This window comes from Pseudomonas sp. PA-7-1E (assembly GCF_021605325.1).
In the GTDB taxonomy this organism is placed as follows: Bacteria; Pseudomonadota; Gammaproteobacteria; order Pseudomonadales; family Pseudomonadaceae; genus Aquipseudomonas; species Aquipseudomonas fluorescens_BV.
The window spans coordinates 1-57671 of the sequence record NZ_WKFA01000017.1 but is presented as its reverse complement, the minus strand read 5'-3'; the positions used below and the strand labels follow the sequence as shown (position 1 = coordinate 57671).

Here is a 57671-nt window from a genome sequence, read left to right as displayed (position 1 = left end):
CCGCCCTCCAGGTCGCCGCCGAACAATCCTCCAGCGGCCCACGCATCAATGGCCGCACCTACAAGGCACGCGAACGCGCCGAACAGGAGCAGGCTGCCTTTTTCCAAGTCGAAGTCCGCGACTTTGCCAAACCCGGAGAAGCTGCCCACCTGCCGGAGGCCGATATCACCTTGGATCCGCGCCCTTCGCCCTTTCTCAAGGAAGCTTGCACCCACTCCAACACCCAGCCCGGCATCGCCTTGATGGTCAACAAGCACAATGTGCTGGAAGTCAAAGCCCTGCGCGCATTAAGTCCGCTGTTTTCCCGTGACAAAGCCTTCTGTGCCCTGAACGCCTATCACCTGTCGATGATGGCCGTGCTCAGCTACGCCCCGTTTCACCGGGAACGCAAGCCTGACGAAGCGCCAACACCACCTCCCTACACCGTGCCGGGCTGCATTGGCAGCGTCCTGCAAAGCCAGCTCGGCCACCTGATCCCGCCGACCCAGTTCAAGCAAAGCGGTCCGTTCCATCTACTGAGTGAAGAGGTGCCTTACTCCAAGCGTCTGGAGATCATGCCTTACGACCCGGAACGCTACGCCAAGGAAGCCAAGGCCAATTGGAAGTACCCCGAGGAGGTTCATTTTCTCCATCACAAGAAGACTGAAACCCAGGCCTTTATTACCCACAACGATAAGGTGGTGTTGATTTCGGTACGTGGCAGTCAGGAGTTTGCTGATTTCCTGCGCGATGCGGATGCCCGACAAGTGCCCCATGCAGATGGTCAGGGAAAGATCCATCGCGGCTTTCATGATGCCTTTTTGGTCACCCGGAAGTTTGTAGATCAATACATTAAAGCGTTCTATCGCAATGGACAAACCATCATCGTCAGCGGCCACAGCCTCGGCGGCGCCATTGCCCTGCTGCTGGCCGAATGGCTACAACGCGAATACTCCGACGATATCCAGCTCTACACCTACGGTTCCCCACGCACCGGCAACCGGACCTTCGTCCAGGCCGCTCAGTCCCTGCCCCATCACCGCCTGGTCAACCACAACGACCCAATCCCGTCGGTACCGGCCACCTGGATGGACGCCGAATGGAAAATGGCGCTACCCGGCAGTGCCATGCTCATCGCCAGTATCGGCAACCCAATGATCGGTACCGTCCTGCTACTAGGGGGCCTGCTCAATCTACGTGGCGATCCCTACCAGCACCATGGCGAACAGCGGCACTTCATGCCACGCAAAGCCGGCCAAAGCGCCGCCTCGTCGGTGCTCTGGCAACCCGGCTGCGCGGCCATCGAAGAGCTGACCTGCGCGAAGTTCGCCGGCGCCATCGAGCTCAAAGGCGACATGCCCGCGCGCCAGTCCTTCGCCACGCAAGTGCTGTCGATGGGCGAACACTTCAATGACCCCGGCTATGCCAATGCCGCATTGGCCACCTTGCTGCGCTGGTACGCCAGCGTCTCCCGGGAGAAAGAAACGGGCGCGCTGTTCACCGACAGGGAGCGTAAGCAACTGGGATTGCAGATTGAGTCCATTCAAGCCGAGGTCGAGCAGGTCCCGGCACTAACCTACACCCAGTTCCGCCACAACCTGCGAGGGCGGACCGACTTACGCTTCGAACGCCTGACCGAGCTGCAACTGCGCACGCTGTTCCAGGACAGCCAGCAGCAACTGAACGCCTTGCGCACCCAGCAGCGTCAGGAGCTCAGCCGGGCGCAAAAACGCCTGAAAGCACAAGGCGAGCGAACACTCGGTTGGCAGGATGTGTTTGGCGATGTCGCCGACAGCCCAGCCCTGCAGCAGTTGCTCAAGGCTTGGCTTGCCCTGGACGCCAACCAGGCGGCAGCGGGCCTGGCCAAGGTCACCCCAAAAAATACCGAACGGGCCTACGCCTGATTTCTACCTCAGAGAGCCTCTTCGATGAAAACGCTATTCACCTCACTGACCCGCCTCTTGGCCCAGACGTGGCTATGGAGCCTGCTCGTGGTTATCACTCTGGCCTTGCTGATCTGGTTCGCTGGCCCCTTGTTGGCGGTGGCTGATCACCGTTTCTGGGAAAGCGCCACGTCGCGGTTGCTGACCATCTGCGGGCTGTTGCTCGCCTGGGGCCTGTTTCTTGTCGCCAGTGATCGGCGCAACGCCGCCGGTTCGGTAAACAACGGCCAGGATCCCCTGCCGCCCTCACGGCGTGCTGTCGACAAGGAACAGGCCACGCTGCGTCGCCTGTTCAAAAGCGCCGTGCAGACGCTGCAACGATCCGGGTTGTACAGCGGCCATAGTGCACGGTGGCGCAAAGAGTTGCCCTGGTACCTGATGATAGGCCCCGAAGGCGCAGGCAAGACCAGCCTGCTCGACCACTCCGGCGTCAAGTTTCCGCTCAACCAACTGGACGGCCAGCAGAGCAGCCCGCCGCCGGCAACCCAACAGTGTGACTGGTATTTCGCCGAACAAGGCGTGCTGCTGGATACCAGCGGCCGTTACCTGGCCGCACAGGAACCTGCGGACACCGAAGGGTGGCGTACCTTGCTGAAATTGTTGCGCCGTCGTCGGCTCAGCCGCCCTATCAATGGAGTGCTGGTCAATATTCCGATCACCCTGTTGCTGGACAGCAATCCCGAGCCGCTGAGGCACTTGGCCGGACAGGTCCGAAGCCGGCTGCTGGACATCCATCAGCGCCTGCATAGCCGGCTGCCGGTGTACCTGGTACTCACCAAGGCCGATAGCGTTCAAGGTTTCGATGCTTTTTTCAGCCAGCTCTCCCGAGAAGAAAGCCAACAGGTGTTGGGGATCAGCTTCAAGGAGCACCAGCAAGGCACCGACCCAACGGTGCTGCATGAAACCTTCGAAGACCTGCTCCGGCGCTTGAACAGCCAGGTTGTGATGCGCCTGCAGCAGGAACGCAGCATCGAATCCAGGGGCCGCATTCTGGACTTCCCACACCGGCTGGGCCTGATCGGCACCCACCTGGCGCTGCTGGTTGAAACCGCCTTTGCCGGCAACCGCTATGAGCCTGCCAGCCAGTTACGCGGCGTCTACCTGGCCAGCGTTCCGCACTGGGACAGTGCCACCCCCAGCAGTACCGCTGACCCGGACGAGGTGGAAGCGCCGGTAGTAGCGCCACGTACGCTGCGCACAATGCGTGGCGCCCCGCGCTTTGTGCATCATCTGCTTACCCGCGTGGTATTTCCTGAAGCCGGATTGGCGGGGTTGGACGCACGGGAATCACGCCGCCTGCACTGGGGGCAACGGGCGTTGTACGCCGGCGCACTGGGTTGCCTGGCGTTGTTCGGGCTGCTGTGGATTGGTGGTTTCACGCAGAATCACCAACGCTTCGAACAGTTGCGCACCCTGGGCCAACAGTTCGGGCAGCAACTGGCGGCAATCACCCCCCAGGATGATGCACTGGGGGTCTTGCCCGAGCTGGAAACCAGTTACCGCGCCACACAAGTATTCCCGCCTCAGTCGGCACTGGCACTGCACGAACGTACTGGCCTGTACCAAGGTGAGCCTGCCACCGCCGTTCTGCAGCAACGCTACCAGCATGAGCTGGACAGGCAATTGCTGCCGCGCGTTGCACGTCAGTTGGAAGGGCAAATCCGCGCAAACCTGAGCAACCGGCAAGCACTGCTCGACAACCTGCGTACCTACCTGATGCTGGGCCGCCCGGAACACCGTGACAACGACACCCTCAAAGACTGGGTAGCCACGGACTGGGATCGACGCTACGCCGGCAATGTGGCCGCGCAGGCAAGTTTGAACGAACACTTCTCCCGCCTGCTGCAACAGCCCTTCGAGTATCCACTCAACGACAGCCTGGTCACCCAGGCCCGCCAGGCGCTGCGCAAGGAGCCGCTGGCCCAGTTGGTCTACCGCAGCCTGCGCGAGCAGTCGCGCAACCTGCCGCCGTATCGTCTGGACGAGCATCTGGGGCCGCAGGGGCTGGCGTTGACCGGAACCCATACGGTAATCCCAGGCCTGTACACACAGCAGGGCTATCAGCAGTACTTCCTGGTGCGCGGTGCAACGCTTGTTCACGAGTTCCTGCGCGACAACTGGGTGATGGGCGAAAGCAGCAGCCTCAACCCCATCCAGCTGCGCGACCTGCTGGCCGAACTGGAGCAACTGTACTTTCGCGACTACGGCGAGCACTGGGATCAGGCCTTGGCCAAAGTTGCATTGCAACCGCTCAACAGCCTCGCCCAGGGGGCCGACCAGGCCGCCGCACTGATTGCCTCCAATTCGCCCCTGGTGCAGTTGTTGACGCAACTACGCGACAACACACGCTTCCCGACCGTCGGCGAAGCCGTAGCAGACGTAGCCGACGCCGCGGGCCAGATCGCGGATGTGGCTGGCCCTGTAGGCGGCCTCACGAAAGCGGTCGCCCAGAAAGCCACCACCACCCTGGCGGATAAACGTCCAGTAACGGCCAAGGCCGCCCTGCAGCGGCGCTTCGAACCGCTCCATCGGCTGTTGGACGACAATGGCGGTACTGGCCCAGAGTTGGCTCCAGCCATGGCCGCCCTCACCGACCTGCATCAACAATTGCTGGCGGTCAGCCAAGGCAACCAGCCCGATTACGCGGCCTTCGAACTGGCTAAATCCCGCCTGAGCGGCCAGCGCAGTGCCTTGGATAGCGTACGCGCATCGGCGGCCCGCTTACCCGCACCGATCACCCATTGGCTGCGCGGGATGAGCGACGACAACTGGCAACTGGTGTTGGGCGATGCCTACCACTACCTCAACAAGCGTTATCAAGGCGAGCTCTACAGCGTCTATACAACCGCCTTGCATGAGCGATATCCGTTCCATGCCCATAGCGCCAGCGATGTTGCGATCGCCGACTTCCGGGAGTTCTTCAAAGCCCAAGGCACCGTCGACAGTTTCTTCGATACCTACCTGAAACCCTTCGTCACCTTTGACGGTAACCAGTACCGCCTGCGCAGTGTCGAGGGCCGGAGCCTGCCAGTGTCCCGCGGCATCCTGCAGCAGATGAGCAACGTGCAACAGATCCGTCGTGGTTTCTTTGCCGAAAATGCCTCGGAACCCTTGATCAAATTCAGCCTGGAACCCTACTCGCTCGACGCCAACCTGAGTCGCGCCGACTTCCGCTTTGGTGACAAGCAGCTGGAATATCGGCATGGCCCCATCACGTCAGCCAACTTTCAGTGGCCCAACGAAGCGAGCGATGGCCTCACCAGCCTGCTGGTTGAAGACCTCAGCGGGCACCGCACGGGTATTCAGAAGAACACCGGGCAATGGTCACTGTTTCGGCTGTTCGACCTGATGGAAACCGAGGCGCATCGCGGACGTGATGTGCTGATGCTGAAAGCCGATGTCGGCGGGTTGCGTGCCAACTACCTGCTGCTGAGCCAGCGTTCGCCCAACCCTTTCGACCTGACGGCAGTGCGCAACTTCCGTCTGCCGGCGGCGTTGTAATGATCGGGTCCTGGAGCAGTGCCGCCCACACTGACCCGGGCAAGGTGCGGGCGCGCAATGAGGACGCCTTTCTCAACTGCCCCGAGCGCGGGCTCTGGGCCGTTGCCGATGGCATGGGCGGCCACCAAGCCGGCGACCTTGCCAGCCGCCTGGTAGTCGACAGCCTGCTCGCCCTACCGGCAGCGGGTGATTACGCGGAGCGCCTGGCGCAGTTGCGCCAATGCCTGCACTGGCTCAACCGTCGGCTCAATCAGGAGCTGACGGTGACGCCACAACGGCGGGACACCACCATGGGCAGCACGGTAGTGGCCCTGCTGATGCATGACAACCGGCTGGCCTGTGTGTGGGCCGGTGACAGCCGCTGCTACCTCTGGCGCGACAATCGCCTCTACCAGCTTTCACGCGATCACTCCTTGCTCGAACACCTGGTGGCGCAGCAGCACATGAGCCTCGAACAGGCCTGCCTGCACCCCTCTGCCCAGGCGTTGACCCAGGCCATCGGCGCCAAAGCGCAGCTGGAACTGGACGTGCTGGAGCTCTCCCCCCGGCCGGGCGATGTCTTCCTGTTGTGCAGCGATGGGTTGTATCAGGAACTCAGCAGCGAGGCGGTTGGCCAGGCACTCAGCCTTGCCACGCCGCAGGCCGCCGTGAAGCAACTGGTCGAATCGGCGCTGCGCGGCCCGGCGCACGACAACCTGACGGCCGTGGTGGTGCGGCTATGACCGACCTGCACAGCGACATCATCACCGGCCTGCCGCCAGGGAAAAACGCCTCGCAGCCAACCTACTTCGCCTTCGCCGCACAACCTGATGTGGCCACTACAGCGATACCACTTGAACCCTTACCGGAGCGGTTGAACGATCGCTATCGGCTGGAACGCCTGCTCGGCGTGGGGGGCATGAGCGCCGTCTACTGCGCCCACGATGCACTACGTGCCCAGTTTGGCGACCCTCAGCCCTATGTGGCGATCAAGGTCATGAACGACAGCCATGCGGCGTGCCCGGATGCCAATGCGTTGTTGTTCAGTGAATTTGCGCTGACCCAGCACCTGCACCATCCCCATGTGATCCGGCTTTACGACTACGCCGTCGATGGGCCATCGCAACGGGGTTTCATCAGCATGGAATGGCTGCAGGGTGCGCCCCTCGACCGGGTGATCGCCGAGTGCCCGCAGGGAGTGTGCTGGGACCTGCTGCAGCCACTGGCGCTGGCCATGCTCGATGCGGTGGTGCATGCCCATCTCCACGGTGTGGTGCATGGCGATTTGAAGCCCAGCAACCTGATGCTGGGGGACAACGGGTTACGCCTGTTCGACTTCGGTTTGGCCGCCTCGAATGACGCCCGCTTGCTCGGCCTGCCACGATTGCAACGTGAGCGCATTGCCGCCTGGACACCCGGATACGCCGCACTGGAACTGCTGGAGGGTGGCGAGATCAGCCAGGCCTCCGACCTCTTCGCCCTCGCCTGTGTGTTGTACGAACTGGCGGGCGGCCAACATCCCTATCACCACTGCAGCGCCAAGCAGGCCAAGACGCAGCGGCTGGACCGTACGTTGGTGTGCCCGCCACATCTGCCCCGTGCCTGCTGGCCGGCGCTGCAGCTTGCGTTGAAGATCAACTCGGTCGCCCGGCGCATTTCAGCGCAGGAGTTACGCGCCGCCTTCAGTGAAGCGAATCGCCCACGCTGGTCAAGGTGGTTGCGCCCTTGGCATGCGCCGCCGAACCCGATCTAACCGAGGAGATACACCCGAAGCTTGCCACTGCCGATAGTTGATACGGCAGTGGCGATTCAAGGACAGAACAACCATTTGAAGGAGCTCATTGCCGATGAGCAGCGACAACTCAAGGAAATTGACGCCATCAGGGGTCTGCAGCACGACACAGCCGAATAGCTTCCCCCCACACGTGCCGCTTGTGCAAAGGCAGTTTGATTGCGAGGATCAAGCGCCTCGAAAACCTGACAAAAACAAGCACATTGGCCACATCTACGAGTGGAGTAACGGGGAACGATTGGACCCGAACATAGATTGTCATCTCACGATCGGGGGCGAGACGACAATCCACAAACTTGCGAATGGTAAAGATCTGTTTTGCGAAGCTCCACCCGGCGAATATAAAGCTGAGTTGCTTCAGAATTTTGATGAGCAAAAGCTCACCACAGCCCGACAGGAACTCAAAGACGCGCTTGACGCAATTATTAAACACGAGGAAGCCGAGGCTGCTGCGCTACAGAAAATTCAAGACCAGCAGAGTGCGTTCAGCAATGCTCTTGATCTAACCGGCAGCGCCGTGAGTGGATTCTTTTTAAGTGGCGTTGGACTGATCAAAGACACCAAAGCGTGGTCAGACCTTATCAACCCATTCAATCATTTTGCAAACGCTGCAATTTCTGCTTGGAATGCAAAAAGTAGCAATGGAAAATCTTGGGTCGAATCGTTCGCCAATAATTACTCAGAGGCACAGAAAAACGATCTCGTGAAGGCCCTCGGCTTTGATCCTTCAAAAATAAAACCTGAAGATCTTGCGCAAGCCTTTGAGATCGCTTGCTTCGTTTATGAAGACGCACCAAGCCAAGAGCTACTTAAAAATTTTTCGATTACCTACGTAAAAGCTCAGCACCGAAGGGAATGGGCGAAGGTTGCCGGAGCTGCAGTATTCGAGATCGTATTGGCTGCATTGCTGATTGTATTCACCGCCGGTGTTGGTCTTGCCGCTAGAGCGGCGGGATCTATTTCTACCAAGCTCCTGGGGCTTCTGAAAAAGCTTGGTGAAGTACTGAAAAAGCTGGGCGCTTGGCTAAGGTCCTACAGGATCAAATCAAATGGTACTGTGCGAGGCATATCGGGCAACGAGGCGGCTCCGGTTATCATTCCGCGACCTGCCCCATTGGTTATGGATGACATCACCCCGTCCAAGCCTGCACTACGCTCGAGTGATGCCACAAGTGTTAATGCCGCAGCTGCTTTAAAAGCTAAAACTTCAGGATTACAAAGCGCACAGCAAACGGCAGCTACCACGAAGACGTTGCCTGATGGCAGAATTCGTTACTACGATGAGGAAACGCTAGCTCGAAAAGAAGGACCTACACGTGGTGCCTCTTTTGTCACAGAGTACAACCCTAAGACAGGCTTCACGAGGCAATGGATGGAAAGCTATGATCATTCAGGCAACGTTAATCGAGTTCACCCCAAAAGCATCAATGGGCAAACATTGAAGGCGCAGCACTACCCACCAACAGGTGCAGAACTGGAGAGTTGGAAATAATGTACTCAAATAATGAACTTGCCATCGATCTTGAAAAAACACTTGCGAGAGGTTTTGATATAACCAAAATAGCTGAAGCAGCATTCAAAATACATCAAGACCATTGCTTAGAGCTCACTACCCCTATGCGTCGCGCGCTGCTTGTGTTGATGGCAATGGAAGAAGGGCCCGAGTTCGAGTTAACAGAAGCTGAATTCACGGATCTGATCACTGAAATTAAAGCAATGTAAAATGAAGAATATATACTGCTCATGACCTCACCAGCAGGGCAGTGGCCGAGTAAAGCCACTCCCCTTTACTTACAAGAACGAGCGTTATGCAGTGACCGGATTCCGCCAGTCATCAGACCCCGTCGTCCCACTGATTTCATGGGTCCAAATGATTTTCCGATAGGTGAAATACACATCTTCAAGATGGGTAAAATGCGCCATCGCCGGGTCCTGGCAGTTGGGCATGCGCGACTTCACATCTACAATAATCGCGTCTTCTAGTTCGATTGAGTAATAGTGCTCTTGCTGCCCTTTTGCAGACGTTCGATACCAAGCAAGGTGACATTTTTCAAGACGCTCGCCCGAGGTCAAGGCGTTGAAAATCAGCGGTGAAGACTTGTCGAAGACCTTGGTGATCATCAACGGCTTGTGTACCCGCTGCCCGGTTGGTTGTCCCGACTGGGGGTCACGCGGAATGATCACCTGGTGATCAAACGCCTGAACCAGAATCTTATCTTCATGGCCTTGCTGGTAGATGTTGCCGACCGAATCCGCAGTGAAGGTACCGGATGTAATCGCTCCTTGCTTGCTACCCTCGATAATCATATAGGCAGGTGTTGGCATTGCGCTTCTCCTTATTGGGTTGAAAGCACCGGGAGATGAACCAGTGCCCAATCTGAAGTGCAAAACCAATGCCAATTATAAATATCGTTTTAATTCAATAAGTTGAAATAACACCCATCTTTTCATCTATCACCACATAGCTCTGGCCACTCAAAATTGTGCAGAGTTTTTCTCAACTTTCCAAGCCCACCTGTGTAACGTCCTGCATGCCTGACTCCCCTGATGAATCCGGGCGGGCCCTCGGCCAGAGGTGAGGCAAGAGTGCTAATGCTCAAAGCGAGCGCAATACGACAATTCCCTCGAGCAGCTGCACGATCATCATCCATTCAAGGTGCTGGCCAGCGTCTATACCCCTACAAAGACGGGCGAATCAACTTGAGTTGCAGCGATGGTTGAACATGGTCAATCGCATGCGTATGCACCAACACCGAGCGCGTTTTTTGACAGCAAATCCCGCCTGTAAAAAATATTTAACACGGCCGAGAACAGCTTTCTACACTTACCATAAATACCCTTGATTGCTTGCCCAGACGGGCCTCAACACACCACACGATCAGTTGTTTTCCCCGCAAGTAAGGACGAGGCTCATGCCAGCTACCAAAAGTGTTTCACAACTGATTTTTGTGTTCTGGCCGAGGCGCCGACTGTGCGTTCACGAGTGAAGAAGCACGCTTGATTGAACATTTCCGTACGCTGTCGGAAACCGACCGGGTGGCGACGCGCTATTTGACCAGCGCCTTCAAGGAGGTGTCCCGTTTTTGACAGACTCGTACCTCCCCACCGCCAATCTGATGATGGGTGCCAGATTGGTGGGCTTTCCGCTCAATCGCACCTCTATTCAATAGGGCTTGAAAGATCGCTCCTACACCTTCGCCAAACACTTCCGACGGCCCCATCTGAAATACCCAACAGTCACGAAAAATGACGAGCCCTTTTCTACAATAAACGTTATGTATTCAGTTGTTCTGGGCAAGAAGCCCACATCTCCTTTTATCTCATGAAGAACTTCGATCATGCTAAATACTTCGCTTTTCCCCTCATTACGTACCGCCATCGGTACAGCCCTGCGGCCCCGACAGCTCAATCGAGAGGAAGAGCGCCTGGTCCATTACTACCGTTGCTTGTCGGAACAGGATCGTGAAGCGGTGCGCTGCCTGATGTTTGCGGTCAAGGAAACCAGCGAGGCGAACACCTTCACCCATAAATAGTGACACCGTCATGGGTCAGCGAACGATGAAGTACCTGCGGGGTTGGACACGTTGCCAAGAGCCTGTCTCATGGAATTTTCCTACCCAGCCGAAGCATACCTGCCGCCCCCACAAGCCATGCCATTACGCACGTGTTTGTGACCGCGACCTCGCCGCCGAAACGTTCTACCTTGCTAGAGTACGAAGCCCCATCCCCGTGGAGGATTTGCATCTCCCCATGCCCGCCTTCGTCACCCTCCAGCCCCGGTTCCCCTTCGGTGGCCTGACCTTCTCCCGCTGCGTGGACGCCCTGATCCGACAGGATCTACTCGACCCGCTGCCCTATGTGCGCCGGCACATCTGCGGCGATTGGTGCGATGTGCGCGCAGAGCATCGACGCTACAACGACGCGACTCTGGAACTCGGCGGTTACCTACTGTCGTCCTACGCCATCAGTGACGGGTTGGACCTGTGTATCTTCACCGAAGCTGACCGGAACCTTACGGCAGTGTTCCTGCTGGATGAGTACTGACCACCGGCCATAAACCGGCATGTGCCTGATTCGGTTTGACAGACACCCGCCGCCAAGCATTCGATCACACTGCCCCCATGTTCGCTGGCGTCGCCGGCAACGTCCCAGGCGGTCAACGCCTTCAAGACCGCGGTGCGTCAATGGCACATTGGCCGCGTTATCCCTTCATCACTTCCGTCATCCCAAGGGACGCCCACGCTTGCGGTTGGGGAGTCCCGCGGTAGCAAGGAGGCCACCATGTCATTGCTCTTCAAAGGCAGCGATCTGAAGCCGGTGCTGGCAGAGGCTATCGCCAATCAATGTTCCATCATTCTGGTCAAGGACCAGGGCGTCTACTGGCTCGCCGAGCGCGGTGACGCCAAGCCAATGGCTGCCAGCAGCTGATTGCCTATGCGGTGGGCTGTAACCCCGATGTCGACGTATTCGACGACTGGTGGGCGTTGGCCCGCAAGGAGCTGGGCGGCGACGATTTCGCGGAACATTTCGACCCTCATTCGGAGGCGTTCACGCCCATCCTCAACGGTGAGGAGGATCTGGAACTGGCCGCTACGGCGACCCACCTGATATTGCGAAGCGTCACGCCGTAACCCAATCAACCATCAGACCTTGAGCCCCCCGCCTGCCGGGGGCTCTCTACTATGTGCCCGCGCAGGGCTTCGCTACTCGCTTTTCGCCGGGAATTTCTCGCCATCCCCTGTTTCCAGCCACTGTGCATTAACGCTCAGCAGCCTGGCTATCTTATCGAGCTGCGAGTACGGGATACCACGAGAAAACCAATTGGTCAGCCGCTGAGGGCTGATCTTCAGAAATAGCGCGAAATCCATTGGCGCGATCTTGCACTCCGTCAGCACTACCCGCAGCCGCACGCCGGAACATTCCGCGCTGGCAGGGCGAAGCATCGTTGATCGTCGCCCTGTGTGCGTTTCTTTCCGTTGGCCGTAGACCATTCCTTGCTCCTTGTGTAGCTCCATGTGTTTTTTGCCCCTTTCACACTGCGGGTTCACTGAGTATAAACACCGCGTTCATGGGGTCCAATTCTCATGTCTCATAGCTTCTTCGGGTGAGCATTGGGGGGCGCATCACGCAGCGAGGCCTTTTCAAGCAGTTGCCAGGATAGGAAGGTTGTCGGGGTTGAGCTGATGAAGGCGAGCTGCTGCTGTCGCATGATGGGGCAAGTCCACCGCCTGGAAACCACCGTGACTCAGGATTATCGGTACCAGAAGTGACGCGTGACCAAAGGTCGATGCGCGCCGGGAAGATGAATAAACAGTAGCAGGCTTGGTGACAGGTGAACTGAGCGAATCCAGTAGCAATACGAATTTGAGTCTTACCGGATCACCCTAAGCACCCACGGTTTTGCACACAAAAAAAGACGCCGAAGCGTCTATTCCGTAAATCACAGGCAAAAAAAAGCCACTCGCTAGAGTGGCTTTTTCATTAATGCTTGGAGCGGGAAACGAGACTCGAACTCGCGACCCCGACCTTGGCAAGGTCGTGCTCTACCAACTGAGCTATTCCCGCTTGGTGATGCGCATTCTATAGAATCCTCAGCACCCGTCAACCCCTTGATTCAAAAAAGTTTTATTTCTTTTCAACGGTGGTTCGCAGATGGGGCCAGGCCGCGCGCAGATATTGCAGCATGGACCACAGGGTCAGGCCTGCGGCGACCAGCAGCAAGGCGTAGCCTGTGAGGACCCAGAACGAGAAGTCCGACGGGTTGGCCAGCAGGATCACCAGCGCGAGCATCTGCGCAGCGGTTTTCCATTTGCCCATGTTGGAGACGGCCACGTGGGCGCGGGCGCCGATTTCGGCCATCCATTCGCGCAGGGCCGAGACGACGATCTCGCGGCCGATGATCACGGCGGCCGGCAGGGTCAGCCACAGGTTGCCGTGTTCCTGCACCAGCAGGACCAGGGCGACGGCCACCATGAGTTTGTCGGCCACGGGGTCGAGGAACGCGCCGAAGGGCGTGCTCTGTTCCAGGCGACGCGCCAGGTAGCCGTCGAGCCAGTCGGTGGCGGCTGCGAAGGCGAATACCGAACTGGAGGCGACGTAGCTCCATTCATACGGCAAATAGAACAACAATATGAAAATCGGGATAAGCAGGACGCGTAGAACGGTGATCAGATTAGGGATATTCATCGGCACAACTGGCTACGAGGTGAGAAGGCATTCTATTCGCTGTGCAGGTTTGCATAAATCAATTCAGCGAGCTTTTTACTGATACCGGGTGCTTTGGCTATCTCGTCAATGCTGGCACGGGACAGCTCCTGCAAGCCACCAAAATGTTTAAGCAAGTCGCGACGCCGCGTCGGGCCAACCCCCGCAACCCCTTCCAGGGTTGAGGTTCGCCGGGTTTTGCCACGGCGGGCGCGGTGGCCGGTAATGGCGAAACGGTGCGCTTCGTCGCGGATTTGTTGAATCAGGTGCAGTGCGGGTGAGTCGCCCTTCAACGTGAACTCATGGGCGGCATCATTCAAATACAACGTCTCGAAACCGGCCTTGCGCGTGGTGCCCTTGGCCACACCGAGCAGGATCAGGTCCGGCACCGCCAGTTCGTTGAGCACGTCACGGGCCATGGATAACTGGCCCTTGCCGCCGTCTACCAGCAGGATATCGGGCAATTTGCCCTCCCCGTCCTTCAATTTGCTGAAACGCCGCGTGAGCGCCTGGTGCATGGCGGCGTAGTCATCGCCGGCGGTAACGCCTTCGATGTTGTAGCGCCGGTAGTCGGCCTTGATCGGCCCTTCCGGCCCGAATACCACGCAAGAGGCCACCGTGGCCTCACCGCTGGAGTGGCTGATGTCGTAGCACTCCAGGCGCTGGGGCGGCTCGTCCAGGTTGAGGACCTCGGCCAGGGCGTCGAAGCGTGCAGCGACGTGCTGTCGATTGGCCAGGCGTGCACCCAGGGCCTGTTCGGCGTTGGTGACGGCCAGTTGCTGCCAGCGGGCACGGGTGCCGCGTACGCGGTGGCTGATGTCCAGCTCGCGGCCGCGCAGCTCGTGGATGGCCTCGATCAAGGTGGGGAAGTCTTCGTGCACCACGTTGACGATCAGTTCAGACGGCAGGTCGCGCTCAGGGCTGCTGACGTAGTACTGGCCAAGGAACGCGGCCATGACCTCTGCCACGTCTTCGTCGATACCGGTCTGCGGGAAGAAGTTCTTGCTGCCTAATACCCGCCCGCCTCGTACGCTGATCAGGTGCACACAGGCGCCGCCCGGGTTGACGAACGCGGCGATCACGTCGACGTCACCGGTGCCGCCTTCCATGCTTTGCTGGTCCTGGACACGGCGCAGCAGGGAGATCTGGTCGCGCAGTTCGGCAGCCTTTTCGAAATCCAGGGTGCTGGCGGCCTGCTCCATGGCCCCGGACAGCTCATCGGTGAGTGCGTTGCTGCGCCCTTCGAGGAACATCACCGAATGGCGCACATCCTCGGCGTACTCCGAAGGTTCCACCAGGCCCACGCAGGGCGCCTTGCAGCGCTTGATCTGATATTGCAGGCACGGCCGGGTGCGGTTCTTGTAGAAGCTGTCTTCGCATTGACGCACAAAAAAGGTTTTTTGCAGCAGGCTCAGGCTTTCACGAATCGCCCCGGCGCTGGGGTAAGGCCCGAAGTACTTGCCCTTTTGCTTTTTTGCCCCGCGGTGAATGCTCAGGCGCGGAAAGTTGCCATCCGATAAAAACACGTAAGGGTAGGATTTATCATCACGCAGCAGGATGTTGTAAGGCGGCCGCCATTCCTTGATCAGCGTCTGCTCAAGCAGCAGCGCCTCGGTTTCATTGGCGGTGATGGTGGTTTCGACCTGGGCGATACGCGCCACCAAAGCGGCGGTTTTCGGCGCAAGGCCGGTCTTGCGAAAGTAGCTCGCCAGACGGTTCTTCAGGTTCTTGGCTTTGCCCACGTAAAGCAGGCGCGCCTCGCTGTCGAACATGCGGTACACGCCGGGGCGGCCACTGCAGGTGGAGAGAAAGGCACTCGGATCAAACGGTGTGGTCATGTCAGGCGCTGGCGTCCACCATGCCGTGGCGCACTGCGAGCAGGGTCAATTCAACATCACTGCTGATGGCAAGCTTCTCGAAGATACGATAACGGTAGGTATTGACGGTCTTGGGCGACAGGCACAGCTTGTCAGAGATGGTCTGCACCTTCTGGCAACCGACGATCATCAGGGCGATCTGGATTTCCCGCTCCGACAGCGCATCAAATGGCGAATCGCTGGTGGGCTGGAACGACTTGATCGCCAATTGCTGGGCAATCTGCGGGCTGATATACCGCTGGCCGGCAAATACCAGGCGAATGGCTTGCACCATCTCGGCCAGGCCTGCGCCCTTGGTGAGGTAGCCGGCGGCACCGGCTTGCAGCAAACGGGTGGGGAACGGGTCTTCCTCGCACACCGTGACCACCACGACCTTGATGTCCGGGTGGCTGCGCAATAGCTTGGTCGTGGCACCAAGACCGCCAATCCCAGGCATCTTGACGTCCATCAGTACCACATCGGGCTTCAACTCCCGGGCCTTGATCAGGGATTCCTCCCCCGACTCCGCCTGGCCGACTACTTGCAGGCCGTCGATGTCAGCCAGCATTCGTGTAATGCCTGTACGAACGAGATCATGGTCATCGACTACTAGCACCCTAATCAAGCAGACACCTCGCGATATGGTCTTATAGGTTGCTGAACACCTTAGCAAAAAACCAAGGCGCAGACCTAGTTGCAAGTGTCATATATATAGAGATTAAACGTGCTGCGGCTGTTCGCCGGCTGGCGAACAGCCCTGTTTCCTGGGCTAAAGGTCAGGATTCCTGGGGGGGCGACTTGGCTTTTCCGTTCACCACGGATGAATGCTCAGCCAAGGTACTGGTCAAGCGACGGATTGCGTCCTGGTCTTCCTTGAACATCGCTCGGTAATTGCCCAGCACTTTTTCTTCGATCTTGCTCAGGTTATCCAGCTGGATCGGCGTTGGGCTGCCGGTCAACACGTACAGGATATCCACACCTTTTTCGGCGACGCGAGACAAATAGTCGGCCTTGGGTGCACGACCACCGCTTTCATATTTGCCTTGGGCGTTCGCTTCAACGCCTCCAATTTCTCCAAAAACTTTCTGCGACAGGCCAAGTCGCTCTCTTTCTTGCCTTAAGCGCGAACCGATTCCACTCATTTGGATGTATGATCCTAAATTGGCACACCCCAAGAGGTGTCACACCATCACTTCGTTAAACAAACTTGAACGGTTTTGAACTATGCCCGGAATCCGTACTGCTGCACAAGCCAAGGCCTGGCTGGAACATCAAGGAAAGTCAGTTCAAGCGTTCGCCCGGGAGCATGGCGTAGACCCGGCAACCACGTATCAAGTGCTCTCCGGACGCAAAAAGGGACGGCGTGGAGAAGCCCATAAAGTGGCGGTACTTCTGGGCATGAAAGAGGGCGTTATCGTGGATGAGCCAAGAGCTCAACCCCACGACGAACAAAGCACTAGCTGACAGCAGTATGCGCTTATTTGTAGGACGTGCATGTTTTAGTCCGATGTGAGTGCGCGACACTCACGCTCCATCCGCCAGAAGCCATCCTCTTCACCGACAATGCTCAACCCCAGGCGCTGATACAGCCTTCTTGCCGGGTTGGTCTTGAACACCGTCAAACGTAGAAAGCCCAGGCCCTCGACGCGTGCCTTGAGCGCCATTTGCTCCAGCACCCATGTGCCCGCGCCCTGCTTGCGGCAGCATTCCAGCAGGTGCAACTCGCGGATATACAAGGCCTTGCCGTCGCGGCTCAGGCTGATAAAGCCCATGACGACGTCATCGTTGCAGATCAGCCAGTTCTCGCGGCCCGCCCAGGCCACGTCGAAGCCGTCGTTGGACCACAACAAGCCGTTCTGACGGTAGTAATGGCTCATGGCCTGCTGGGTCAGGGTGCGGGCAAACGGCAGGTCCTGCTCGATGGCCCGGCGCAAATGAAACCTCATTCAGAGGGCGACCACTTGGCCGGTCCACTGCCCGCCGTCGCGACGGGCGATCACCAACGCGTCGCCGACACCGGGGGCGGCAACAAGCAAGTTGCCATCGGCGGTCCAGATCGCACTGCGGCCCGCACAAGCCCAGCCTCCGGACGGGCCACCGTGGTTAGCCATCAGTACCAACAGGCCATGCTCGGCCGCATAGCCTTCAAGCAAAGCACTGTCCGCCGCGTAGCCTCCCTCGCTGATCAGTACGCCGGCGGCATACACCGTGGCGCTCGCTGCCGCCGCTTGACGTGGATGGCTGGCCTGGGAAAAGTCCGCACACACCGCCAATGCGATACGCTCCTCGGCCAATTCCAGGGCTTCACCGCCCTGCCCCGCGGCAAATGCCAGCTCTTCGCCGGGGTGCAGATGCTGCTTGGTGTAGACGCCTACTGAACCGTCCGCCCCAAGCACCAGCGCGCCGATCAGCACACCTGTTTGTGGCGCCAGACGCACCGGCATGCCCACCACAGCCGTCAACCGCAGCTCCCGCGCCAACTCACGCAAAGGCGTCAACACGGCGTCTTGCGGGTCGATGGCCAAGTCGGCCGCCAGGAACGGCTCGTAGCCCGTCAGTGACAGTTCTGGAAACACCAGGCATTGCACGCCCTGTTCAGCCGCGGCCCGCATCAACGCCAGGTGCCGCTGGATATTGGCAGCGATATCGCCCGGGATGGAAACGGTTTGCGCCGCAGCAAGGGTCAAGGCAGTCATGGTCGCGTCCTGGCAATCATTGTTTGAGAGCCGTCAGCATATCCACACTTACCCCATAGCGGCATAGGTATCGCCGTTACCGCAGGAATGGATATGTACACGGTCCAACTGTGTTGACTGTCAGGCCGTCTTCGCAGGCAAGCCAGCTCCCACATTTGGATCGCGGTGCCTCAGCCAGGTCAGCGCCGGCTGTCAGGCCGTCACGGGAGCAAGCTCCCTCGCCACAGGTCCAGCGTCGCAGCAAAGTTGTGTAGATACCTATGCCCATAGCGGTAAGTACTGCCACGCAATAGAAATTACTGATTGAACCCACCCGCACGCCTCTAGTAAGCTCCCCCCATCATTTGGAGAGCCCCATGTTGCCACTCACCCACACTCAGGTTTGCCCTGCTGCCAGCGCCTTGCGCTCAGTGTCGGCTATCCGTGTGAACGGTTCGAGCGCACTGGCCGGCTTTTATTTTGGGTATTGGTTTAGCCACTGGCGCGCCTGATACCTGAAATCGGCGCCCACTACTCAAGGGGTCGCCTACCAGAGAAATCTAAACCCCCGGTCGGCTCCCCGATCGGGGGTTTTGTTTTTTCAGCGCCTGATAACTTGTTTTTCACGCTCACTTAAAGGAATCACACCATGAACTACGCCACCTATTACCGCTACGACACTTGCACTGCATGGCGATTTAGCCAGCTCCGTTCGGGACAGCCTGCCGCCTCCGACCGGTCACCCCGTGGTGGCAAGCCAACACACGTAGCCGATACGGCCAATTGTCGAACACCCCAGTAGGCCAAGCGTGCGGGAATCGCCCGCCGCTTGCCCAGGAAGCCTTGAATATGAACTCCTCCGTCGCCGCTTTGCCCGTCTCTACCCTCAACAGCGCCAATGAAGCCTTGACCCAGCGTTTGCCCAGCGCTCTTGAACTCAAGCACCAACTCCCGCTCAGCCCGTTCCTCAACGAACAAGTCCACGCCCATCGCCAAGCCGTGCGCGCCATCCTCAATGGCGAAGACTCACGCTTGCTGGTGATTGTCGGCCCGTGCTCTATCCACGACCCGGAATCGGCCATGGAATACGCGCGCAATCTGAAGAAGCTCGCGCTTGAAGTCAGCGACCAGATGCTGCTGGTGATCCGTGCCTACGTCGAGAAACCGCGCACCACTGTGGGCTGGAAAGGCTTGGCCTACGATCCACACTTGGACGGCAGCGATGACATGGCCGCCGGCCTGACCCTGTCCCGCGAACTGATGCGTGAAATGCTGCGCCTGGGCCTGCCGGTGGCCACCGAGTTGCTGCAACCCATGGCCGCCGGCTACTTCGATGACCTGCTCACTTGGGTCGCCATTGGCGCACGCACTACCGAATCTCAGATTCACCGCGAAATGGCCAGCGGCCTGGGCATGCCCGTGGGCTTCAAGAACGGCACCGACGGTGGCGTCGCCATTGCTTGTGATGCGATGCGCTCAGCCTCTCACCCGCATCGCCATTTCGGCGTGGACAGCCAGGGCCACCCGGCGATCATCCAGACTCCCGGCAACCCCGACACCCACCTGGTGCTGCGCGGCGGCCACCGTGGGCCCAACTACGATGCGCAAAGCGTGGCCGGCGTAAAGCACGACCTGGCCAAGTCCAAGGTGGCGGCACGGATCATGGTCGATTGCAGCCATGCCAACAGCGGCAAGAACCCGCTGCGCCAACCGGCGGTATTCAATGACGTGCTGGAGCAGCGCCTGCAAGGTGATACCTCGCTGGTCGGCATGATGCTTGAAAGTCACCTGTTCGAAGGCTGCCAGCCGCTGAGCGCGTCGATGAAATACGGCGTTTCGGTGACCGATGGTTGCCTGGGTTGGAACGGGACCGAGCAGTTGTTACGCAGTGCCGCCGAGCGGTTGCGGGAACACCGCAAAGCCGACTGATCGGTGAAAACTAAAATCCGGGAAGGAGCTTGCTCTCGCTGGACGGGGTGCAGGCCCCGTCATTTTAGACAAAAAGCGGGTCCGCTTCGCGCCCCAGCGGGGGCAAGCTCCCTAAGGGACGCGGCTAGGCCCTGGCCACCGGCATGCGGGATAACTCCCGCAGCCACGGCAACACTCGCAGGCCGTGGAAGACCTCCGAGGGGTCGACGATGCCCATGAAATGTTCAAGATTGACGTTGTCCGGCACGCCCGGCAGGCGCACCCGTATTACCGGCGTTACACCGCAAGGCGCACCCAGATCCAGGTGATCGTAGACCAGCACATGACGCACCTGAGGCTGAGCTTCGTAAGCCTGGGCCATCAGCGCCGCATTGATAATCAGCACATCGAAGGGGTCGGCAGGAATAGCGGTGAGAATCCGTAACTCCTCGAACGTTTGCACCGGCACGATCCGGTAATAGCCCAACTGGTTCAGCATTTTCTCGATGTACAGGCGTTGCAGATGCTGTTCATCGGCAATCAGGATGGTCAATGCTTTGTTCGGCATGGCAAACCCCTGGGCAGGCAGTGCTCGACAGTGAGCGTCGCCCATTTTCCAGACATATGCCGACGAAAAAATCAGGCTTATTCCCCGTTCATGTAAGAACTTTCCCAAATCCTCCGAAAGGCGATCAACCACAGTCAGGGCTGATTGCAATAAGCGCTTAAGCCATGATGCAAAACATCGATCGCCTCACCCACGCTTTCAACCGCTGGTCCCAATGCCTGACGGTCCCGCTGTTCACACGCCGCCTCCAATGCCTCACATACACTGATCAATGGGTTGGCCTTGACCATCCGCGCTCCTCCCTTGGCACGATGAGCCAGGTCGTGCAACTTGGCAAAGTCTGCCTGGCTTGCCAGCCGTGGCAGCAAGGCACGATCCGCCTCCAGGCTTTCGAGTAACGGCGCCAGCAATTCGACCAGCGCGGCATGATCATCCCCGGTCAGCGCAACCAGGGTGCTCAAGTTGAAGGTAACCAAGGGTCGCGGGCTCGTGCCAACTGAACGCGACGCCAATGCCGCCCGCAAGTCGTCAAGCCCGGTTGGCTTGAACAGGCAGCCATCCATGCCAGCCTGCCGACAGCGCTCGGCCTCCTCCGGCTGGGCGTTGGCGGTGAACCCGAGTAACAGGCAGGGCCCCAGACCCCGCTCACGCTCCTGTGCGCGAATCTCCTGGGCCAACTGATAGCCGTTCTTGAATGGCATGTTGCAATCGGTAATGACGCCGTCGAACTGCCCCGTTCGCCACTGTTCAAGCCCTTGGACACCGTCTTCGGCCGTGATGATACGGTGGCCCAGAAAGCTCAACTGTCGGGCCAGCAGCAAGCGGTTGGCCGGGTAGTCGTCCACCACCAGAATGCTCAGCGCGCGCCCTTCAGGCGCAGCCTCTTGCACAGGCTCAATCGGGGCTGGCAGCGTGGCGGTCATGACCAGGGTCAACGTCACGTCCACCCGAGTGCCGTGCCCCAACACACTACTCAAGTGCAATTGGCCGCCCATCATTTCGCACAGGCTGCGGCTGATCACCAACCCCAGCCCAGACCCGCTGCGTGCCGATTGCTGGTTATTGCTGCCCTGGATGAACACACTGAACAACCGCTGCTGGTCGGTGACGCTGATTCCGATGCCGGTATCTTGCACCCATAACTGCACGGCCAAGCGATCGCCCTCGACCACCGCCTGCGCGACCAAACTGACCTGCCCATGGGGAGTGAACTTGATGGCATTGCTCAGCAGATTCGAGACCACCTGCTTGAATCGCAGCGGGTCGACCAGCACCGCCTGGTCAATCAACGGGTCCAGCTCAACCTGCAGTGCCAACACCTTGGCTCGGGCCAGCCCCTCGAATACGCGTGCGACCGACGCCAACAACTCATGCAGGTTGGCGGGCTCCAGGGTCAGTGACAAATGCCCGGACTCGATCCGCGCTATATCGAGAATATCGCCGATCAGCTCCAACATACCCCGCGAAGCCACCGAGGCCACCTCCAGAGCATCGCGGTCGACCCGTCCCTGCTCGGCATTTTTCAAGGCCAGTTCGATCATGCCGATCACGGCGTTCATCGGCGTGCGGATCTCGTGGCTCATGGTCGCCAGGAAGGTCGTCTTGGCGCGATTGGCGGCGTCGGCATCGTCCTTGGCTTCCTGTAGCTGGCCGAGCAGCCGGTGCCGTTCGCTTACGTCTACCCAACCGGCAATCATGCCCACCACCTTCTCGTCGCCGTCGCGATACGGCAGCATCCACTGGTAAATGGTCAGCACATCGCCATTGGGCACCTTGAGGATTCGATCATGAATCTGCGGCTCGCCGCCGGCCATCAAGCGCAGGTAATCGTCATGAAACGACCGGGCCTGTGGCGGGTTTTCGATGTCGGTTTCCACTACGGTCCTGCCGATCACGTCTTCAAGTTTGTAGCCAAACACGTCGAGGTAGGCGTTATTGCAGGCCATCAATCGCCCTTGGCGATCACGCACGTAAATCGGGTGCGGCGTGCCGTCGATCAATACGCTCATGAACCGCATCTGATCGCTCAGCGCTCGCTCGGCCTGCAGGCGCTTGCGAATCAGGCTGCGCAGGTAAATGGCCCAGCCCAGCGTGATGGCCAACAACAACGCCGCCAACCCAAAGCCCTGAAGAATCACATTACGATAACGCAACCAATAGCTGTCCTCGATGATGACCTCGCTACGCCACTGGCCAATCAGTTCGTCCATTTCCTGAGGGGTGATGCTCAGCAGCGCCTTGTCGAGGATCGAATACAGCTCCAACTGACTGCGATTTACCCCAAAGGTCACGCGTGCAGGCTCAATGCCAACCGTGCTGCTGACACGCAAGCGGTCGCGGTAATACCGGGTGATCAGATAACGTGCGCTGATCAACGAGTTGACCGCGCCGTCGGCGTCACCATTGGCCACCAGCGCCATGGCTTGCTGGGGGTTCTCCACGTCGACAAACATCACACCTGGAAAATTTTTCGCTATGTCCTCATGCAGGCCATTACCGACCACCATGGCCAGGCGTTTGCCGACCATGTCCTCCAGCGTGAGCGGGCTGTGGGGACCGTTACGGGTTACCAGCACAAAGGGATTGGTCAGGTAGGGCCGGGTAAAACGCACTTTTTCAGCACGCTCCGCGCTAGGCGTGACGACCGCCAGCATGTCCGCCGTACCCGCACTGACGATATTGATCTGGCGCGGCAATGAGCCGCCCGGGACCACATCGAACTTCAAGCCGGTACGCAAGCTGATACGCGATAGTACCTCGGCACGAACCCTTCGAACTGGCCTTGATCACCAATAAAAGATAACGGTAGAAAGTCATTGAGTACCGCGACTCTGACCCTTGGATTCTTTTGCACCCAGCGTTGTTCGCTGGCACTCAAATGCAACCGGTCAACGCCGATTATCCCCAGGTTACCTCCGCTCCAGCGGCGCAGGATTTCCATCTGCTCGCTGGCGGGAATCGCCTCCAGCGCAGCATTGAGAATGGGCAGTAAACGTGTATTTTCGCGGGCGACGGCAAACGCAAACGGGTTGACTTCCAAGCCGGAAAAATCCGCCATACGTACATTGTTGAGGTGATTGCGATTGATCAGGTAGTTGCTGCTGATAGCATCCCCCAGATAAACGTCGGCGCGACCAAACGCTACGGCACCAATGGCTTCGAAAGTCGAGGCAAACAACTCCAATTGGGCCTGGGGGTAAAACGCCCGAACGGCGTCGGGCTGCATATAGTGATACAGCATCGCTACGCGCTTGCCCGCCAGGTCGTCGTTCAACACCTGGCTATCGCCGCTGCGAGTCACCAGGGTCGGTTGATCGTTGGCGTAGGAGCGAGACAAAAGCAGTTGCGGGTCGGCCGCTTCGTAGCCATTGGCGGAACCGAGAAAATCCACGCCCCCCTGCTTCAAGGCTTCGATCACTTCATCGCGGGTATCGTAACGCCGTACCTCTATGGAGATATGCAGGGCCTGACCCACCAGTGCGGCAAAATCGGCGGTGATACCTTCGAGCTCGTCGTTGTTATTGGTCAAGTCAAAAGGCGCGTAATCGGGAGCAGAAACCCCCATCCGTAATGTGCGCCGCTCGCGCAGCCAGCGCCAATCAGACTCGTCCAGTGCTACTTGCGGGGTGTCAATACGTGAATGCCCCAACAGCCGCAAAGCATGGGGCTCATCCAGGGCCACCGCGATCTGAGGTAACAGGCTCATCCAGAAGATCGTGGTGAACCTTATAAACGCGGTGGTGATCATCTCAATTCAGATCAGATGGTTGCGCTGGGCAAACTTGGATAAGTGCACTACCGAAGACATGCGTAACTTCTCCTTGAGTCGAGTCTTGTAAGTGCTGATGGTCTTGTGGCTGAGCAGCATCTGTTCGGCAATTTCCTTGTTGCCCAGCCCCAGGGCCAACATTTGCAACACGGTTAACTCACGGTCCGATAAGCACTCGATCATCTGCCGTTCCGTTTCTTGCAGATCATCGCGGCGCACCGAACTGGTCGGCAAACTGGGGAAGCAACTGTAGCCCGACATGATCGCTTTGATAGCCTTTTGCAGCTCATCCAGCTCACCGGTCTTGGCGACGAACCCCATCGCACCGGAACGCATGCAACGAGTAGAAAAAAATACCGCCAGGTAGGAGGTCAGCACCAGAATCTTGCACGGCAAGCCCAACGCCTTGATGCGGCTGATAACCTCCAACCCGCCTAATTTAGGCATCGCCAGGTCGAGGATAATCAGCTCGGGACGTTGCTCCCTCGCCAACTGCATGGCGTCAGCGCCATCCCCCGCCTGAAAAATTTCATCAAACCCCTCCAATTGCAGGAGGTGTTTGACCGTTGCCCGGATAAACGGATGGTCATCCACAATTAATGCTTTGCTCATAAAACTTCCTTATGTGGACAAAATACCCTTACACATCACGCCGGACCTGGGTACCTGTGAGAAATGACAGTTCCGACAAGCGGCACTGCTTCCTTGGAGCGGTAACCAAGCAGTGTCTGGCCTCTTCAATTAACTCAACAGAGCGACGGACGCCGGGCCTCAACGGCGCAACAGCCGCAAGTACCCAACTTTAGCAATGCAATGATGTTTCAACCGAAGGGATAATCCGGACAACATGTAGGATTTTTCCACATGCAAGCTTAGCCAATCCTGGCCAGCCCATCAGGATCAGTCGGTGGTGCTAGGACTCCAGAAGGCCTGCACCACCAGGGTTGACGTTGAGAGGCGCGCCACCAGCGCGTCCAGTTCGTCGCCATCCACCGACGTGGCGGCGAGGATGGCCTCGATTTCCACTTCGTCACTGCCGAACGGTCGCACGTCGACGTCGCTGGCAGGGTAGTTGCAGCGTGCCAACTCGGCTTCCAGTAACACCATCACGGCCTGTTGCTGACTGCGGCGCGCAATGACATAGAGGATATTGGTGACCTCTGCCGACACCACGTCCAAGGGCTGACGATTGATGTTGTTGACGATCGGCCGCAGCAAGGTGTTGGCCGCCAGCACAAACAGCGTGCCCAGCAACGCCTCGAGGATCAGGTCGGCGCCGGCGCAGGCACCCACCGCGGCCGAAGCCCAGAGGGTGGCGGCCGTATTGAGCCCGCGCACATTGCCCTCCTCCCGCATGATCACACCCGCCCCCAGGAAGCCGATGCCCGACACCACGTAAGCGACCACGCGCACCGCGCCTTCCGCACCGCCCAGTCGGTTGGCCATGTCCACAAAGATCGCCGCGCCCACCGCCACCAGCACATTGGTACGTAAGCCGGCGGTGCGCTGGCGGTATTGGCGCTCGAACCCGATGAGGCCACCGAGAATAAACGCAGCGCTGAGGCTGACCACGGTGTCGACCAGGGAGTTGAGGTTGATGTTGTTGATTGCCTGCATAAGAAATCTCCATGAATGCAGCGGCACATTGGTAACTCGCAGGTCCCTGTAGGAGCTGGCTTGCCTGCGATAGCGGTACACCACCAATGAATCTGGCGACTGATACACCGTCATCGCGGGCAAGCCCGGCTCCCACAGGATTTGCGATGTTGCATGGAACCTGTTACTGCCAGCCAAACCTGCGAATGTAGTAGCCCTTCACTGCCTGAGTCAGCGCCATGTAAGCCAGCAAAATCACCGGCAGGAACACGAAGTACAGCGACGGCAGCGCCTGCAATTTGAAGTAGTGCGCCAAAGGCCCCATCGGCAGGAATATCCCCACGGCCATGATCACGCCGGTCATCAACATCAACGGCAGCGCTGCGCGGCTTTGCAGGAATGGGATTTTTGGCGTGCGAATCATGTGCACGATCAGGGTCTGGGTCAGCAGCCCCACCACAAACCAGCCGGATTGAAATAGCGTTTGGTGGTCTGGAGTGTTGGCATCAAACACATACCACATGAGTGCGAACGTGGTGATGTCGAAGATCGAACTGATCGGCCCGAAAAACAACATGAAGCGCCCCACTTCCCCCGGCTGCCAGCGTTGCGGCGTGGCAAGCATCTCGTCATCGACGTTGTCGAACGGAATCGCAATCTGCGAGATGTCATACAGCAGGTTTTGCACCAGCAGGTGCATCGGCAGCATCGGCAAAAACGGGATAAAGGCACTGGCCACCAACACCGAGAACACGTTGCCGAAGTTCGAACTGGCGGTCATCTTGATGTATTTGAGCATGTTGGCGAAGGTGCGCCGGCCTTCCAGCACGCCCTCCTCCAGGATCATCAGGCTCTTCTCCAGCAGGATGATGTCAGCCGCTTCCTTGGCGATGTCCACCGCACTGTCCACCGAAATCCCGATATCCGCCGTGCGCAGCGCCGGAGCATCGTTGATGCCATCGCCCATAAAGCCGACCACATGTCCGTTGGCCTTGAGCAGCCGCACGATGCGTTCCTTGTGGCTGGGCGTGAGCTTGGCAAACACATTGGTGGTTTCCACGGCCAGGGCCAGTTCGGCGTCGCTCATCGACTCGATGTCGTTGCCCATCAGCAAGCCTTGTTGCTCCAGGCCCACTTCGCGGCAGATCTTCGCCGTGACCAGTTCGTTGTCGCCGGTCAACACTTTCACCGCCACGCCGTGGGCCTTCAGGGCCTTGAGGGCGGGCGCGGTGCTTTCCTTGGGCGGGTCGAGAAACGCCACGTAGCCGATCAGCGTCAGGTTGTTTTCATCGGCCAGGGTGTAGGTGTCACGTCCTGCCGGCATCGGCTGCGCCGCTACCGCCACCACCCGCAGCCCTTCTTCGTTAAAGGCCGCGGTCACCTGGCGAATGCGCGCCAGCAGTTCGTCGGTCAGTGCCTCATCGACGTCACCATGACGCACGCGATTGCATACCGACAAAATTTCCTCCACCGCCCCTTTGCAGATCAACAGGTGCGGTTGGTGCTCCTCGGCCACCACCACCGACATGCGGCGGCGGTTGAAGTCGAATGGGATCTCGTCGACCTTGTGGAACGCGGTACCGACTTTCAGCTCACGATGGATGTCCACATGCTCGAGCACGGCCACATCCAACAGGTTTTTCAGGCCGGTCTGGTAGTAGCTGTTGAGATAGGCCATTTCCAGCACGTCGTCCGACTCCTGGCCCCACACGTCCACATGGCGCGCCAGGAAAATCTTGTCCTGAGTGAGCGTGCCGGTCTTGTCGGTGCACAGCACGTCCATGGCGCCGAAGTTCTGGATCGCGTCCAGGCGCTTGACGATGACCTTCTTGCGCGACAGAAACACCGCGCCCTTGGCCAAGGTCGAGGTGACGATCATGGGCAGCATTTCCGGGGTCAAGCCTACCGCAATCGACAGCGCGAACAGCAACGCCTCGGTCCAGTCGCCCTTGGTGAAGCCGTTGATGAACAGCACCAGCGGCGCCATCACGAACATAAAGCGAATCAGCAACCAACTGACCTTGTTGACCCCCTGCTGGAACGAGGTGGTCGCACGGTCCGTCGCCGTGACGCGTTGCGCCAAGGCACCAAAATACGTGCTGTTGCCGGTGGCGAGGATGACCGCCGTGGCGGCGCCGGACACGACGTTGGTGCCCATAAACAGAATGTTCTCCAGCTCCAGCGGGTTGCGCGTGTGGGCGTCCTGCTGGTGGGCGAACTTTTCCACCGGCATGGATTCGCCGGTCATCGCCGCCTGGCTGACGAACAAGTCCTTGGCGCTGAGCACGCGGCAGTCCGCGGGGATCATGTCGCCGGCCGACAATACAATCAGATCGCCTGGCACCAGTTGCTTGATCGGCAGTTCAATGCGCTTGGCAGACTCGCGGCGCAGCACCGTCGCGGTATTGCTCACCATGGCCTTCAAGGCGTCGGCGGCCTTGTTCGACTTGGCCTCCTGCCAGAAGCGCAACAGGGTCGAGAGCACCACCATGGAGAAAATCACCGTGGCGGCCTTCATGTCTTCGGTCAGCCAAGAGATCACCGCCAACAGGGTCAGCAGCAGGTTGAACGGATTCTTGTAGCAATGCCACAGGTGCACCCACCACGGCAGCGGCTGTTCGTGCTCGACTTCGTTAAGGCCGTATTGCACGCGCAGGGCGTCGGCTTCCTGAGTGCTCAAGCCCTCGGCGTGGCTGCCCAGCACGCCCAGCAATTGCACAGTGCTGCGGTTGGCAGAGGCCACCAGTGTCTGCGCCAGGCTGGGCGGTACTTCGCGGCTGACGCTGGCATCGGTCACGGTTTCCAGCATCGCCAGGCGGCGAAAATGCCGGGCGATATGCCGGGTCCGCAGGAAACCGGCGAAGAACTCTTTGAGCAAAGTGAGGTTCATGGTGTAACTCCTGCGCGAGGAAAAACCGTCGTGCAGGTACTGCCCGTCCACACCGCGCCCGTCACACAGGCACAGCCGAACCTGGCCCGCCCGCCGTAACAGGCAGGCGCGTCCGTAGCATCCAGGCGTTACCCAGGTGCTGGTCAGCGTCGATGAGAGGGAATCAGGCAGGTGCCAGGACTGGCCACCGCCGGGATGCCGCTTCTCGCTTTATGAGGCGAGACAACGGCATCTGGAAAATGCGCGTTACCTTGCCAAGTAGAGGCCGGTTACCGAAACCGGCCGACGACTGTCACTCGAACAAGTACCCACTGAGGGTCTCCGCTATTGATGAAAACGCGCGAAGCTTACGCCCCGATGTTGGCGGAGTAAACCGTAGGAAAGTGGCAGGCTGGTGAATAAGAAGGTTCTTCAGGATGGGTTCAGGAAAGAGCGTTTTGCTTACTTTTGTCTGGGCCGGCAGTCCGGCTTTTCAAAAGTGAGCCGCTGTAAAAGCGGAACCCTGAGTAGCCGTTACCGCAGGAATGGATATGTACACGGTCCAACTGTGTTGACTGTCAGGCCGTCTTCGCAGGCAAGCCAGCTCCCACATTTGGATCGCGGTGCGTCAGCTCGATCAGCGTCTACCTGGGATTGATGTACATCCCTGGCTATGGCGTATCAGGTCGATCCCTTTCAACCAACGCCACGTAGTCTTCAATGCTCACGCTGGCAACACCCTTTACCTGGATAGACACCTTATTCACCTGCCGACCCATCGTGATGCCCTCGCGGGTACGCACCTGTACATAGCCAAGTCTGGGCCAAAAACGCTCGGCCCTGGTATTGCCCACCACTACCGTCAGCCGCAGCCACTGGGCGCCCTTCGCCACCGCCCAGGCCTCAAGGTCCGCGTGCAAGCGCTGCGCCAGCCCGCTGCCGTGCCAGCGCGCATGCACCAGCAGCAACCCGATGTGCCACACCCCGGTGGCGAGCAAATCCGCGGCGATATTCACCACGGCGACCAGGTGGCCCTGCGCATCTCGGTAACCCAGCCAGTACAGGCGGCTGCAATGCCAGCCGGCGGGTAATTGGCCGCGTAATTCTTCCCGTGCTTCGGTCGGGGTAGCCGGTTCGCCATTCACCGCGATGAAGTAAGCCGGCGCCTGTTCAAAAAACTGCTGCAGCTCAGCTTCATCGCAGCCAAGCAGCTCAACCACCCGAATGCCTTCGAGGAAACTGCCAGGCAACACCTGTGGATCAACGTCCATGTTCAACCTCTTCAATCATCCCGTGTCAGCACTTCCAGCAATTCAATTTCGAAGCGCAGATTACTGTTGGGTTTGATATGCGCGCCCATCGAGCGCTCGCCATAGGCCAGGTGCGCCGGTACATACAACGAGCGTACACCGCCAACCTGCATGCCCATCAAGCCCTGGTCCCACCCCTTGATCACGCGGCCAGTGCCGATCACGCACTGGAACGGTTTGCCCCGCTCCCAGGAGGAATCGAACACCGTGCCATCTTCCAGGGTGCCGGTGTATTGGGTGGTGATCAGCGCGCCTTTGACCACGGCTTTGCCGTCGCCCAGGCGGATGTCGGTGACCTGTAGTTCGTCGTTGCTCATGGGGTTCTCATTGAAGGGGCCAAAGGCTGGGGTTTTCCCAGAATCGGAGGGGTTTGGCAAGTGCAGGAAAATGGCCAACGTGATGGTGGACCGTTCGCTGGAATGCATACAGCCGCGTCAGAATCCAATGTGGGAGCTGGCTTGCCTGCGAAGGCGGTGTGTCAGTCAATGCACCTGTGACTGCACGACCGCTTTCGCAGGCAAGCCAGCTCCCACATTGAATCTGCATGCATTCAGAGGTCGCCGTGTCGACCCTTTACAACCAATGCCAGAACCGGCTCCAGAACCCGCGCCCCAACTCATCCTTGCACCCGGCATATTGGCGCGCATACATCTGCGAACGCGCCTGTACCTTGCTCGCTACCGGCGGCAGCCAGGCTTTGCTGGCATAGGTGCGCTGGCGGTAGCCGCCCCAGCCTTCGTGGTAGTTCAGGTACTGGCCGTAGGCATCGTATTTGTAGACGCCGTTGATGGTGTAGGTCTTGTCCATGTACCAGCCGATAAAGTCGATCGCGTCGTCGAAGTCTTCGCGATCAGCGCCGCTGCGGCCGGTGGCTTTGCGGTAGTCGTTCCATACTTCATCCTTGGCCTGGGCATAGCCGGAAGCGGTGGAGACGCGGCCCCATGGGATGATCCACAGCAGGTATTTACGCGGGGTCTTGGCGTCGTGGCGAAAGCCCGACTCCTGATACATGATGGCAAACGGCACCTGGATCGGTACGCCCCAGCGCTTTTGCGTGACCTTGGCGGCGTCGTACCAGTCGTCTTTTTCGCGGAAGATACCGCAGAGGTCGTTGGGCGTGCGTGGCGGCGAGGTGCCGCACGCCGCCAACAGGGAAGTGAGTAATAACAGTCCGACGGCTTTGCCTGCGCTCAAGGGTCACCTTTGTGGGATAAGGGTAAAATGCCAGCATTTTACCCCTTCACACCGGCGGCGTCCTTGCCGCAGACATCTTTAAGCCAAAGGCACGCGACGGGTAGTCAGCGCGATACGACCAATAAAGAAGCTCAACGCCGCACCCAACAGCAGCATGGCCAAGGTGCTCCAGGCCGCGCGGGACAGTTGCTTGGCAGCGACTTCACCGGCTTCACGGGCTTTCTGTTCAGCCTGCTTTTTCAGCTCATCAACCTTTTGCATGGCTTGCTGATAAGCCTGGGCATAGTTGTCGACGATCTGCGTGGCTTCTTCTTTGCTCTTGCCAGTGCGGGCCGCGACGATGTTGACCAGCGCCTCTTTATCCGCTGCATTCAATGCTGGCTCGCCGGACGCTTTCACACGTTCGAACCATTGCTTGAGCTCATCACCGGCCTGGGCAGGATTGGTCGCTGCATCGGTAGCCGACTGCTTGCCATCGACAGCTGCCTGATCGGCTTTCTGCTCGACATTGGCAGGGTCCAGTTCAGCCTTGCCGCTCTGCTTGAGCAAGGTATCCAGTTGGCCTTGCAGGCTGTTCCAGTCCAACTCGATGCCCTGCTCGTTCAACTGTTGCTTGATGCTATTGCCAATCCCCGGCGCGGCGGCAGCAATGCCACTGCCCGCAGCAGACAGACCTTTACCCACCACGTTGCCGGCCGTACCGACCACGCTGGAAGCCAGGCCCGCCAACAGCCAAGTGGTGAGCAAGGTGGTCAAGGTCCAGGTCAGCACCCCATGCAGGCCGCCACGATCCGGCGCGGTGCGGCCGGCCACGAACGCGCCCAACGCGATGGCGACCAGAGTCGATACAAACAACCAGATACCCGCACCCGTGCCAAAACCGCTCAACGGGTTGCCCGCTTCCATCGGGTCAACGGCACTGGCGCCAATGGCGGTGCCCAACACACTCAAGACCAGGTAGGTGACCAGTGCGATTGCACTACCGGCCAATACCGAGCTCCACGACACTCGAAACAGCGATCGATTGGTTTCATAGACAGTGGTCATACAAAGGTCCTTTTCAAATTGAGGAGCAAGGCAATGTGCCTTGATGGGTGTGAGTGTGGCGAAACGACATACGTTCAGTCCTGGCCCATATGCACCAGGTGGTCTGGTGCATTCGCACTGCCCCGTGGGTAATTACTCTGCACTATCCTGAAGCCAGGATGTCGTAACCCAATGTGCCTTGCCCTGCCCTAATCGGAGACGTTATGACCCAGGATGTTCTCGCCAAAGAAACCAACCGCCGCCAACTGCAAACCATCATCTCCGGGCTGTCCGACGGTGTGATTCTGGCCGAGGTCGACCAGACCATTCTCTGGGCCAATGAAGCGGCGTTGACCATGCATGGGGTCAGCGAGGTCAAGGAACTGGGCGCCAATACCGAGGCGTACGCCAAACGCTTTGCCCTGCGCTATCGCAACAACCATCCCTTGCCACTGGACAGCTACCCCCTCAGCCGCGTGGCTGCCGGAGAAGAGTTCAGCGATGTGGTGGTGGAAGTCACACCCGCCGACGACGAACACCGCAGTTGGGTACATCGCCTGCGCAGCCTGGTGCTGACCGATGCCCAGGGTGAACCTGAGTTGCTGGTACTGATCCTCAGCGACGCCACCGAATGGGCCAGCGCCGAGCAACGCTTTGAGAAAACCTTCAACGCCAACCCGGCGCCCGCGGTGATCTGTCGCCTCAGCGACCTGCGCTACATCAAGGTCAACCAGGGTTTTCTGGAGATGACCGGCTACAACCGCGACCAGGTCATCGGCAAATCTGTGTATGAACTGGATGTGCTGGAACAGGCCGAGCGCAAGGACCTGGCGATCCAGCGCCTGGGCGAAGGCGCGACCATCCCGCAGATGCAGGCCGAACTGAGACTGCCCGAAGGTGGCAGCAAACTGGTGATCGTCGCCGGCCAACCGTTGGACATGAACGAGGAAGACTGCATGCTGTTTTCCTTCACCGACCTGGAGCCTCGGCGCAAAGCCGAGATCGCCCTGCGCCAGAGCGAAGAACGCTTCGCCAAATCCTTCCGCCTGACGCCCGTGCCGACCCTGGTATGCAGTGCCGACAACCGCCAGGTAGTAGACATCAACGAAGCCTTCATGAGCATCACCGGCTACATCAGCGAGGAATTGATCGGCAAATCCATCGAAGACATCAACTTCATCGACAGCCCCCAGGCCGGCGCGCAGTTGTTCGCCACCCTGGAAAAAGCCGGCAACCTTGAAGGCCAGGACCTCAAGGTGCGCAAGAAAGGCAACGAGGTGATCGACTGCGTGGTATCCGCCGACACCGTGATTATCCAGGACGTCCCCTGCTACCTGATGGTGCTGATGAACATCACCGAGCGCAAACGCTCGGAGCTGGAACTGGTGGCGGCCATCGAGGAAGTCATGCAGGACGCGTCCTGGTTCAGCCAGACCCTGATCGAGAAGCTGGCCAACGCCAAGAGCGTCAACAGCCCCAACCTGCCGAATGTTTCCTTCACCGACCTCACCGCCCGCGAGCGCGATGTATTGGGCCTGATCTGCGAGGGCCTGGCGGACAAAGAAATCGCCTCGCGCCTGAAACTGGCGCCCAACACCGTGCGTAACCATGTGGCCACGGTGTATTCCAAGCTGGGGGTGCACAGCCGTAGTGCTGCGATCGTCTGGGCTCGTGAACGCGGGCTGTTTGCCGGTGATTTGCGCCTGAAAAACAAGCCCTGACCCTGCAAATGCACTAGTGCGTCTAGTGCGAATTCGCCTTATTGAGCGGCGGTGCAAGCAATAACCTTCAAGGGATCGTATTTATGCCTAGAAGGAACCCGCATGTTTACCCTCTCTCAGCTGCGCAACTGCATCGAAGAAGGCCTGTCACCGCTGACGTGCGAATTCACCCTGTGCCGGGACGCGTCCTTGACCCTCAAGGTCTACGATGCCGAGACCGGCCGCGTCGACCTGGTGGTTACTGGCATCAGCACCAACCGCCTGCAGACCCCGCAGGAAGTAGCGAAAATGGTGGATGAATTGCGCTACGAGCTGCAAAGCAACAACGTCGGCAAGCTCACGCTGGATGATTTGCCTTTATCGCCGCTCCCATGAAATAAAACACCCCGCCGGCAACGATAAACGCCCCCAGCATGTAGAACATGTAATGGGCCGGCAGGCTGGCCAACACCAGCCCACACAGCACCGGCCCCAGCGCCGCACCGAGGTTGGACAGGTTTTGCGCCCCGTAATACATGCCCCGCAGGTGGTCCGGGGCAATTCGGTCGATAAACATGTATTCGGCCGGAAACACGATGATCTCCCCGACGGTGAACACCGCCATCGCCAGCACCCAGCCCACCACGCTGGTGGACAGCCCGAAGCCAATCAACCCCAGCATGAACATGCTCAAGCCAGCGATCAGCCACTGGCTCAGGTAACGGTGCGAGATGCGCCGGCCAATCAAGTACTGCAAGGCAATCACTAGCACGGCGTTGGTGGTCAGCACCGCGCTGATCACCGTGTAGGTGTATTCGGCGGTCGTGGTGGTCACCAGGTATTGCGACAGATAGGCCGTGAACTGGCCGAACACCACCGCGCTGAGTAAACCGCCGAGGGTGAAGCACACCAGGCGACGGTCCTGCAGCAAAACACGGGCGACGGCAAGGAACGGCAGCGGCTTTTGCGTGGCATCCACCGTGGCCAAGTTACGGTCACCCCAGCGCCCGTACAGCAGAAAAAACCCCAGCCCCAACAGCGCCGACAGAATAAACGGCAGGCTGATATCCAGCTTGGCCACCATCGCGCCAAAGAACGGCCCCACGGCATAGCCGATATTGGTAAGCGTGTATTTGATGGAAAACACTTCGCTGCGCGCGTCTTCGGGCAGCAGGCTGGCGAAGCCGGCTTTCACCGCAATATCGATGACGGCGTAGGCCAGGTTGATCAGGATCAGGCAGCCATAGAACGACCAGATATTTTGCGCCAGCACCGTGCCGATAAACCCCAGCACAAACACCAGGCTCAAGCCGAGCAACAGGCGATAGCTATTGATGCGGTCGACCAGGAAACCACCGTAGACACTGAGTAGCGAACCGACGATCAGCGAACTGCCGATTACCAGGCCGACCTGGGTAATGTCCAAGGCGAAATGGCTGGTGAGGTAGATCACGAGATAAGGAAAAGTGATGGCCTTGGCCAGCGTAAGCAGCAACGTGGCGCACAGCAACAGGTTCACGGTGCGGGGGTAGTTTCTGATGGTGGCAAGCATCCTGCTCTCGTTCTTCAAAGGTAACGCGACCATTGCGGTCGGTTACCTTAACGCAAGAAACATGAAACGAGCAGATGCCCCGGCGGGATTATTTCTTGACTGGCGTAATCTCGAGGATGGTGCCGTTGGTGGTCTTGAGCAGGACGTACTTGTCGCCTACGCGCGCCCACTGGCTTTCTTCTTCGGGCTGCTTCAGGCCGCGCTTTTTCCAATCGCTGATGGCCGACTCCTTGCGCATCAGGATATCCGGAGCGCGGTCGCCTTCTTTCAAATCACGAGCGTTGATGTTTGAAGGTTGCACGGTTTCCTGAGGGGTATCGCCGGCCTGCACTACAGCGCTGACGGAGGAAAAGCTGGCAGCGACCAGCAGGCAAGCGGCTAAGGTTTTCGACTTCATGGGTGCTCCTTCAATTAATGGTGCGTACCCAGATTCCGACCGCGGCGGCGCGTAATCATTCAGCCGTATTTCCCTGTGGCCAGAGATTGCTCCCGCCGGGATGCGCAGCGGCCCCAACCCATTCACCGCATGTTTTCAGTGGGTACGCGGTCGGGCTTTTTGGGGCCGCTTCGCGGCCCAGCGGGAGCAAGCTCCCTCGCCACAGGGGGGGGTACAACGTTATAGCCAGGCGGCGTCCCAGAGCGAGTAGTCGCCAACATGCTCGACCAGTCCGGCTCGCAGTGGGTTGGCGATGATGTAGCGAGCAGCCTTGATAAGGTCTTCATCGGCCCGCACCGCACGATCATGATAGCCGTACTGCCAAAAAGCACCGTGCGTGCGACGGGCTCGGTTGATGGTCAGTGTGCTGCGCGACTTCACCCGTTTCATCACTTCAGGCAGCGTCGCGCCTCGCAATTCAAATAACCAGTGAAGGTGGTCCGGCATAATGACCCAAGCCAGCGAGTTGACCAGTCCAAGGTCATGGGCTCGTTTGAGCTCGGCAACCAATAGCCGCCCCAGGTAAAGATCGGCAAATACCGGGCGACGTTGATAAACCACGGCAGTCACCAAATAAGCTCGACCAGGTTCTGAATAACGGCCACGTCGCAACAAATGAGAGTTGGGCTTGTGAAGCAATCCTTTGCTCCCCTGAATGGTTGAATGGTCCATTCAACCTAGCAGGCACCTGAGATGTCCCTGCCCAATACAGTTTCCCCATATTTCCCAATCCTCTGTGGCGAGGGAGCTTGCTCCCGCTGGGCTGCGCAGCAGCCCCAAAAAGCCACACCGCGCATCCACTGAACGCATGCGGTGAATGGGTTGGGGCCGCTTCGCTGCCCAGCGGGAGCAAGCTCCCTCGCCACAAGGGTTTGTGCATAGGGTTTGCGAGCGTGAAAATAATCGTGTAATTTTTCATGAAATTATTCGAATTAAATTTCATGACCCCTCAAGAAGAACTCGCCACCCTCGCGGCGCTGATCCACGACCTGCGCAAGCACAAGAAGCTCACCCTGGCCCAACTTGCGCAAAAAATCGAACGGTCGGTGGGGTTTCTGTCCCAGGTCGAACGTGGCCTGTCGCGCCCGACCGTGGCCGATTTAACCGCCATCAGCCACGCCCTCGATGTGCCCACCACCTATTTCTACAGCCTGCCCAAACCCAAGGCGGTGGATTGGGTCACACGCCCCAACGAGCGGCGCACGGTGTATTACGCCAATGGCATCACCGACATCCTGGTGTCTCCGAGCATGAACGGTGCGTTCTCGATGCTCGATAGTCTGTTGGCCCCCGGTGCCAACAGCGGTGAGCAAAGCATGAGCGACCGCGCCGAGCAGGCCGGTTTTGTGCTGGAGGGCGAGCTGACGCTGTGGGTTGAGGGTGAGCCCGATGCGGTCACCCTCTACGAAGGCGACAGTTTCCACCTCGCCAGTTTCGCCCACTGCCGCTACGCCAACCTGACCGACCTGCCCGCCCGCGTCTTGTGGGTTTACAACTAGGAGCTGCACCCGTGAAAAGCCATTCCTCCACGTTGCTGGCCGAAGTACGCAGCTTTCGCCAGAACCACCCCGACGTGCGCTATGTCGACCTGGTCGCCCTAGACATTCCCGGGCATTTCTACGGCAAGCGCTACCCCGTGGAGATGCTTGAAAAAGTCGCCGCTGGCAGCCCGCTGAAGCTGCCGCAGAATGCGGTATTGCTGGGGGTCCAGGGGGGGTTGTTCAAGATTGGCGACTACTGCTTCAACGATGGCGACCCGGATGCCAATCGCCGATTGGTGCCCGGCACGCTCAAACCGGTGAACTGGGAGTCGCAGCCATTGGGGCAAATGCTCATCACCTCGGACGGCACCGAAGCGCCCATCGAGTTCGAACCCCGCGAAGTCCTGGCCAAGGTCCTGGAACGCTTGCAGCATCAGGGCATTCATCCCGTGGTGGCGTTTGAGCTGGAGTTCTACCTGTTCGATAAACAGCTGGAAAACGGCCTGCCGCAATTCGCCCGCGACCCGCTCAGTGGGGATGCCGACGACCAGCCCAACCTGCATATCGAACGGCTGTCGCGTTTCAGCGACGTGCTCGACGACATGGCGCAAACCGCCAAGGACCAAGGCATCGACATCACGGTGATCACCGCCGAGATCGGCCCCGGCCAGTTCGAGATCAACTTCGGCCACTGCGATGACGGCCTGCGCGCCGCCGACTGGGCCGCCCTGTTCTGCCGCAGCACCCGTGGCGTTGCGCTCAAGCATGGTTACCGCGCCAGCTTCATGGCCAAACCCTATCTGCAATTTCCCGGCAGCGGCATGCACGTGCATGTCAGCCTTTACGACGCAGCGGGCAATAACTTGCTAGCGGCCCATCAGCAGCAGCCATTGCGCCACGCCGTAGCCGGTTGCCTGGAATTGCTGCCCCACTGCATGCCGATCTTCTCGCCCAACCACAACGCCTTCCGTCGCCTGGGCGGCACGGTCAACGCTGCGACGCGGGCGAGCTGGGGCTTTGAAGACCGCGATGCCTGTGTGCGTATCCCCGAGTCCGACCCGCGCAACCTGCGGATCGAGCACCGCCTGGCCAGCGCCGATGCCAACCCTTACCTGGTGCTGGCGGCAATCCTGGTGGGCCTGGAGCACGGGCTTGATGCCAAGCGCGAACCCATCGCGCCATTGAACGAAGACCGCAACAGCGGCACCGATTTCCCGGTGGAAATGCTCGACGCCGTGCGTGCCATGCAGCAGCAACCAATACTGCGCGACAAGCTGGGCGCGGAATTTGTCGACGTGTATTGCGAGAACAAACGCCAGGACCACCTGGCTTTCCAGCAGGAGATCCAGGCGCGGGAATATCGCTGGTTCCTCTAAGCGCGTGACGCGCTCGCGGTATAAAAACCTTGACCCAAATCAAAGAAAGGCTCTAGCACGGGCCTTTCAGCCCGATAAATTGTCGAACAATCCTGGCCTTTGCCGTTGAGATCCATTATCATCCGGCGCCTTCTCGCTACCCGCCGGGTAGCTGTTTCAATGTGTCACCCGAGGCGCCCATGTACCGTTTTCCGTTTCACCGCCCTTTGATTGCCATCAGTCTGGGGCTGGTTTCCCATTCCGTCAGCGCAGCCCTGCAACCCATAGCCGAAGCCCCGCTGGCCAGTGACACCGAGCTGCACTGCCACTTCAACCGCGACGCCAGCACAGACTGCACCACCACTTACCGCTACACGATCCTCAAGGCCAACGGCCGCGAAATGCTTTCGCGCATCGACTTCGACTACTCCGAAGCCGACACCTTTGAAGTGGTCAGCGCTCAATCCACCCAGCCTGGCGCCAAGCCCGTCGCCCTGGCCGCCACGCAAATCGATACCCGCAGCGCACCCAACCCGGACCAAGGCTTCAGCCGCGACAAGCAAACCTCCCTGGCCTTCCCCAACCTGCGCGTGGGCACGCAGATCCGCTACACGGTACGCCAGCATTACCCGGCCAAACCGCTGATGACCCAGTTCCACTATGTGCTCAAATTCGGGCCCAGCTCAGCCCGCCGCGATCGCTTCAAGGCGCGCTTTACCGCCGAACGGCCGATCCAGTGGCGAAGTGAATTGTTCGACGGTTTCAAGGTAACGCCTTCGAGCAACGGCAAGACCCTGGATGTGGTGCAAAAAGCCCCGACCTACCTCAACTACATCAATGAATCCTCCGCTGCCACCCTGCTGCGCGTCCCACGCCTGGAAGTGGGGAGCGCCGTGGACCGCCAGGCGTACTTCGGTGATTTCGCCCAGCGTTACAACCAGATCCTCGGCGCCACCCTGCCGGCGCAAGCCGCCGCCGCCGTGGCCGCCGCACGCAGCCTGGCGCCAGTTGAGCAAGTCGCGGCAATGATGCAGCACATCAATGATCATTACCGCTACCTGGGTGACTGGCGGGCGACCGAGCGCGGCTATGTGCCGTTCAGCCTGGCGGAAATCGAGCAGCACGGCTATGGCGACTGCAAGGACCTGGCGACGCTGCTGACGGCCATGCTCAAGGCCAGTGGCATCAAGGCTGAGACCGCGTGGGTCAGCCGTGGCGACGTGGTCGATGCCCTGCTGATTCCTGGCACCCAGGCGCCGAACCACGCCATCGTGCGTGCCGAAGTGAATGGCCAGGTGTGGTGGCTTGACCCGACCAACCCGGTCTTTGCCCCAGGCCAGACCATGCCCGATATTCAAGACCGCTGGGTATTGGTCAACGATGCCCAGGGCCAGGTGCGTGAAGAACACATCCCACTGGAGCGCCCCGAAGTCTCGATACGCCTGGACAAACAGGTGCAGTACGGCAAAGAGGGAGATGGCGCGGTCAAGGCGACTATTACCTTCAGCCGCCTGCCGCTGATGCAACTGAGCGTCGCAGACCGCCAGCAAGGCACCACCGCCACCGACCAGAACATCTGCGCCAACTTCGGCAACGATATCAGCGACTGCCAGATCACCCGCGAACCCACCCGCTTTGTGGTACATGACGGCTACAGCGTCACCGCCCGCATGAACGATCAGCGCGCCCTGGAAAAACTGGCCAATGACTATGTCTACACCGACCCGTCCTTGAAAGACCGCTGGGAGGGCTACATCAACTATCGCCGCCAGGGGCAACAGGCCGACCTTTACCTGGGCAATCCTGAAACCTATGACTACACCTACACCCTGGCAGGCGGGAAGATGGAAAAAGCCATCCCCGGCTGCAAGGTACGCTCGCCCTGGTACGACCTCTACCTGGACGGAAAACTGGAGGACGGCTCGCTGCGCTATCACTATCGCCTGAGCCAGAAAAAGCGCTGGCTGACCCATGCCGAAGTCACCAGCGATGCGTTCGGAAAGATGATTGAAGAGGCCCGGGCCTGTGCCGAGCAGGTGCATCAGGTAGTAAAGCTCTAGACTGTCCCTGACACACCACGATCCAAATGTGGGAGCTGGCTTGCCTGCGATGACGGCCGGTCAGCTTGCCCATCGGTGACTGACACACCGCCATCGCAGGCAAGCCAGCCCCCACATTTTAATCCGTGTGTGTGTCAGCGGGATTCGCCGAGCAACAAGCCCTGCTCCCTTGCGCACAGCTCCACCACATAATCCCACAACACCCGCAACCGCACCGACTTGTGCAGCTCCCGGCGCGAACTGATCCAATAGCTGCGCTGGATACCCTCCGCCGGCAGCAACGGCACCAACTCTCCATCCCCAGCCGCCATGAAACATGGCAACACCGCAATGCCCAACCCCGAACGCGCCGCCTGGTGCTGGGCGATCACGCTGGTGCTGTGGAACACCACCCGGGGGCTACGGCAGAAGCTGTTGAGGAACTTCAATTCCTGGCTGAACAGCAGGTCATCGACATAATCGATCCAGGCATGGGCAGAGAGGTCTTCACGTTTTTCGATGGGCGGGTTACGCGCCAGGTAGGCACGACTGGCGTACAGCGCCAGACGATAATCGGTGAGTTTGCGCGTCACCAGTTGATCGGCGCTGGGGCGTTCCAAGTGAATGCTGATCTCCGCTTCGCGATTGAGGATGCTGACGAAACGCGGCACCGCGACCAGCTCCACCTCCAAACCTGGATAGCGTTCAAACAACCCGCCCATGCGTGCGGCCAGAAACATCACGCCCAGCCCTTCGGCTACACCAAGGCGAATCTTGCCCAGGGGCGCCGCAGAGTGGGTGAGCTCGTCTTCGGCCAGCAGTGCCACGTTTTCCATAGCTTCGGCATGTTTGAGCAATGCTTCGCCAGCAGGCGTCAGCTCATAGCCCTGGGCGTGCTGTACGAACAGCGCCGTGCCGAGGCTTTTCTCGATGGCGTCGATATGCCGCGCCACAGTGGCATGCGTGGTTTTCAGGCGTTGAGCGGCGGTGAGCAGGCGGCCACTGCGCTGCAACTCGAGAAAAAACCGCAGGTCATTCCAGTCGAACATATCGCCTCCAGAGCCTGGGCCCGCCGGCGCTGTTTAAAAACGCACAGCGGGTGGGTAAAAACTAACATTTTTAAGACGAAAACTAACAACTAGGATGGGCCCAATAAGAAAAACAAGCGAGACCCCAGATGCCCAATGCAACTGCTGAATACGATTACATCGTCGTCGGCGCCGGCCCTGCCGGATGCCTGCTGGCCAATCGTCTGTCCGTCAACCCGGCTCACCGTGTCCTGCTGCTGGAAGCCGGTGGCCGCGACAACTACCCCTGGATCCATATCCCCGTCGGCTATCTGTTCTGCATCGGCAACCCACGCACCGACTGGTGCTTCAAGACCCAACCTCAAGCCGGCCTGCAGGGGCGCGCCTTGAGTTACCCACGGGGCAAAGTGCTGGGCGGCTGCTCGTCCATCAACGGCATGATCTACATGCGTGGCCAGGCCCAGGACTACGATGGCTGGGCGGCGGCGGGCAACGCGGGCTGGGCTTGGAAAGACGTACTGCCGCTGTTCAAACAGAGCGAAAACCATTTTGCCGGCGGCTCTGAATTCCACAACGAGGGCGGTGAGTGGCGCGTCGAGCAACAGCGCCTGTCGTGGCCGATCCTCGATGCGTTTCGTGAAGCGGCTGCCCAAAGCGGCATCGCCAATATCAATGACTTCAACCAGGGCGACAACGAGGGCTGCGGTTACTTCCAGGTCAACCAGAAAGCCGGTGTGCGCTGGAATGCGGCCAAGGCGTTCCTCAAGCCGATCCGCCAGCGCCCCAACCTCACCGTGCTGACTGAGGTAGAGGTTGAGCGTGTGCTACTGGAAAACGGTCGTGCCTCGCAGGTACTGGGACGCCAACACGGCCAGGCACTGAGCTGGAAGGCGCGCAAAGAGATCGTACTGTGCGCCGGCTCGGTGGGTTCGCCGGGCATTCTGCAACGCTCAGGGATCGGCCCTTCCCATGTGCTCAAGCCGCTGGGTATCAACGTGGTGCACGAGCTGCCAGGCGTTGGCGGCAACCTGCAAGATCACCTGCAACTGCGCCTGATCTACAAGCTGGAAAATGCCCGCACCCTGAACCAGATCGCCGGCACATTGTGGGGCAAGATGGGCATGGGCCTGCGCTACCTGTACGACCGCAGCGGCCCGCTGTCGATGGCGCCCAGCCAGCTTGGCGCGTTTGCCCGCTCCGGCCCGGAGCAGACCTCGGCCAACCTGCAATACCATGTGCAGCCACTGTCCCTGGAACGCTTTGGCGAACCGTTGCACGGCTTCCCGGCGTTTACCGCATCGGTCTGCGACCTGCGCCCCCAAAGTCGCGGCCGGGTGGATATCCGTTCGACCAACCCGGCGGATGCGCCGCTGATACAGCCTAATTACCTCAGCCACCCCGAAGACTTGCGCGTGGCCGCCGACGCTATTCGCCTGACCCGGCGCATCGTCGCCGCTCCGGCCCTGAGCCAGTTCAAACCGGTGGAATACCTGCCCGGCGAAGCCCTGCGAACTGAAGAACAACTGCACGAGGCCGCTGCACGGATCGGCACCACGATTTTCCATCCGGTGGGCACCTGCCGCATGGGCGATGACAAAGATGCCGTGGTCGACAGCCAGCTGCGCGTACACGGCATTCCCGGCCTGCGCATTGCCGATGCGTCGATCATGCCGCGCATCACCTCCGGCAATACCTGCTCACCCACGCTGATGATCGCGGAGAAGGCCGCGCAGCTGATCCTGTCCCCAAACACTGTAGGAGCGAGCTTGCTCGCGAAAAACCCAACGGCACCGCGCACTACAAGGCACCCCGCGTAATCATTAACGATATTGAAGACGTTGAAAAAATAGCGGCGCCGAGGTCAGCGCCGACAGTGGAACAACAATAAATAATCACTGTGAGGGACACCCGATGTCAGAACATGCTCAACCCCTGGGCTCGGCGGCCAGTGCAAGTACCGCCAACGAATCAAGAAAGGTCATCTTCGCCTCCTCCTTGGGGACGGTGTTCGAGTGGTATGACTTTTTTCTCTACGGCGCCCTGGCGGCGGTGATCAGCAAGCAGTTCTTTGCCGGGGTCAACGACACCACGGCGTTTATCTTTGCCTTGATGGCCTTTGCCGCAGGCTTTGTAGTGCGGCCATTCGGTGCGCTGGTGTTCGGCCGCCTGGGCGATATGATCGGGCGCAAGTACACCTTCCTCGTGACCATCATCCTGATGGGCGTGGCAACCTTCTGCGTCGGGTTGCTGCCGACCTACGCCAGCATCGGCATTGCTGCGCCGATCATCCTCATTGTGCTGCGCATGCTGCAGGGTCTGGCGCTGGGCGGTGAGTACGGTGGCGCCGCCACCTACGTGGCCGAGCATGCGCCACCGGGCAAGCGCGGCCTGCACACCAGCTGGATTCAATCCACCGCCACCCTCGGCCTGCTGCTGTCGCTGCTGGTGGTGCTGGCCTGCCGTTACTTCACCGGCGATCAGTTCGAAGTGTGGGGCTGGCGCATTCCGTTCCTGTTTTCCATCGTGCTGCTGGGCATCTCGACCTGGATCCGCATGAGCCTGCACGAATCGCCCGCCTTCTTGAAGATGAAAGAGGAAGGCAAGGCCTGCAAGGCGCCGATTCGCGAGTCCTTCGGCAAATGGGAAAACCTCAAGGTGGTGCTGATCGCGCTGTTCAGTATCAACGGCGGGCAGGCGGTGACCTTCTACGCGGCGCAGTTTTATGTGCTGTTCTTCCTCACCCAATTCCTGCGCATGGACCCGGCCCTGGCCAATATGCTGTTGATCATCAGCGTGGTAATTGGCGCGCCGTTCTTTATCCTGTTTGGTTGGCTGTCGGACAAGGTCGGGCGCAAGCCAGTGCTGATGCTCGGCCTGCTGCTGGCGACCGCCCTGTACTTCCCGATCTTCAAGGGCCTGGCGCACTACACCAACCCGGCAATGGACCAGGCCAGCCGACAGGCGCCGATCACCGTACTGGCCGACCCGGCCACCTGCACCTTCCAGTTCGACCCGGTGGGCAAGGCCCGTTTTGACAGCCCGTGCGACAAGGTCAAGACCTTCCTGGTCAAACAGGGTCTGCCCTACAGCAGCGCCGCCGCCCCTGTGGGCAGCCCGGTGCAAGTGAGCGTCGGCGATGTGCGTATCGACGGCTTTGATGAAGCGGCCCTGCGGGGCGCTGTGGCTCTGGCCGGTTACCCGTCATCGGCAGATGTGGCCCAAGTCAACAAGCTGATGGTGGTGGTGCTGATCGTGGTGCTGATCTTCATCGCTGCTATGTGCTACGGGCCCTTGGCAGCGCTGATGGTGGAGCTGTTTCCGACGCGCATCCGCTACACCTCGATGTCCCTGCCCTACCACATCGGTAACGGTTGGTTTGGCGGGTTCCTGCCGACGGTGTCGTTTGCCTTGGTGGTGTATACCGGCGATATCTTCTATGGGTTGTGGTACCCGGTGGTGGTGACGGGCGTGAGCCTGATCGTCGGATTGTTCTGCCTCAAGGAAACCCGGCATGTGGATATCGAAAACAACTGATACCTCTGCCCTGTAGGAGCGAGCTTGCTCGCGAAGAACCTGAGAGCAACGCGGGGCACCAGGCGCCCCGTGTCATCGTTAACGACCTTCGCGAGCAAGCTCGCTCCTACAGCGGCGTATGGCACCCACACAAATTGCTGTACATCCATACAGATAATGGTTGCTCAAACCCCTTCAAATAAGCATCCTGCAAGGCATCAACCCGATCTGATGTGATGACCATGCGGCTGTACCTCTGTGAAAAACCCTCCCAGGCCAAGGATATCGCGGCCGTGCTCGGTGCCAGCCGCCGCGGCGATGGGTGCTGGCTGGGTAATGGAGTCACGGTCACCTGGTGTATCGGCCACCTGCTGGAAACCGCCCCGCCCGACGCCTACGACGCCAAATACAAACGCTGGGTGCTGGCAGACCTGCCGATCGTCCCGGATAAATGGAAGATGCTGGTCAAGCCCAAGACAGCCAGCCAATACAAGGCCGTCAAGCGCTTGCTGGGGGAAGCCCAGGAACTGGTGATCGCCACCGACGCCGACCGTGAAGGCGAGATGATCGCCCGTGAACTGGTGGAACACTGCCGCTACCGCGGGCCGATCCAGCGGTTGTGGCTGTCGGCACTTGACGACGCCTCCATTCGCAAGGCCTTGGCGGCGCTCAAACCCGGTGCAGAAACCTTCAGCCTGTATCACTCGGCCCTGGGGCGCTCGCGCGCCGACTGGCTGATAGGTATGAACATGAGCCGCCTGTTTACCCTGCTGGGGCGCCAATCCGGTTACCAGGGCGTACTCCCGGTAGGCCGGGTGCAAACCCCGACCCTGCGCCTGGTGGTGGACCGTGATCGCAGCATTGCCGACTTCGTGCCGGTGGCCTACTGGGCCATTGATGTCGACCTGCGCCACGAGCACATGACCTTCACCGCCCAATGGCGCGCCCCTGAGGATGCCTGTGACGACCAGGGCCGTTGCCTCAACCCGCAACTGGCGCGGGACACCGCCGACGCCATGCTCAACGCCGCCACGGCGCGGCTGGTGAAGCTGCGTACCGAGCGCATGCGCGAAGTGGCGCCCCTGCCCTTCGACCTCGGCACCTTGCAGGAGATCTGTTCGAAGAAGCTCGGCCTGGGTGCCCAGGAAACCCTGGATATCGCCCAATCCCTGTACGAAACCCACAAGGCCATCACCTACCCGCGCAGCGATTGCGGCTACCTGCCATTGAGCCAGCACAGTGAAGCGCCGAAGATCCTTGCGGCGCTGGGCCGTGCGGACACGGCGGTCAACGAGCTGATGTCGCACATCGACCCTCGGCGCCGTTCGCGGGCCTGGAACGACGCGAAAGTCAGCGCCCACCACGGCATCATCCCCACCGGAGCCGGCAAGGAGCTCAGCCAACTGACCGGCAAGCACCGTGCGGTCTATACGCTGATTCGTGCGCGCTACCTGGCGCAGTTCCTGCCCAACCATGAATACGACCGCACCCAGGCCGATTTCGACTGTGCCGGCCAGGCGCTGCGCGCGGTGGGCAAAGTCATTATTGAACCGGGCTGGAAACGCGCCTTGCCCGAAGCGCTGGCACCCGCCAAAGGTCGCGAAGCGCCTGCGCCCCAAGCTTTGCCGACGCTGGTGCAGGGCCACGACTATGCCGTGGCCAAGGTCAACCTCAAAGACCTGTGGACCCAGCCGCCCAAGCCCTTTACCGAAGGCGACCTGATCAAGGCCATGAAAAACGTCGCCAAGCTGGTGGAGGACCCGTTGCTCAAGCAAAAACTCAAGGACACCACTGGCATCGGCACCGAGGCCACCCGCGCCGGGATCATCCAGGGCTTGCTGGATCGCGGTTATCTGGTGAAAAACGGCAAGGCCCTGTCGGCAACCCCGGCCGCGTTCAGCCTGATCGACGCGGTGCCCCGCGCCATCGCCGACCCCGGCACCACCGCCATCTGGGAACAGGCACTGGACATGGTACAAAGCGGCGAAATGAGCCTGGAGGAATTCGTCGCCAAGCAAGCGGCTTGGATGAGCAAGCAGGTGGCACGCTGTAACGGCATGCGCATGACTATCACTGGCCCCGCCAGCCCGGCTGGCCGAGGTGCGACGCCGTGGAAAAAGAAGCGCAAGGCCGCCCCACGTAAAGCTGGCACCAACCCCAAGCACGGAAAAAAGCCGGCAAATGCGGGATAAATACCAAAAAAGACTGGCACATGACGTTTTTCGACAGGTTTAACGCCGCATTGGCCCTTGCTCCGGCGGGTTCGGTCTAGGATTCTGTAGGGGATCTGGACTACCAACAACAACACCGGAGTGGCCGCCATGAAGACCGTCGCACAACTGCTGAAAGCCAAGGACCAGAAAAACCAGGATGTCCACACGATCAAATGGGACCACACCGTATTTGAAGCGCTGGTGCGGATGTCGGAGAAAAACGTCGGTGCCTTGCCAGTGGTCAGGGATGACGTGGTGGTCGGCATCATCAGTGAACGGGATTACGCACGTAAAATCATGCTCAAGGGCCTCTCGTCAGTTACCACCAAGGTCCATGAGGTGATGAGCTCGCCGGTGATCACTGTGGATACTCACAAGAGTGTCGAGGAATGCATGAACATCATGACCGACAGTCACCTGCGCCACCTGCCGGTGGTCGAAGACGGCAAACTGCTGGGCCTGCTGTCTATCGGTGACCTGGTCAAGGAAGCAATTGCCGAACAAGCGGCCTTGATCCAGCAACTGGAACAGTACATCCGCGGCGAATAGGGGGAACCCATGCTCGACACGCTGGACCATCAGGAAGACCACCTCGATACTCTGCACCGAGCCATGTCCGGCCGGCGTTTCCTGGTGCTGACCGGCGCAGGGATAAGTACATCTTCGGGTATCCCGGATTACCGGGACGGGGAAGGTGTACGCCGGGGCAAGCCACCGATGATGTACCAGGAGTTCCTCGCCACTCCCGAGGCGCGGCGCCGCTACTGGGCGCGGGCGATGCTGGGGTGGCCACGGGTGCGCATTGCCCAGCCGAACAAGGCCCACCTGGCGCTCGCGACGCTGCAGCACCGTGGCCATATCAGCGGGCTAATCACGCAGAACGTCGACACCCTGCATGACCAGGCCGGCAGCCAGGATGTGATCGAGCTGCATGGCAGCTTGCATCGGGTGCTGTGCCTGGATTGCCAACTGCGCAGCGAGCGCGACGTGATCCAGCGGCAGATGGAGGTCGATAACCCGCACATGGCACAGGTTCATGCGGTGCAAGCGCCGGATGGCGACACCTTGCTTGATCCGGCGTTTGAACAGCACTTCCAGGTACCCCGCTGCCCGCACTGCAATGGCGAACGGCTGAAACCGGATGTGGTGTTCTTTGGCGAAAACGTCGCGCCGGCGACGGCGCTCAAGGCAATGACGGCGGTAGAGCATGCCGAAGGGCTGTTGGTGGTGGGGTCGTCGCTGATGGCCTATTCGGCGTTTCGCCTGTGCAAGGCGATGGTTGAACAGGGTAAGCCGGTGATTGCCATCAACCTGGGCAAAACTCGGGGGGATGAGCTGCTGCAGGTGAAGATCCAGGCCTCGTGCGAGCGGCTATTACCCTTACTGTCCGAGAGATTGAGATAGCGACGCATCAACATCTGGGAGCTGGCTTGCCTGCGATAGCAGTGTGTCAGGCGAACATGTACTCACTGACACATCGCCATCGCAGGCAAGCCAGCTCCCACAGGGGATCTGCGTAAACTCGCCACCAAAACCCTGCGACCCACCGCACAAAAAATGACGCCCAAGTCACGTTTTCGCGCATTCCCCCGTCCCCACGGCAATTTATGTAGTGAGCAAAAATAATCACTACATAACCGTTGACGTAACCTTTTTGTCCTTGCATGATCTAGACGTCTCTCGGATCGGGAGCGTTGGTAACAAGCGTTTCGAACAGGCTCGTCTGACCGCCGAGCTGTTTTTCCGGATGTGCACTGCCCACAAGGCAGATCGATGAAGCTGACCGGCCCCGGAAGGGGCAGGTACAAGGCGCTCAAACGCGGCTTGTCTTCGCAATCAGAGCATTGCGTAGCAGTTCATCAGCAAGACTACATGCATCAGCTTCAAGACCCTGCCCATATTCGGCAGCCCGTCGCTGACGCCCGGTTTTAGTGACCGGAGACAACTTACTGGTATTAACGAATCAACTGATAGATCGCCAACTGGTCAAGGGGCTTACACATGAATCTGAACAACCAACCAACTATCGATGAATTGGCTGAGATGTTCGCAGCGCAGAAAGACACACTCGACGACCATATCCTGTGGATTGGCAAATCGGGCGAAGTGCAAATTGACTGCCTGGCGCCCCATACCGAAGAAGCCGAGTTTGACCGTAACAACCGTGAGCTGGCGGCGCGCCTGAAGATGTACCGCCGTGGCCAGGGTTATGTCGGCAAGAAGGCCGCCGCTGATCGCAACTTTATCGAGCAAGTGTTCGACACACTTAACAATGCCTGGGCGTCTTTCAAAGACAGCTCGCAAGTTAAAGTGATCGACCGTTACTACTAAGTAGTGCTCAATCAATGTGGGAGTTGGCTTGCCAGCTCCCACATTTGTATTTACTGATTTAAAAAGTTGGAAACCTGCCCTTCCCCGCCTCATCCCGAAAGATATCAAACAACACCTGCGCCGCCGCCGACAGTTCATGCCCCGGCTTGGTCAGCACCCCAATCGGCCGCTCGATCACCGGGCCAGTCAAGGTAATGCAATGGGCTCCCGCCTCCTCCATCTGCCTGGCGCATAACGCTGGCACTGCACTAACCCCCAAACCGCTGGCAACCATCTTGCCCACCGTCGCCAGTTGATGGCTTTCCAAGGCAACGGGCAATTTCATCTGCAAGGCGCCGAGGTGTTCTTCCAGCATCACCCGCACAGTGGAAGGCCGCTGCAGGGTGATGAACGGCTGCTCCAACAAGGCTTTCCAGTCGATTTCAGCACGCTGTGCCAAGGGTGAATCCCCCGGGACCACGGCGACAAAGCGATCCAGGTACAACGGCGTGAACGCCAATGACGAACCATCGGACGGCTCGAACGCCACCCCGAGCTCCACCTGACGGTCGCGCACCATCTCCAGCACCTGCTCATTGATCAGGTCATGCACCGTCACGTTCACCTGAGGGTAACGGGCGCGGAATATCTTCAGGATCGGCGGCAACAGGTTGCCGGCGAACGACGGCATAGCGGCCACCGTGACGCGCCCGCGTTGCAAGGTAAAACGCTGGCGCAGCTCGTCTTCGGCGTTGTCCCAATCGGCAATCAGCCGGCGGGCCAGGGGCAGCAGGGACTCGCCTTCAGGGGTCAGCGCGACGTTACGCGTATTACGGCTGAACAGGCGCCCGCCCAAGCCTTCTTCCAGGCCCTTGATGGTCAAGCTCAACGCCGATTGAGAGAGGTGCAAACGCTCACAGGCCGCGGCAAAACTCAGGCTTTGCGCGACGGCGAGAAAGGCACGCATCTGTTTAACGGTCATGACGCAGCTCCGGACGACGATTGGACTATGCTGTTTTCTAAATCAATCAACCTTAAAAAACAACTTAACAAATCAATCCGCTGGCGCAACACTCGACTTACTGGCTGGACCACAAACAATAAAAGAGGTGCATATGGCAGGTTTCGATAAACGCGTGGCGTCCTATGAAGAAGCGCTGGCAGGCCTGGAAGACGGCATGACCGTGCTCTCCGGTGGTTTTGGCCTGTGTGGCATTCCGGAAAACCTCATTGCCGAAATCAAGCGCAAAGGCACCCGCGACCTGACGGTGGTTTCCAACAACTGCGGCGTCGATGGCTTCGGCCTGGGCGTGCTGCTGGAACAGAAGCAGATCAGCAAAGTGATCGCTTCCTACGTGGGTGAAAACGCCCTCTTCGAGAAACAACTGCTCAGCGGCGAGATTGAGGTGGTGCTTACCCCTCAAGGCACCCTGGCAGAAAAAATGCGCGCAGGCGGTGCCGGCATCCCGGCCTTCTTTACCGCCACCGGTGTCGGCACCCCCGTTGCCGAAGGCAAGGAGACCCGCGAATTCAAGGGTCGCCCGTATCTGATGGAAGAGTCCATCACCGGCGACTTTGCCATCGTCAAAGGCTGGAAAGCCGACCACTTCGGTAACGTTATCTACCGTCACACCGCCCAGAACTTCAACCCGCTGGCCGCCACCGCCGGCAAGATCACCGTGGTCGAAGTCGAGGAAATCGTCGAACCGGGCGAGCTGGACCCGGCGCAGATCCACACCCCTGGCATCTACGTCGACCGGATCATCTGCGGCACCTTCGAAAAGCGCATTGAACAGCGCACCGTCCGCAAATAATCCCCGTCCAGAACAACAAGAGGAAACAATCATGGCGCTTACCCGCGAACAAATGGCTCAACGCGTTGCCCGCGAGATGCAGGACGGTTACTACGTGAACCTCGGTATTGGCATTCCGACCCTGGTGGCCAACTACATCCCCGACGGCATGGAAGTGATGCTGCAATCGGAAAACGGCCTGCTTGGCATGGGCCCGTTCCCGACCGAAGAAACCATCGACGCCGACATGATCAACGCCGGCAAGCAGACCGTCACCGCACGCATCGGCGCCTCGATCTTCTCTTCCGCCGAGTCGTTCGCGATGATTCGCGGTGGGCATGTCGACCTCACCGTACTGGGCGCATTCGAAGTGGACGTACAGGGCAACATCGCTTCGTGGATGATTCCCGGCAAGCTGGTCAAGGGCATGGGCGGTGCCATGGACCTGGTGGCCGGCGCAGAAAACATCATTGTGATCATGACTCACGCATCCAAAGACGGTGAGTCCAAGTTGCTCAGCCAATGCAGCCTGCCGCTGACCGGTGCCAACTGCATCAAGCGTGTGCTCACGGATCTGGCGTACCTGGAAATCGAAAATGGCGCTTTTGTCCTCAAGGAACGCGCACCTGGCGTCAGCGTTGAAGAGATTGTGAGCAAGACCGCCGGTAAACTGATCGTCCCGGACCACGTTCCAGAAATGCACTTCCAGTGAGGACAGATTCCATGCAAGACGTCGTGATTGTTGCTGCCACCCGCACCGCCGTGGGCAGCTTCCAAGGTTCGCTGGCGAACATTCCGGCCCCGGAACTGGGCGCCGCCGTGATCCGTCGCCTGCTGGAGCAGACCGGCCTGGACCCGGCGCAAGTGGATGAGGTGATCCTCGGCCAGGTGCTCACCGCAGGCAGCGGCCAGAACCCGGCGCGCCAGGCTTCGATCCTTGCCGGCCTGCCCCATGCCGTGCCGAGCCTGACTCTGAACAAGGTCTGCGGTTCGGGCCTCAAGGCCCTGCACCTGGGCGCCCAGGCCATTCGTTGCGGCGACGCCGAGGTGATCATTGCCGGTGGCATGGAGAACATGAGCCTGGCCCCGTACGTACTGCCTGCCGCACGCACCGGGTTGCGCATGGGCCACGCGAAGATGATCGACAGCATGATTACCGACGGCCTGTGGGATGCGTTCAACGATTACCACATGGGCATCACCGCCGAGAACCTGGTGGACAAGTACGGCATCAGCCGCGAAGCTCAGGACGCCTTTGCCGCCGCCTCCCAGCAAAAAGCTGCCGCCGCTATCGAAGCCGGACGCTTTGCCGATGAGATCACGCCAATCCTGATTCCCCAGCGCAAAGGCGACCCGGTGGCCTTCGCGGTGGACGAACAACCCCGCGCCGGCACCACCGCCGAATCCCTTGCCAAGCTCAAGCCTGCGTTCAAGAAAGACGGCAGCGTCACCGCCGGCAACGCCTCCAGCCTGAACGACGGCGCTGCGGCCGTGCTGCTGATGAGCGCCGACAAAGCCAAGGCACTCGGCCTGCCCGTACTGGCGCGTATCGCCAGCTACGCCAACGCGGGCGTCGACCCGGCCATCATGGGCATCGGCCCGGTCTCGGCCACCCGCCGCTGCCTGGACAAGGCCGGCTGGCAGCTTGCGGACCTGGACCTGATCGAGGCCAACGAAGCCTTCGCCGCGCAATCACTGGCGGTGGGCAAAGAGCTGGAGTGGGACGCCCAGAAGGTCAACGTCAACGGCGGCGCCATCGCCATCGGCCACCCGATCGGTGCTTCAGGCTGCCGCGTACTGGTGACCCTGCTGCACGAAATGATCAAGCGCGATGCCAAGAAAGGTTTGGCAACGCTGTGCATCGGCGGCGGCCAAGGTGTCGCCCTGGCGCTCGAACGCAACTGAATCGGATCGCTATTGTGGCGAGGGAGCTTGCTCCAGTTGGGCTGCGTAGCAGCCCCACGCCAATAGAGCAACATAGAAAAGGCCTGGCTCCACGAAAAGCCAGGCCTTTTCTTTTATCGATCCCCCTGAATGAACTCGATCAAAATGTGGGAGCTGGCTTGCCTGCGATAGCGGTCTATCAGTCAGACCATTGCTAACTGACACACCGCTATCGCAGGCAAGCCAGCTCCCACATTTGATCTCACTGCCTGTCAGCTTGCGGCACCGCGAACACCGCGCTCGCCCGCAGCACCACCCGCTCCACCACCTGCAAACTCAACGTGGCGAACGCCATCTGCCGTCCGCGCTTGTGGCTTTCCAGACGCACCACCATCCACTCCCCTACCTGCACGGCGCCCAGGTAATCCACGGTCATGCTGGCGGTAATCAACGGCAACGGCGGCTCACTGGAAAACGCCATGGCGTACCCCATGCCGATATCGGCCAGCGTCGCCAGCACCCCGCCATGTACCGTACCGCGCCCATTGGCGTGACGATGATCGGCGCGCAAGCCGACTTCCAATTGCAAACCTTCGCCACGGCAATACGCCGGGCCGAGCAGTTCCAGCAACGGACTGCTGCGCGGCAACGGGACAAAGCCTTGGGGGACAGTCTGAGCGTTCATGGCGGATGCTTCCCTGGGGTGAGGCCTGAGGTGTACGCCAGCCCCGACCCGACAGCCACCACCATCAGCCGGGCAAATCCCGGGCAATGCTTTGCGTTAATGGGCCAGACCCGCTTTAATCTCGGCCAATTTCTCCTGCACATTTCAAGGAAACGCCATGCGCCACCTGGACGGCAACTCCCACCCGCTTCGCGCGCCGCTGTTGATCTTGCTTGCCGGCCTGGCCTTGGCCGGTTGTTCCCCCACGGACCACTCTCGCGCCACCGTCATCAATGGCGAACAGGGCAAGGCCGGGGCGCAACTGGCCTATGAGCATGAATTGACCCTGGCCCTGCCCGGCGCCCTGCTTGCGCCGCGTATGCAGGCCACTCGTGAGGCGTGTGAAACGGCGCGCTTTGGTGCCTGCAATATCCTTGGCATCACCGAAGACGGCCAAGGCGGCCAGATCATCCTGCGGATCGCGCCCACGGGTGTGGAGCCGATGGTCGCCCTGGCGGCCGAAGGCGGTAAGCTCGGCCAGCGCATCACCACTGCCGAAGACCTGGCCGATGCCGTGGCGGATGTGCGCCGCCGCCAGGACCGCCTGCAAGCTCAGCAGCAACGCCTCGATGAACTGGCCAAGCGCAAGGACATCACCGTCAGCGACCTGATCGTCCTGAGCAAAGAGCAAGCCGGCATTGAAAACGAGCTGCAGGAACTGGCTCAGGTTGCCGCCGGCCAGCAACGCCGCCTCGACACCAACCGCGTGACCTTGAACTTCCGCTCCTCCGACGGCGCCAACCAGGTGTCAAGGTTCACCCGGATGTTCAGCAACCTGGGAGACAACCTGGTGAACGGCACCGCAGACGCCCTGGAACGTGCCAGCTATGTGCTGCCCTTCGTGATCCTGGCGTTCCCGGTGGTGTGGTTGTGGGTGGGCTTGTGGCGCCGGTTCGTCAAGCGTCGCGGTTGATCAGCGCTTCATGCAGCGCTGGTAACGCTCATCCACGCGCTTGGCAAACCAGGCCGTGGTCAGGTTGCGGGTGATCTTCGGGCTCTTGAGCACAATACCCGGCAGGATCGCCCGAGGCAGCGGCTTGCCGGCCGCCTGGTCGGCCAGGCTGAAAACGCGCTTGTACAAGGTGGTGTCCTCGAAATCCAACTGCTCGCCCTGCTCCAGTTGGCTGCGGATGCTCGGGTTGCGCATATCCAACTTCGCTCCCAGTGAACGCACCGCCAGCTCGGTGGTGCCGGGCAGCAATGAGCCATAGCGGATCAAATCCCCATCCAACGCCAGCTCTTTGCCTGAAACACGGCTGACCGCGGCCTGGAACGCGGCATTGCGGCTGGCGTACCAACCGGCGTTGAAATCGGCAAAGCGGTACAGCGGCTGATCGTAGCTCACCGGGTAACCGAGCAAGTGGGCGATGCCGAAGTACATGCCGCCGCGACGGGTGAACACTTCGCGGCGAATCGTACCGTCCACCGTGTAGGGATAACCCCGCGCCTGTTTCTGCGCAAAGTCGATACTGACCTGCATGGGGCCAGCAGTGTGTACCGGGTTGAACCCGCCAAACAGCGTATTGCCCAGGGGCACCATGCTGATGAAGTCGTCAAAAATCGCGCTCAGGTCCTTTTCCGTACGGGCGGCATTCAAACGGTCGGCGTAGGTTTTGCCGGTGGGCGAGCGCAGTTGCAAGGCGCTGCGCACCACGAATGCCGGCACGTGCACCTTGCCGGCACGGCGCAAGATTTCATCCTGGGCGATCTTGCCCATGCCCGGCACTGGCGGGTCGACCTGATAGGTGGACTCCTGCTCGGTCACCGCCAGCACCGCACAGATGTTTTCGGTGCTGGGGTAGATTTTCTGGGTGTCGAACGCAGTGTAGATGTCCTGGGCCCAACCGTTACGGTCCGCAACCTTGGCCGGCAGCAGGCGCACGATCTGCGCCTTCACCTCGGCTTCACTGCGCTCGGGCTGCTGGGGGCCACGGGAAGTTGAGCACCCGGCCAGTACCAGTAAAGGAATAAGGCAGAGCAGCAGACGCGTTGAATACATGAGGCTTCCTTGGTTAACGACGGGCCGGGCAGTGCTGATATCGACAGGTAAGTCTAACCGGGGTTCGTCGGCATGCCGAACCCAGTGCCTGGCAGTAACTGAAACATCCCACACAACTGCCGGATAAGCTCTACTCCTCACCCCGGCAAACCTCTGCAAAGTCCCTCGCCTGATCAAACAGTGCGAGGGAGTGCAGATGGTTTTTTTCGTGACGCGTGCGGTTGACGGGGCCGCCACTTGAACCCGGCCATTGGCAGGCTGGCGCTGACGCCAATGAACGTGGAAACGGTCGACGTCGAGGGCGTCTTCCGTGACTTTCGCGATTGCTTGAACACCTTTGACGAGTGGGCCAAAAGCTTTTGGAGCTTCTCCGCGCTGGACGTCGAACAGGTGTTCAAGGTCGGGGATGACGTCGCGCTGGTTGCCCCGGTCAATCGCTCCCTGTTTCCCAGCAGCACCGTCGCCACCTGCCAGGCCACGGGTACCTTGACCCTGGTGCATATGTTCCAGAGCACGAGGTTCGTACCCATCGGCAACACCCCGGTGATCGTGCAACGCGTTGATCCAAACGGCGGCCCGCTGGGCGAGCCCCTCCATAAGACCATCGGCCCCAGTGGCATCCTCGAAGTCACCGAGTGCGATCGCAACCAGCAATACCGGGTGAGTTTCTACCCCAACGTTTCCCAGGATCACCTCAAGGCGCTGTATACGTCCTACCACTCAGTGATCACAGCGTTGGAAGCCCGGCTGCGCAAAGAGTGGACCGACACCTTCCAGGCCCAGTGGAAAAATTACACAGACGCCCGCCCGCTTGAGCGGCGCCGCCTGCTGGAGGCGGCCTTTGTCAGTGGATTGGGCAAGGCGCTTTACAGCCTGTGGGACAACATTGGCGAGCTGTCTGCGCTGCTGGCGGACCTCAAGCCCAACAGCGAAAAGCTACTGCACTACCTTTCGCAAACTGAGCTCGACGAACTGCTGACCCTGGGCAGTGATGCGATAGCCCAGGGCTTGTTGGTGCTCAGTGACGAGCCGCTGCTGTTTATCTACCTGTCGGCGCTGGTCAGCTGGATGCGCATGCTCCCGCCGCCAGAGATGGCGGAACTGTGGGGTGAAATTACCGGTGAGGTGCTGATCAATCTACTGCTGATTCGCGTCTTGGGTGGGATGGGCGTGGTGGCGCGATTGGGGGCTCGTGTGCTCAGTCACGTTAAATCCGGGCGGGCGCGGGCGTTGTTGGAATTGCTGGCCAAGCAGGTGACGGGGCCTCGGCTGGAAACCCATGTGGAGGCCGCCAAGCCGGTGTTGCTGAGCAGTGCGGCGACGCCGGTCAAGGCGGTGCCAGTGGTGCCGTTGAAGGCAGGCGACACGCTGGTTTCGAACCCGGTGCCGATGGTGCGCGGCAAGACCCAGCGCACCACGTTGGTTCGTCAGGAGCCTGTCGATGATGTGCCGGCTGTGGCGTCGAACCCGAAGGG

48 protein-coding genes, 1 tRNA gene and 3 pseudogenes (1 of these 52 running past the window's edge) are annotated in these 57671 nt (G+C 59.8%); 27 read left to right on the top strand and 25 right to left on the bottom strand.

Annotation, left to right across the window (positions count from 1 at the left end):
• The 6 genes from GIW79_RS13775 to GIW79_RS13750 all read left to right on the top strand — a co-directional run.
• Positions 1–1883: the 3' portion of a lipase family protein gene (locus GIW79_RS13775; RefSeq protein ID WP_236477376.1), read on the top strand. The gene continues 283 nt to the left of window position 1, outside the view; only the last 1883 of its 2166 coding nucleotides appear in the window; its start codon lies beyond the left edge, outside the window; its stop codon occupies positions 1881–1883.
• Positions 1884–1907: 24 nt separating this feature from the next.
• A complete protein-coding gene (gene tssM, locus GIW79_RS13770) occupies positions 1908–5423 on the top strand; it encodes a type VI secretion system membrane subunit TssM (protein ID WP_236453230.1) in 3516 nt (1171 codons plus the stop codon).
• Positions 5423–6145, top strand: a complete 723-nt coding sequence (locus GIW79_RS13765) for a PP2C family protein-serine/threonine phosphatase (protein ID WP_236453228.1) — start codon at positions 5423–5425, stop codon at positions 6143–6145. The genes tssM and GIW79_RS13765 overlap by 1 nt, the downstream gene beginning before the upstream one ends.
• A complete protein-coding gene (locus GIW79_RS13760; RefSeq protein WP_236453214.1) occupies positions 6142–7155 on the top strand; it encodes a serine/threonine-protein kinase in 1014 nt (337 codons plus the stop codon). Before GIW79_RS13765 ends, GIW79_RS13760 begins: the two co-directional genes overlap by 4 nt.
• Before the next feature lie 94 nt (positions 7156–7249).
• Complete coding sequence (locus GIW79_RS13755; RefSeq protein WP_236453212.1) at positions 7250–8686, top strand: hypothetical protein; 1437 nt, start codon at positions 7250–7252, stop codon at positions 8684–8686.
• Complete coding sequence (locus GIW79_RS13750) at positions 8686–8916, top strand: hypothetical protein (protein WP_236453209.1); 231 nt, start codon at positions 8686–8688, stop codon at positions 8914–8916. The genes GIW79_RS13755 and GIW79_RS13750 overlap by 1 nt, the downstream gene beginning before the upstream one ends.
• A gap of 84 nt (positions 8917–9000) precedes the next feature.
• On the opposite strand, the gene GIW79_RS13745 is transcribed toward GIW79_RS13750, so the two are convergent.
• A complete protein-coding gene (locus GIW79_RS13745) occupies positions 9001–9519 on the bottom strand; it encodes an Hcp family type VI secretion system effector (protein WP_236453205.1) in 519 nt (172 codons plus the stop codon).
• Between the two features lie 1013 nt (positions 9520–10532).
• Here GIW79_RS13745 and GIW79_RS13740 point away from each other — a divergent pair.
• From GIW79_RS13740 to GIW79_RS13730, 3 genes and pseudogenes are all read left to right on the top strand, one after another.
• Entirely contained in the window at positions 10533–10727 is a 195-nt protein-coding gene (locus tag GIW79_RS13740) for a hypothetical protein (protein ID WP_236453202.1), read from the top strand.
• A 217-nt stretch (positions 10728–10944) separates the two neighbouring features.
• Positions 10945–11238, top strand: a complete 294-nt coding sequence (locus tag GIW79_RS13735) for a hypothetical protein (RefSeq protein WP_236453199.1) — start codon at positions 10945–10947, stop codon at positions 11236–11238.
• Between the two features lie 237 nt (positions 11239–11475).
• A pseudogene (locus GIW79_RS13730) lies at positions 11476–11825 on the top strand (DUF3085 domain-containing protein).
• A gap of 72 nt (positions 11826–11897) precedes the next feature.
• On the opposite strand, the gene GIW79_RS13725 reads toward GIW79_RS13730, so the two are convergent.
• The 6 genes from GIW79_RS13725 to GIW79_RS13700 form a co-directional block, all read right to left on the bottom strand.
• Positions 11898–12185 (bottom strand): helix-turn-helix domain-containing protein, encoded by a 288-nt coding sequence (locus tag GIW79_RS13725; protein ID WP_236453198.1) that lies wholly within the window; start codon positions 12183–12185, stop codon positions 11898–11900.
• Positions 12186–12683: 498 nt separating this feature from the next.
• Positions 12684–12759 (bottom strand) — tRNA-Gly (locus GIW79_RS13720).
• Positions 12760–12819: 60 nt separating this feature from the next.
• Positions 12820–13380 carry a CDP-diacylglycerol--glycerol-3-phosphate 3-phosphatidyltransferase gene (gene pgsA, locus GIW79_RS13715; protein WP_003190391.1) on the bottom strand — a complete coding sequence of 187 codons (561 nt, stop codon included), beginning with the start codon at positions 13378–13380 and terminating at the stop codon, positions 12820–12822.
• 32 nt (positions 13381–13412) lie between these two features.
• Positions 13413–15236, bottom strand: a complete 1824-nt coding sequence (gene uvrC, locus GIW79_RS13710; RefSeq protein ID WP_019821446.1) for an excinuclease ABC subunit UvrC — start codon at positions 15234–15236, stop codon at positions 13413–13415.
• Between the two features lies 1 nt (position 15237).
• Positions 15238–15879: a response regulator transcription factor GacA gene (gene gacA / locus GIW79_RS13705; RefSeq protein WP_003190387.1), complete on the bottom strand. Its 642-nt coding sequence runs from the start codon at positions 15877–15879 to the stop codon at positions 15238–15240.
• 151 nt (positions 15880–16030) lie between these two features.
• Positions 16031–16396, bottom strand: coding sequence for a helix-turn-helix domain-containing protein (locus GIW79_RS13700; RefSeq protein ID WP_003190384.1), 366 nt, complete (start codon positions 16394–16396; stop codon positions 16031–16033).
• Between the two features lie 82 nt (positions 16397–16478).
• Between GIW79_RS13700 and GIW79_RS13695 the strand changes: the two genes are divergently transcribed.
• Positions 16479–16718 (top strand): DNA-binding protein, encoded by a 240-nt coding sequence (locus GIW79_RS13695; protein ID WP_081095754.1) that lies wholly within the window; start codon positions 16479–16481, stop codon positions 16716–16718.
• A gap of 35 nt (positions 16719–16753) precedes the next feature.
• Here the strand turns inward: GIW79_RS13695 and GIW79_RS13690 are convergent, their stop codons facing one another.
• Together GIW79_RS13690 and GIW79_RS13685 are read right to left on the bottom strand one after the other, a co-directional pair.
• Positions 16754–17200: a GNAT family N-acetyltransferase gene (locus GIW79_RS13690; RefSeq protein WP_058410179.1), complete on the bottom strand. Its 447-nt coding sequence runs from the start codon at positions 17198–17200 to the stop codon at positions 16754–16756.
• A complete protein-coding gene (locus tag GIW79_RS13685) occupies positions 17201–17950 on the bottom strand; it encodes a carbon-nitrogen hydrolase family protein (RefSeq protein ID WP_236453184.1) in 750 nt (249 codons plus the stop codon).
• An 828-nt stretch (positions 17951–18778) separates the two neighbouring features.
• On the opposite strand from GIW79_RS13685, the gene GIW79_RS13680 reads away from it, so the two are divergent.
• On the top strand, positions 18779–19858 hold the full coding sequence (locus GIW79_RS13680; RefSeq protein WP_197900598.1) for a 3-deoxy-7-phosphoheptulonate synthase: 1080 nt from the start codon (positions 18779–18781) through the stop codon (positions 19856–19858).
• A 124-nt stretch (positions 19859–19982) separates the two neighbouring features.
• Here the strand turns inward: GIW79_RS13680 and GIW79_RS13675 are convergent, their stop codons facing one another.
• From GIW79_RS13675 to GIW79_RS13635, 9 genes and pseudogenes are all read right to left on the bottom strand, one after another.
• Positions 19983–20405 carry a hypothetical protein gene (locus GIW79_RS13675; RefSeq protein WP_057978362.1) on the bottom strand — a complete coding sequence of 141 codons (423 nt, stop codon included), beginning with the start codon at positions 20403–20405 and terminating at the stop codon, positions 19983–19985.
• Between the two features lie 134 nt (positions 20406–20539).
• Positions 20540–24153 (bottom strand): annotated as a pseudogene (locus tag GIW79_RS13670) (transporter substrate-binding domain-containing protein).
• 6 nt (positions 24154–24159) lie between these two features.
• Positions 24160–24786: a response regulator transcription factor gene (locus GIW79_RS13665; RefSeq protein ID WP_034127079.1), complete on the bottom strand. Its 627-nt coding sequence runs from the start codon at positions 24784–24786 to the stop codon at positions 24160–24162.
• 288 nt (positions 24787–25074) lie between these two features.
• Entirely contained in the window at positions 25075–25791 is a 717-nt protein-coding gene (locus GIW79_RS13660) for an MgtC/SapB family protein (RefSeq protein WP_003190369.1), read from the bottom strand.
• Positions 25792–25954: 163 nt separating this feature from the next.
• The gene (gene mgtA, locus GIW79_RS13655) at positions 25955–28660 is read right to left on the bottom strand and encodes a magnesium-translocating P-type ATPase (RefSeq protein ID WP_054895754.1); all 2706 of its coding nucleotides are present in this window, start codon (positions 28658–28660) and stop codon (positions 25955–25957) included.
• Positions 28661–29310: 650 nt separating this feature from the next.
• Positions 29311–29910 carry a GNAT family N-acetyltransferase gene (locus tag GIW79_RS13650; RefSeq protein WP_236453182.1) on the bottom strand — a complete coding sequence of 200 codons (600 nt, stop codon included), beginning with the start codon at positions 29908–29910 and terminating at the stop codon, positions 29311–29313.
• Between the two features lie 11 nt (positions 29911–29921).
• Positions 29922–30266 carry an FKBP-type peptidyl-prolyl cis-trans isomerase gene (locus GIW79_RS13645; protein ID WP_034127076.1) on the bottom strand — a complete coding sequence of 115 codons (345 nt, stop codon included), beginning with the start codon at positions 30264–30266 and terminating at the stop codon, positions 29922–29924.
• Positions 30267–30522: 256 nt separating this feature from the next.
• Entirely contained in the window at positions 30523–31143 is a 621-nt protein-coding gene (locus GIW79_RS13640; protein ID WP_034127075.1) for a transglycosylase SLT domain-containing protein, read from the bottom strand.
• A gap of 78 nt (positions 31144–31221) precedes the next feature.
• Positions 31222–32190, bottom strand: a complete 969-nt coding sequence (locus GIW79_RS13635) for a hypothetical protein (RefSeq protein WP_089042767.1) — start codon at positions 32188–32190, stop codon at positions 31222–31224.
• Positions 32191–32393: 203 nt separating this feature from the next.
• Here GIW79_RS13635 and GIW79_RS13630 point away from each other — a divergent pair, with 203 nt between their 5' ends.
• Positions 32394–33890: a PAS domain S-box protein gene (locus GIW79_RS13630; RefSeq protein ID WP_014717983.1), complete on the top strand. Its 1497-nt coding sequence runs from the start codon at positions 32394–32396 to the stop codon at positions 33888–33890.
• Positions 33891–33992: 102 nt separating this feature from the next.
• On the top strand, positions 33993–34265 hold the full coding sequence (locus GIW79_RS13625) for a DUF1652 domain-containing protein (protein ID WP_003190355.1): 273 nt from the start codon (positions 33993–33995) through the stop codon (positions 34263–34265).
• On the opposite strand, the gene GIW79_RS13620 is transcribed toward GIW79_RS13625, so the two are convergent.
• The 3 genes from GIW79_RS13620 to GIW79_RS13610 form a co-directional block, all read right to left on the bottom strand.
• The gene (locus GIW79_RS13620) at positions 34228–35421 is read right to left on the bottom strand and encodes an MFS transporter (protein WP_034127072.1); all 1194 of its coding nucleotides are present in this window, start codon (positions 35419–35421) and stop codon (positions 34228–34230) included. The two genes, GIW79_RS13625 and GIW79_RS13620, sit on opposite strands and share 38 nt — an antisense overlap.
• An 88-nt stretch (positions 35422–35509) precedes the next feature.
• Positions 35510–35818 carry an RcnB family protein gene (locus GIW79_RS13615; RefSeq protein WP_054895758.1) on the bottom strand — a complete coding sequence of 103 codons (309 nt, stop codon included), beginning with the start codon at positions 35816–35818 and terminating at the stop codon, positions 35510–35512.
• Positions 35819–36037: 219 nt separating this feature from the next.
• Complete coding sequence (locus GIW79_RS13610) at positions 36038–36529, bottom strand: REP-associated tyrosine transposase (protein ID WP_233453222.1); 492 nt, start codon at positions 36527–36529, stop codon at positions 36038–36040.
• 269 nt (positions 36530–36798) lie between these two features.
• Here GIW79_RS13610 and GIW79_RS13605 point away from each other — a divergent pair, with 269 nt between their 5' ends.
• From GIW79_RS13605 to GIW79_RS13595, 3 genes are all read left to right on the top strand, one after another.
• On the top strand, positions 36799–37356 hold the full coding sequence (locus GIW79_RS13605; protein ID WP_054922052.1) for a helix-turn-helix domain-containing protein: 558 nt from the start codon (positions 36799–36801) through the stop codon (positions 37354–37356).
• An 11-nt stretch (positions 37357–37367) separates the two neighbouring features.
• A complete protein-coding gene (locus GIW79_RS13600) occupies positions 37368–38714 on the top strand; it encodes a glutamine synthetase family protein (protein WP_236453179.1) in 1347 nt (448 codons plus the stop codon).
• Positions 38715–38893: 179 nt separating this feature from the next.
• On the top strand, positions 38894–40753 hold the full coding sequence (locus GIW79_RS13595; RefSeq protein ID WP_236453176.1) for a DUF3857 domain-containing transglutaminase family protein: 1860 nt from the start codon (positions 38894–38896) through the stop codon (positions 40751–40753).
• Between the two features lie 134 nt (positions 40754–40887).
• Here GIW79_RS13595 and GIW79_RS13590 read toward each other — a convergent pair whose 3' ends face one another.
• Positions 40888–41781, bottom strand: coding sequence for a LysR family transcriptional regulator (locus GIW79_RS13590; protein WP_034127066.1), 894 nt, complete (start codon positions 41779–41781; stop codon positions 40888–40890).
• 128 nt (positions 41782–41909) lie between these two features.
• On the opposite strand from GIW79_RS13590, the gene GIW79_RS13585 reads away from it, so the two are divergent.
• The 6 genes from GIW79_RS13585 (at position 41910) to GIW79_RS13560 (ending at position 49817) form a co-directional block, all read left to right on the top strand.
• Entirely contained in the window at positions 41910–43577 is a 1668-nt protein-coding gene (locus GIW79_RS13585) for a GMC family oxidoreductase (RefSeq protein WP_236453172.1), read from the top strand.
• Between the two features lie 94 nt (positions 43578–43671).
• The gene (locus GIW79_RS13580; RefSeq protein ID WP_072448755.1) at positions 43672–45294 is read left to right on the top strand and encodes an MFS transporter; all 1623 of its coding nucleotides are present in this window, start codon (positions 43672–43674) and stop codon (positions 45292–45294) included.
• A 221-nt stretch (positions 45295–45515) separates the two neighbouring features.
• Complete coding sequence (locus tag GIW79_RS13575) at positions 45516–47465, top strand: DNA topoisomerase III (protein ID WP_236453169.1); 1950 nt, start codon at positions 45516–45518, stop codon at positions 47463–47465.
• A gap of 129 nt (positions 47466–47594) precedes the next feature.
• Positions 47595–48035 carry a CBS domain-containing protein gene (locus tag GIW79_RS13570; protein WP_034127063.1) on the top strand — a complete coding sequence of 147 codons (441 nt, stop codon included), beginning with the start codon at positions 47595–47597 and terminating at the stop codon, positions 48033–48035.
• 9 nt (positions 48036–48044) lie between these two features.
• Positions 48045–48890 (top strand): NAD-dependent protein deacetylase, encoded by an 846-nt coding sequence (locus tag GIW79_RS13565; RefSeq protein WP_236453165.1) that lies wholly within the window; start codon positions 48045–48047, stop codon positions 48888–48890.
• A 597-nt stretch (positions 48891–49487) separates the two neighbouring features.
• Positions 49488–49817 (top strand): hypothetical protein, encoded by a 330-nt coding sequence (locus GIW79_RS13560; RefSeq protein ID WP_003190335.1) that lies wholly within the window; start codon positions 49488–49490, stop codon positions 49815–49817.
• A 58-nt stretch (positions 49818–49875) separates the two neighbouring features.
• Here the strand turns inward: GIW79_RS13560 and GIW79_RS13555 are convergent, their stop codons facing one another.
• Positions 49876–50778, bottom strand: a complete 903-nt coding sequence (locus GIW79_RS13555) for a LysR family transcriptional regulator (protein WP_034127061.1) — start codon at positions 50776–50778, stop codon at positions 49876–49878.
• A 133-nt stretch (positions 50779–50911) separates the two neighbouring features.
• Between GIW79_RS13555 and GIW79_RS13550 the strand changes: the two genes are divergently transcribed.
• Genes GIW79_RS13550 through GIW79_RS13540 form a run of 3 tightly spaced genes read left to right on the top strand, consistent with a single transcriptional unit; the run spans position 50912 to position 53494 of the window.
• On the top strand, positions 50912–51610 hold the full coding sequence (locus GIW79_RS13550; protein ID WP_003190329.1) for a CoA transferase subunit A: 699 nt from the start codon (positions 50912–50914) through the stop codon (positions 51608–51610).
• A gap of 31 nt (positions 51611–51641) precedes the next feature.
• Entirely contained in the window at positions 51642–52301 is a 660-nt protein-coding gene (locus tag GIW79_RS13545) for a CoA transferase subunit B (protein WP_005786928.1), read from the top strand.
• An 11-nt stretch (positions 52302–52312) separates the two neighbouring features.
• Positions 52313–53494: an acetyl-CoA C-acetyltransferase gene (locus GIW79_RS13540; protein WP_003190325.1), complete on the top strand. Its 1182-nt coding sequence runs from the start codon at positions 52313–52315 to the stop codon at positions 53492–53494.
• Between the two features lie 241 nt (positions 53495–53735).
• On the opposite strand, the gene GIW79_RS13535 is transcribed toward GIW79_RS13540, so the two are convergent.
• Entirely contained in the window at positions 53736–54158 is a 423-nt protein-coding gene (locus tag GIW79_RS13535; RefSeq protein ID WP_054895767.1) for a PaaI family thioesterase, read from the bottom strand.
• Between the two features lie 157 nt (positions 54159–54315).
• Between GIW79_RS13535 and GIW79_RS13530 the strand changes: the two genes are divergently transcribed.
• Positions 54316–55110 carry a DUF4349 domain-containing protein gene (locus tag GIW79_RS13530; protein ID WP_236453163.1) on the top strand — a complete coding sequence of 265 codons (795 nt, stop codon included), beginning with the start codon at positions 54316–54318 and terminating at the stop codon, positions 55108–55110.
• On the opposite strand, the gene GIW79_RS13525 is transcribed toward GIW79_RS13530, so the two are convergent.
• Complete coding sequence (locus GIW79_RS13525; protein ID WP_236453161.1) at positions 55111–56196, bottom strand: DUF1615 domain-containing protein; 1086 nt, start codon at positions 56194–56196, stop codon at positions 55111–55113.
• A 237-nt stretch (positions 56197–56433) separates the two neighbouring features.
• On the opposite strand from GIW79_RS13525, the pseudogene GIW79_RS13520 reads away from it, so the two are divergent.
• Positions 56434–57671: pseudogene (locus GIW79_RS13520) on the top strand (type IV secretion protein Rhs); the annotation flags it as partial.

Bases quoted from the DNA above. Each gene is read 5' to 3' on its own strand.
- GIW79_RS13535 (WP_054895767.1), bottom strand. From the start codon at position 54,158: ATGAACGCTCAGACTGTCCCCCAAGGCTTTGTCCCGTTGCCGCGCAGC.
- GIW79_RS13725 (WP_236453198.1), bottom strand. From the start codon at position 12,185: ATGGTCTACGGCCAACGGAAAGAAACGCACACAGGGCGACGATCAACG.
- GIW79_RS13765 (WP_236453228.1), top strand. From the start codon at position 5,423: ATGATCGGGTCCTGGAGCAGTGCCGCCCACACTGACCCGGGCAAGGTG.
- GIW79_RS13695 (WP_081095754.1), top strand. From the start codon at position 16,479: ATGCCCGGAATCCGTACTGCTGCACAAGCCAAGGCCTGGCTGGAACAT.
- GIW79_RS13690 (WP_058410179.1), bottom strand. From the start codon at position 17,200: ATGAGGTTTCATTTGCGCCGGGCCATCGAGCAGGACCTGCCGTTTGCC.
- GIW79_RS13555 (WP_034127061.1), bottom strand. From the start codon at position 50,778: ATGACCGTTAAACAGATGCGTGCCTTTCTCGCCGTCGCGCAAAGCCTG.
- GIW79_RS13660 (WP_003190369.1), bottom strand. From the start codon at position 25,791: ATGCAGGCAATCAACAACATCAACCTCAACTCCCTGGTCGACACCGTG.
- mgtA (WP_054895754.1), bottom strand. From the start codon at position 28,660: ATGAACCTCACTTTGCTCAAAGAGTTCTTCGCCGGTTTCCTGCGGACC.
- GIW79_RS13615 (WP_054895758.1), bottom strand. From the start codon at position 35,818: ATGAAGTCGAAAACCTTAGCCGCTTGCCTGCTGGTCGCTGCCAGCTTT.
- GIW79_RS13745 (WP_236453205.1), bottom strand. From the start codon at position 9,519: ATGCCAACACCTGCCTATATGATTATCGAGGGTAGCAAGCAAGGAGCG.
- pgsA (WP_003190391.1), bottom strand. From the start codon at position 13,380: ATGAATATCCCTAATCTGATCACCGTTCTACGCGTCCTGCTTATCCCG.
- GIW79_RS13585 (WP_236453172.1), top strand. From the start codon at position 41,910: ATGCCCAATGCAACTGCTGAATACGATTACATCGTCGTCGGCGCCGGC.
- GIW79_RS13665 (WP_034127079.1), bottom strand. From the start codon at position 24,786: ATGAGCAAAGCATTAATTGTGGATGACCATCCGTTTATCCGGGCAACG.
- GIW79_RS13575 (WP_236453169.1), top strand. From the start codon at position 45,516: ATGCGGCTGTACCTCTGTGAAAAACCCTCCCAGGCCAAGGATATCGCG.
- GIW79_RS13700 (WP_003190384.1), bottom strand. From the start codon at position 16,396: ATGAGTGGAATCGGTTCGCGCTTAAGGCAAGAAAGAGAGCGACTTGGC.
- GIW79_RS13580 (WP_072448755.1), top strand. From the start codon at position 43,672: ATGTCAGAACATGCTCAACCCCTGGGCTCGGCGGCCAGTGCAAGTACC.
- GIW79_RS13570 (WP_034127063.1), top strand. From the start codon at position 47,595: ATGAAGACCGTCGCACAACTGCTGAAAGCCAAGGACCAGAAAAACCAG.
- GIW79_RS13625 (WP_003190355.1), top strand. From the start codon at position 33,993: ATGTTTACCCTCTCTCAGCTGCGCAACTGCATCGAAGAAGGCCTGTCA.
- GIW79_RS13630 (WP_014717983.1), top strand. From the start codon at position 32,394: ATGACCCAGGATGTTCTCGCCAAAGAAACCAACCGCCGCCAACTGCAA.
- GIW79_RS13565 (WP_236453165.1), top strand. From the start codon at position 48,045: ATGCTCGACACGCTGGACCATCAGGAAGACCACCTCGATACTCTGCAC.
- GIW79_RS13605 (WP_054922052.1), top strand. From the start codon at position 36,799: ATGACCCCTCAAGAAGAACTCGCCACCCTCGCGGCGCTGATCCACGAC.
- GIW79_RS13590 (WP_034127066.1), bottom strand. From the start codon at position 41,781: ATGTTCGACTGGAATGACCTGCGGTTTTTTCTCGAGTTGCAGCGCAGT.
- GIW79_RS13740 (WP_236453202.1), top strand. From the start codon at position 10,533: ATGCTAAATACTTCGCTTTTCCCCTCATTACGTACCGCCATCGGTACA.
- GIW79_RS13525 (WP_236453161.1), bottom strand. From the start codon at position 56,196: ATGTATTCAACGCGTCTGCTGCTCTGCCTTATTCCTTTACTGGTACTG.
- tssM (WP_236453230.1), top strand. From the start codon at position 1,908: ATGAAAACGCTATTCACCTCACTGACCCGCCTCTTGGCCCAGACGTGG.
- uvrC (WP_019821446.1), bottom strand. From the start codon at position 15,236: ATGACCACACCGTTTGATCCGAGTGCCTTTCTCTCCACCTGCAGTGGC.
- GIW79_RS13540 (WP_003190325.1), top strand. From the start codon at position 52,313: ATGCAAGACGTCGTGATTGTTGCTGCCACCCGCACCGCCGTGGGCAGC.
- GIW79_RS13645 (WP_034127076.1), bottom strand. From the start codon at position 30,266: ATGAGCAACGACGAACTACAGGTCACCGACATCCGCCTGGGCGACGGC.
- GIW79_RS13675 (WP_057978362.1), bottom strand. From the start codon at position 20,405: ATGCCGAACAAAGCATTGACCATCCTGATTGCCGATGAACAGCATCTG.
- GIW79_RS13545 (WP_005786928.1), top strand. From the start codon at position 51,642: ATGGCGCTTACCCGCGAACAAATGGCTCAACGCGTTGCCCGCGAGATG.
- GIW79_RS13530 (WP_236453163.1), top strand. From the start codon at position 54,316: ATGCGCCACCTGGACGGCAACTCCCACCCGCTTCGCGCGCCGCTGTTG.
- GIW79_RS13750 (WP_236453209.1), top strand. From the start codon at position 8,686: ATGTACTCAAATAATGAACTTGCCATCGATCTTGAAAAAACACTTGCG.
- GIW79_RS13610 (WP_233453222.1), bottom strand. From the start codon at position 36,529: ATGGACCATTCAACCATTCAGGGGAGCAAAGGATTGCTTCACAAGCCC.
- GIW79_RS13595 (WP_236453176.1), top strand. From the start codon at position 38,894: ATGTACCGTTTTCCGTTTCACCGCCCTTTGATTGCCATCAGTCTGGGG.
- GIW79_RS13760 (WP_236453214.1), top strand. From the start codon at position 6,142: ATGACCGACCTGCACAGCGACATCATCACCGGCCTGCCGCCAGGGAAA.
- GIW79_RS13755 (WP_236453212.1), top strand. From the start codon at position 7,250: ATGAGCAGCGACAACTCAAGGAAATTGACGCCATCAGGGGTCTGCAGC.
- GIW79_RS13620 (WP_034127072.1), bottom strand. From the start codon at position 35,421: ATGCTTGCCACCATCAGAAACTACCCCCGCACCGTGAACCTGTTGCTG.
- GIW79_RS13680 (WP_197900598.1), top strand. From the start codon at position 18,779: ATGAACTCCTCCGTCGCCGCTTTGCCCGTCTCTACCCTCAACAGCGCC.
- GIW79_RS13560 (WP_003190335.1), top strand. From the start codon at position 49,488: ATGAATCTGAACAACCAACCAACTATCGATGAATTGGCTGAGATGTTC.
- GIW79_RS13635 (WP_089042767.1), bottom strand. From the start codon at position 32,190: ATGACCACTGTCTATGAAACCAATCGATCGCTGTTTCGAGTGTCGTGG.
- GIW79_RS13685 (WP_236453184.1), bottom strand. From the start codon at position 17,950: ATGACTGCCTTGACCCTTGCTGCGGCGCAAACCGTTTCCATCCCGGGC.
- GIW79_RS13550 (WP_003190329.1), top strand. From the start codon at position 50,912: ATGGCAGGTTTCGATAAACGCGTGGCGTCCTATGAAGAAGCGCTGGCA.
- GIW79_RS13650 (WP_236453182.1), bottom strand. From the start codon at position 29,910: ATGGACGTTGATCCACAGGTGTTGCCTGGCAGTTTCCTCGAAGGCATT.
- GIW79_RS13735 (WP_236453199.1), top strand. From the start codon at position 10,945: ATGCCCGCCTTCGTCACCCTCCAGCCCCGGTTCCCCTTCGGTGGCCTG.